Source organism: Paenibacillus sp. (assembly GCF_031177825.1).
Classification (GTDB): domain Bacteria; phylum Bacillota; class Bacilli; order Paenibacillales; family YIM-B00363; genus Paenibacillus_AE.
Genome location: NZ_JAPSKE010000002.1, coordinates 172,256 through 229,357, shown reverse-complemented (window position 1 = coordinate 229,357; position 57,102 = coordinate 172,256). Strand labels below are relative to the sequence as shown.

Below are 57,102 nucleotides of genomic sequence, written 5' to 3'. Positions count from 1 at the left end.
CGCGCCCCGCGCTTTACGACGCCGTCTACGAGGCGGTGCTCGCGAACCGGGCGAACGACGCGCCCGAAGAGACGGTTTCGATCGCGGGCAAGTGCTGCGAGAGCGGGGATATGCTCATCTGGGATCTCGAGCTGCCGAAGGTGAACGCCGGCGATACGCTCGCGGTGTTCTGCACGGGCGCGTACAATTATTCGATGGCGAGCAACTACAACCGGCTTCGCCGCCCGGCGGTCGCGTTCGTGAAGGACGGCGTCGCGGAGCTCGTCGTGCGTCGAGAGACGTACGAAGACTTGGTGGCGAACGACGTCGTGCCCGAGCGGCTGCGCAAGCTTCCGGCCGTGAACGGGCGGTAAGCGGCGCTTCCGGAAAAGCGGGGATTTGTCCCGAGCTCTCTGTTCGGGTACAATACTGTAGAAACCGAACCGAAGCAGGAGAGTGGGATAATGATGACGAAGCAAGCGTTGATCAAGATGGCCGACGGCCATGAAGTGAAAATCGAGTTGTTCGATAAGGACGCGCCGAACACGGTCGCGAATTTCGAGAAGCTGGCGAACGAAGGGTTCTACGACGGATTGTCGTTCCATCGCGTCATTCCGGGCTTCGTCGCGCAAGGCGGCTGCCCGAAGGGCAACGGCACCGGCGGTCCGGGCTACACGATCAATTGCGAAATCAACCCGAACAAGCACGAGCGCGGCGCGTTGTCGATGGCGCATGCCGGTCCGAATACGGGCGGCAGCCAATTTTTCATCGTGTACAAGCCTCAGCCGCACCTCGACGGCGTTCATACGGTGTTCGGCAAGGTCGTCGAAGGCATGGAGCATGTCGATACGTTCCGCGGGCAGGACAAGATGGAATCGATCCGCGTGACGGAAGCGTAAATTATTGACCGAAATCGGCTCTTCGCATGCGAAGAGCCGATTTTTTCGTTTCCGTCAATAGCGGGTTTCCTTGCAAAATGAGATATTAGGTGATATTATCACGACAAACATATATCCTTCGGGGCCGGGTGAAATTCCCGACCGGCGGTGATGCGCGTGAACTCGCGCTCAGTCCGTGACCCGACGCGACGGAAGGCGGCGACGCCAAAGCCGACGCGGCGGTGGACTCGGTGAAACTCCGAGACCGACAGTGACAGTCTGGATGGGAGAAGGAGACGCAAGATTTTTTTACGGAGATCTCATGTGCAATTTTTCACATGGACCGACCGTTCCTTTGCGTTGACCAAAACCGGACGCCCCCGATGTGAGGGGCGTCTTTTTTTCGTCGCCCCCTATAGGATGGGAGTGGATGCGTACATGGAAGACGAAGATTATATGCGATTGGCGTTGACGCTCGGCAAGGCCGCGCTCGGGCAAACCGGGACGAACCCTTCCGTGGGCTGCGTCGTCGCGAAGCGCGGTCGGATCGTCGGCATGGGGGCGCACCTGAAGCAAGGCGAGGCGCATGCCGAGGTGCATGCCCTCCATATGGCCGGCGCGGAGGCGGCCGGCAGCACGGTATACGTGACGCTGGAGCCTTGCAGCCACCACGGCCGGACGCCGCCCTGCGCCGACCGGCTCGTGCGGGAAGGCGTGAAGCGCGTCGTCGTGGCGGTGCAGGACCCGAACCCGCAGGTGGCGGGTCGCGGCATCGCTCGGCTTCGGGAGCACGGGATCGAGGTTACGGTCGGCGTGCTGGGCGCGGAAGCCGCGTCGCTGCACGAGGCGTTCTTCTACGGGATCCGCCGCGGCCGGCCGTTCGTCGCCGCGAAGACGGCGATGACGCTGGACGGGCGCATCGCCGCGAAGACGGGCGACAGCAAGTGGATTACGAACGCCTCGTCGCGCGCGTTCGTACATGAGCTTCGCCACCGGTATCCGGCGATTCTGGTCGGCGTCGGCACGGTGCTGGCCGACGACCCGTCGCTGACGGCGCGCGGCGACGCGGCGCCGAAGCGGGATCCGGTGCGCGTGATCGTCGATTCGCGCCTGCGCACGCCGCTCCATGCGGCGGCGCTGTCGCCCCGGGCCGACGGCGAGCCGCCCGCGATCGTGCTGACGACGTCCGCCGCGGACGCCGCCGCGAGAAGCGCGCTCGAAGCGCGCGGCGCCGTCGTCGTCGACTGCGGGCCGGGCCCGCGCGTCGACCTCGAGCTGGCCTTACGCGAGTTGTACCGGCTCGGCATCGGCGCCGTGCTCGTCGAGGGCGGCGGCGCCGTGACCGGCGCGCTGCTCGCCGGCGGGCTCGTCGACAAGACGTACGCTTTCGTCGCGCCGAAGATCGTCGGCGCCGGAGGGCCGTCCGGCTTCGAGTTCCCGAGCGTCGACCGGATGGCGGATGCGATCCGGCTCGACCGTCTCGAGGTGCGGACGTTCGACGGCGACGTCCTGTTCGAAGGCTATCCCGTCTATTCGAAGGAAACGAGGTGACCGCTGCCACATGTTTACCGGACTTATTGAAGAGGTTGGAACGTTGCAACATATAAGCAGACAAGGCGAAGCGCTCGTGCTGACGATTCGGGCGAACAAAGTGCTCGAGGGCGTCCGCATCGGCGACAGCATATCGGTGAACGGCGTATGCCTCACGGCGATCCGTTACGACGCGTCGACCGTCGCCATGGACGTCATGCCGGAGACGTTCCGCAAGACGACGCTCAGCCGGCTCGTTCCCGGCGATCGCGTCAATTTGGAGCGGGCGATGCTCGCCACGGCCCGCTTCGACGGCCATATCGTCCAAGGCCACGTCGACGGGACGGGAGTGATCCGGGAGCGGGGTTCGGTCGACAACGCGGTATATTTCACGATCGAGCCCCATGATCCTTCTTTGTTCCGTTACATCATCGCCAAGGGCTCCATCGCGATCGACGGCATATCGCTCACGGTCGTGGACAGCGCCGAGCGGACGTTCCGCGTATCGATCATCCCGCACACGCTGGCGGAGACGGTGCTGCAGCATAAGGCGCCGGGAGACGACGTCAATCTCGAGACGGACATCGTCGGCAAGTACGTCGAGCATCTGCTCTCGTGGACGGGCGGGAACGGCGCGCCGGGACGCGGCGCCGCAAGGCGCGGCGGCGGATTGTCGGAGTCCTTTTTCAAAGAACACGGCTATATGTAAAGAGATAAGGAAACGGAGGAGAAACCGATGGAGAAAGCGAATGTCAAGTTCGATTGCATCGAAGACGCGATCTACGATCTGATCTTGGGGAAAGCGATCATCGTCGTCGACGACGAGAACCGCGAAAACGAAGGAGATTTCATCGCGCTGGCCGACATGGCGACCCCCGAAGTCATTAACTTCATGATCAAGGAAGGACGCGGCCTCGTCTGCGTGCCGATCACGGAAGAGCGGGCGGCCGAGCTGGAGCTGCCGCAGATGGTGCAGCGCAATACCGATTATCACGGCACCGCGTTCACCGTGTCCGTCGACCATGTGTCGACGACGACGGGCATCTCCGCGGCGGAGCGGGCGATGACGGTGAAGGCGTTGATCGACCCGCGGACGAAGGCGGGCGACTTCCGCAGGCCGGGCCACATGTTCCCGCTCGTCGCGAAGAAGGGCGGCGTGCTGCGCCGCGCGGGGCATACGGAGGCGGCGGTCGACCTCGCCCGGATGTGCGGCAGGGTTCCGGCCGCGGTCATCTGCGAAATCATTAAGGAAGACGGCGAGATGGCGCGGGTGCCGGATCTTCGCGTCATCGCGGATCAGTTCGGCTTGAAACTGATTACGATCAAAGATTTGATTCAATACCGCAACGAGAAGGAGAAGCTCGTCCGCCGCGAAGTGGAAGTCAACATGCCGACCGACTTCGGCACGTTCCGGGCGGTGGCGTACACAAACGAGATCGACGGCAAGGAGCACGTCGCGTTCGTGAAGGGCAAGATCGATTCGGAGCGTCCGGTACTGGTTCGGGTGCACTCCGAATGCTTGACCGGCGACGTGTTCCACTCCCATCGCTGCGATTGCGGACCGCAGCTGGCCGCGGCGCTTCAGGCGATCGACGCGAACGGCTCGGGCGTATTGCTCTATATGCGCCAAGAAGGACGCGGCATCGGTCTGATAAATAAATTAAAAGCCTACGAGCTGCAAGAGCAGGGATTCGACACCGTCGACGCGAATATTAAATTGGGGTTCGCGCCCGATCTGCGCGATTACGGCATCGGGGCGCAAATCTTGAAGGACTTGGGGGTACGAACGATTCGCCTCCTGACGAACAACCCGCGGAAGATCGCCGGGCTGGAAGGCTACGGCTTGTCCATCGCGGAGCGGGTGCCGCTCCAGATGAAGGAGAACAAAGATAACAGCCGGTACTTGCATACGAAGCAAGAGAAGCTGGGACATATGCTGCAATTCGAAGAGCAAGGCGAACCGGAACCGACCGGCAACTGATCAGCAACCGACTACAACCGACTAACAATTGATCAATAACCGACCAACAACCGACCAACAACCGACCAACAACCGACCAACAACAAGGAGGATTTTCCCCATGGTACATTTATACGAAGGTAACTTAATTTCGCAAGGCAAGACGTACGGCATCGTCGTCGGCCGATTTAACGAATTCATCTCCTCGAAGCTGCTCGGCGGCGCGCTCGACGCGCTGAAGCGCCACGGCGCCGCCGACGACGAAGTGAGCGTCGCGTGGGTGCCCGGCGCGTTCGAAATTCCGCTCATCGCCCAGAAGATGGCCGAGAGCGGCCGCTTCGACGCGGTCATTACGCTCGGAGCGGTCATCCGCGGCTCCACGCCGCACTTCGATTACGTGTGCAGCGAAGTGTCTAAGGGCGTGGCGGCCATATCGCTCAAGACCGGCGTTCCGACGATCTTCGGCGTACTGACGACCGATTCGATCGAACAAGCGGTGGAGCGGGCCGGCACGAAGGCGGGCAACAAGGGCTGGGAAGCCGCTGCGACCGCGATCGAGATGGTCAATCTCGTCTCTCAGTTTCAGAAGTAAATTCTAGAACGAATCTCGCCGGATACGCGGGACGGACGGATCTATAAACTTAATGCAAACGGAATGAAGCCGGAATGAGCGTAACCTACAAGCTGTCCTCTTTCGAAGGGCCGTTGGATTTGCTGCTTCACTTGATCGACAAGGCGGAAGTGGACATCACGAATATTCCGATCAGCGAAATCACGGACCAATACATGGAATACGTCTCGCTGATGGAGGAGCTGGAGCTCGAGGTCGCCAGCGAATTTCTCGTTATGGCCGCGACGCTCTTGTCGATCAAAAGCAAGATGCTGCTCCCGAAGCCGCCTCCGATCGAGCTGGACTACGAATACGAGGAAGAGCCTGAGGATTCGCTCGAGGAACTCGTCCAGAAACTGATCGAATATCGGAAGTACAAGTCGATTGCGGAGCATCTTCGAGACAAGGAGCTGGAGCAGAGCCTCGTCTATTCGAGGGAACCGGTCGACTTGTCCCCGTATGCGGTCGAGGAGAAGAGAAACCCGGTCGAAGGACTCGAGACGTTCGACCTGCTGCTTGCGTTTCAGAAGGCGCTGCGACGCGCCGCGAACCGGAATTCGGTGGCGAAGATTCGCCGCGACGAAGTGTCCGTCAAGGATCGGATGCGCGACGTGCTTCGACTGGTGCGGCAGCAGGGCGGGCGCGTCTTGTTTTCCCGTCTGTTCGACGAGACGACGACGCGAGACGAGCTGGTGGTGTCGTTCCTGGCGCTGCTCGAGCTGATGAAGATGAAGAAAATTTCTTGTTTCCAGCACGGCCGGTTCGACGATATCGTCATCCAGGCGAAGGAAGGAGCGGAGCTCGATGACGAAGAAGAAGAACTGGAACGAGTGGAAGTCGATCATTGAAGGCCTCTTGTTCGCGGCCGGCGACGAAGGTCTCGACGTTCGAGAAATCGCTGACGTGCTCGAGCTCGACTGGCGCGTCGCCGAAGAGCTGATCGACGATATGAAGGATACGTACGTGAAGGAGAAGCGCGGCTTCCGAATCGCGAAGGTGGCGGGGTCGTATCAACTGACGACGAACCCCGAGCATGCGCCGTACTTCGCGAAGTTGGCGCAGGCGCCGACGCGAGGCTCCTTGTCGCAAGCGGCGCTCGAGACGTTGGCGATCGTCGCCTACCGGCAGCCGATCACGCGCGTGGAGATCGACGAAATTAGAGGCGTGAAGTCGGACCGGGCTTTGCATACGCTCGTCGCTAAGGAGCTTATTCACGAAGCGGGACGCGCGGATGCGATCGGACGGCCGATTTTGTACGAGACGACGAAGCAGTTCCTCCACTATTTCGGCTTGTCCGCGCTAAGGGACTTGCCCGATGCCGAAAAGATGGTCGGCGAGATCGATCTCGAAGCGGAAACCCGCATGTTGTTCGAGAAGTTGGAGGAGAAAGAAAAGCAGATTACGATCGACGATTTGCCGGAATCATCCAATCCCGAGAACGACGCATGAAAATACGGCCTCCGACCCGATACTAAGATGCACTGTATTGGGAACGGAGGTTTTTTTATGTGGTGGTGGATCGTATCCGCGGCGGCGCTCGCCGTCCTGTTCGTCGTCGTGCTGCTCTCTAGCGTGCGCGTGCGTTTGAAATATTACCGCGAAGGCGAAAACGACGAGATCGACGCATCGCTCTCCGCGTTGTTCGGGCTCGTCCGGCTGCGGTATAAAGTTCCGACCGTGGAGCTGAAGCCGTGGCTGCGGGGCATTCGACTGAAGGTGGCGCCTGAAGAGACGAGCGGGGTGCTGCCGGAGTTCGACTTCGCGCGGGAGGAAATCCGTCGCTTCGTCGAACGCGTGCGCAAGCTGATCGTGCATATGAAAAACTATAAGCGATTTTTCGCGGACACCCTGAAGCATGTTCATGTCGTCGAGCTGCGCTGGGATACTCGCTTCGGATTGCCCGACGCGGCGGAAACCGGCATGACCGGCGGAGCCGTCTGGGGTTTGAAGAGCGCCGTGCTCGGGATCGCTTCCCGTTGGATGACGTTCGAGCGGATTCCGTCCGTCACCGTGACGCCGGTGTTCAATCGACCGACGTTCCGAACCGAGATCATGATCCGGACGCAGATGAAGGTGTTTCGAATCATCGCCATCGGCGCGATGCTAGTATATCGCGTCTTGAAGCGGCGCGGCGGGTGGATCGTCTGGCTGCGCGTCCTGCTCGGCCGCTCGCCGAAGGAGTCGGCTGCGTAAAAGCATCGCATATTTTTGTCGAGGGACGGGGAAATTAGCGTAAGCATGAGGTCCATTCAGGGTTCATGAGAACAGAAACAGCATCCAAGGAGGACAACGACCCATGAGCGAACATCCGATTCAAGGTCTAATGCGTACGGCCATGGAAAACCTCAAGCAAATGGTCGACGTAAATACGATCGTAGGCGATCCGGTGACGACGCCGGACGGTACCTTGATCCTGCCGATCAGCAAGGTAGGCTTCGGCTTCGCGGCCGGCGGCAGCGAGTTTACGGTGGATAGCGAAGAAGAGCATCACGACGTCGAGCGGCAGGTTACGCCGTTCGAATCGAAATCGACGGCGGCGGTCGGGTTTCCGTTCGGCGGCGGCAGCGGCGGCGGCGTTTCGATTACGCCGATCGCGTTCCTCGTCGTCGGCACGCACGGCGTCAAGGTCGTGCCGCTCGACAATTCGACCCGCATGATGGAGCGGATTTTCGACTCCGCGCCGCAGCTGTTCGATAAAATCACGAGCATGTTCGGCGGAGACAAAACGACGAACGTGTCGCTCACGGAATTCAACGACGTAACGGTCGCGAAACCGATGGAGCCGATTCCGAACAGCACGATTTCGTAATTTCGGGTTCAGGCGTCGCAAAGAAAGCGGCTGGCCGAGGGGAATACAACCTCGCCGGCCGCTTTCTTTGCGTTTGAAGAAAGAAAGGAAGAAACTGAAACTATTGGCATGTCCCGCAAGGCGGGTTCCCCAAACGGCAGAGGTCCTTTATACTGTAAAGTAATAAATTATAGGACAAGCAAGCGGAGGGATTCATTTATGTTCATGCGCAAGACTATCGGGAAAGCGCTGGTCGTCGGCGTCGTCGCGGCGCTGACGGCGTCGGGGTTCGGACCGGACCGTCCCGCGGAAGCGGCGGCATTCAAAGATACGGAGGGACATTGGGCGGAGGAGACGATTCAATGGGGAGCCGAGACGGGGATCGCGAACGGATTCCCGGACGGGACGTTCCTCCCGAACGGCGCCGTCACGGAAGCCCAATTCACGGCGATGCTGTTCCGGGCGTTCCCGGAATCCGCTCCGGCGGAGAAGAAGCCTTATTGGTATACGGCGTATTACGATGTAGCGGAATCGTGGCTATGGCCGGTCGACGAAGCGAACGCCGCCGTGCCGCTCCGCAGAGGGCAGGTCGCGCAAATCGTCGCCGCCGCGTTCGGAACGCAGCTGAGCGTCGAGGATGCGGTCGACTTCCTGTTGGATCGCGGATTGGCATCGGGACGACTGGCGGAGAACGGCCGAATCGACTTCGGCGAGACGGCGACGCTGACGCGAGCGGAAGCGGTGCAATTCGTTCGGAACGCGACGTCCTCGGGGCTTCCGATCGGCAAGGCCGACAAGGCGCCGTCTTCTGCCGCGAAGACGAGCGATGCGCCCGTCAGCGTGAGCGGTATCGCCGTCGGAGATTCCGTCGAAACGCTGCTTGCGGCATTCGGCGAACCCGCGCGGAAGGAAGCCAGCGAGTACGGGTTTACCTGGTATGTCTACAACGGCGATTATAAACGGTTTTCGATGTTCGGCGTGAAGGACGGCAGCGTGAAGGCGCTCTATGCGAACGGCGCGAATATGAGCCTGAAATCGTCGCTCGGCGACCCGCTCTCCTTTCTATTGAAAGGCAATACGAGATTTCTGATCGACTCGGACGGCGAATACGACGTATTCGACGCCGGAACCGCTTATGTGACAGTCTTCTACGACGTACACGAGAACCGAGCGGTGAGCGCCGTGCAAGCGATCGAGAAGAAGACGGAGCAAGCGCTCGTCGGCTTCTACGGCAAGCCGTCCGAGGCGCTGGCCGGAAGCTTCGAGCGGCTGTCGCTGGAGCTCGCGAACAGCGCCCGGGCGAAGCGCGGACTGCCCGCGCTCGAGTGGGACGACGGCGCGGCGAATGTCGCCGAAGGACACAGCGAGGATATGGCGGCGAACGACTTCTTCGACCATACGAACCTGAAGGGGGAAGGGCTGGGTGAGCGGTTGACGAACGGCGGCGTCCCGTTCCGCTCCGCCGGGGAAAACATCGCCTATGGCCAGACGAACGCGATCTTCGCCCATGAAGGATGGATGAACTCGGAAGGCCATAGGAAAAACTTGCTCGGCGCCTTCGAACGGCTCGGCGTCGGCGTACGATTTTCCGAAGACGACGCACCATACTACACGCAAAACTTCTTGACGAAGTAACGAAACGACGGGTTTCCCGCGGACGGCGTACGGCCGGACGAAGGCGGGGGCCCGTTTTTTGTTGTTCGAATATCCGAGATGGAAAAGCATATACATGTACTACGTGTCGTACGGACAAACATATCCGCTTTTTCTCGGGAGGTCACGATGAAACCTGCATTCCGCTTTCGCGCCGTTCTCGCTGCCATCGTAACCGCGGCCGCCTTGCTCGCTTCCGCGGGACAACCGCAGATCGCCAAGGCGGAACCGCCGCCGATCTCGTCTCATGCGGTCGCCTCGTCGGTCATCGACGTCGCGTCCGGCCGCATCGTCTTTCAAGAGCGCGGGGACGAACAGCTTCGCATCGCCTCGCTGACGAAGGTCATGACCGCGATCGTCGCCATCGAGCACGGGACATTGACCGACACGGTGAAGGTCGGTCCCGCGGCCTACGGGAAAGAAGGCTCTTCGATCTATCTTCATCTCGGCGAGGAGATGACGCTTCACAACATGCTGTACGGGCTCATGCTTCGTTCGGGCAACGACGCGGCCACGGCGATCGCCGAGCACGTCGGCGGTTCGGTCGAGGGCTTCGTCTATTTGATGAACGAGAAGGCCCGGTCGCTCGGGATGAAACATTCGAGCTTCAAAAATCCGCACGGCTTGGACGACGAGGGACATTATTCGTCGGCGAACGACATGGCGGTGCTAACCGCGTACGCGCTGAAGAACAAGACGTTCCAGGAAATCGTCAAGACGAAGGTGAAGTCGGCTCCGAATCCGAACGAGGATTGGGATTACCGCTGGATCAACAAAAACAAGATGCTGAACATGTACGAAGGCGCGGACGGCGTGAAAACGGGGTATACGACGCTCGCGCGCCGGACGCTGATTTCGTCCGCTACGCGGGGCGGCCAGCAATTCGCGGTTGTGACGCTGAACGACGGCGACGACTGGAACGACCATAAGCGGCTGCTGGACTACGCCTTCAAGCACTATCCGTCGACGTCGATCGTGAAGAGCGGCGAACGGGTGCAGAGCCCGAATCTCGTCGTCGCCCGGTCGTTCGATTACCCGCTCGCCGAAGGGGAGATCGGGGAGCTTCGGAAGAAGATCGTCTTGGAGGACCAGACGACGACCGATTATAGGCTCGGAATGCGCGGCAAGCTGGAATTGTATTTGAAGGGCGAACGCATCGCTTCGCTTCCGTTGTTCGAAGACGGCAGCTCTCGTTATAAAGCGCAGGAGCAGGCAACGTTTCAGTTTGCGAAATTCGAGCAGGAGCAGCGACACGCGAACTTCGCCGACATCTTCCGGACGTTGCTGAGAGCGGTGTTCACGGGCGAAACGAAGGAAGGTTGACGCGAATGGTCAATTGGATTTGGTTGTTCTTCATCGTCGCCGGCTTCGTCGTCGCGGCGATCAACGGCCGCATCGACGCCGTCACCGAGGCGGCGTTCGAAGGAGCCAAGACGGGCGTGACGGTGTGCTTCGGACTCATTAGCGTGCTGGTGTTTTGGCTCGGTCTGATGCGTATCGCCGAAGACGCGGGGCTGCTGAAGAAGATGTCGAAGCTGCTCAGCCCGTTCGTGCGATTTCTGTTCCCGAGCGTCCCGCGCGACCATCCGGCGTTAGGGTACATCTTGTCTAACATGAGCGCGAACATTCTCGGCCTCGGCAACGCGGCGACGCCCGCCGGCATCAAGGCGATGCAAGAACTCCAGAAGCTCAATCCCGACAAGCAGTCGGCCAGCGCGGCCATGAGCACGCTGCTCGCGATCAACACGGCTAGCATCACGCTGATCCCGACGACGATGATCGCGATCAAGATGAATTTCGGCTCGAAGACGCCGACCGACATCGTCGGGCCGACGCTCGCGGCGACGGCGATCGCGCTCGTCGCCGCGATCTTGCTCGACAAGTGGTATCAGCGCCGTACGCCGCCGCCGCCCTCCCAGCCGCCTTCCGCCGATACTTAAGTAGAAAGGGGATCGATTCCGAATGTCATCCGTCCTTACCGCCGTGTCCGCCTGGGCGATCCCCGTCATGGTCGTGCTCATTCCGCTCTACGCCGCCTACCGCAAGGTGCCCGTGTACGAATCGTTCACGGAGGGTGCCAAGGAAGGCTTCGACACTGCGATCCGCATCATTCCGCATCTCGTCGGCATGATGGCGGCGATCTCGATCTTCCGCGCCTCCGGCGCGATGGACATGCTGGTCGGCGCCGTCGCGCCGTTGTTCGCGAGGCTCGGCGTGCCCGCGGACGTGTTGCCGCTCGCGCTGCTCCGGCCCATTACCGGCGCCGGCTCGCTCGCGTATACGACCGACCTGATGAAGACGTTCGGGCCGGATTCCTTCGTGTCGCAAATCGCGGCTACCGTTCAAGGCAGCACTGACACGACGCTATACGTTTTGACCGTCTACTTCGGCGCCGTCGGGATCCGCAAGGCGGGGTACGCCCTTAAGGTCGGCCTCGTGTCGGACCTGATCGGCTTCTTCGCGGCGGTCGCCGTCTGCTACCTCGTCTTCGCGTAAGCGTTCGAACCCCCGAGCTCTCCCCCGCATACCTTGTAACCATCGATCCCGGAAGGAGTGACCGACGGATGAGGGTTACAGGCTTCGTCATTCATCAATCCCGCTGTACGTCGATTAACGGCAAGGGGTTCGATTTCTTCGTCGCGCGGTCGGGCATCGTCATTCCCGGCGCCGAGACGACCGAACCCGGCCGCGTCCATATTTGCCTGGAAGGCGACTTCGCGACGAACGACGGCTCGCTCGATCCCGAAACGGAGGAGCAGCTATTCGTCGCCGCCCGGCTGATCGCCCGGCTCTCCGAAGCGTTCGGCGTGCCCCCGGACGCCATCTCTCCGCACCGGGACGGATGCCCCGGCGCCCGGTTCCCGTGGCGGAAACTTGTGCTTTCCATATCGGATGGGTATCATTAGCTTTGAGGTGAAACCCATCAATGGAACGATTGCAGAAAGTGTTGGCCGCCGCGGGAATCGCTTCGCGCCGCAAGTGCGAAGAGATTATCACGCAGGGCCGGGTGACCGTGAACGGCAAGCCCGTGACGGAGCTCGGCGCGAAGGTCGATCCGACCAGCGACGAAATCGTCGTGGACGGCAAGAAAATCGCATCGCAGCAAAAAATATATTTGGCTTTCCATAAGCCGAAGGGCGTGATTTCCAGCGCCAAAGACCCGGAGGGGCGCCAGACGGTGATGGATTACATGCACGGCATTAAGGAACGGGTATACCCGGTCGGCCGTCTGGATTACGAGACCGAGGGCCTGATTTTGCTGACGAACGACGGCGAGTTCGCCAATCTGCTCATGCACCCGAAGTTTCACGTGCCCAAGACGTATATGGTGCACACGAAAGGGGTGCCGCACGGCGCTCTGTTGGACAAGCTTCGAACCGGCATCGAGCTCGATGACGGCATGACCGCGCCGGCGGAGGTCGAATACGCGGACGCCGACCCGGACGGCAAGGAGGCGATCGTGCAGATCACGATCACGGAAGGCCGGAACCGGCAGGTGCGGCGCATGTTCGAAGCGATTCGCACGCCCGTCGTACGATTGAAGCGGATTCGGTTCGGTTCCGTCTTTCTCGGCGGGTTGCAACGAGGGAAGTACAGACACTTGACGAAGGCAGAGCTCGCCGAGCTCCGAGAGCTCGCGGAACAGCAGTCGACACATAAAGTTCAAAAAGGGGACTGAACGAGGTCCCCTTCCTTTCGTTATAATGGAGTGTAGGGTGAATAGCCATGGGAAAACATAGAAGATGGATCCAAATTTCTATCTTCGCTTTCGTGCTGCTTATCGTCGGCTATACGGTCGCGGGCAGCTTGTTCAAAAGCGAAGAGCGGCCTCCCGAGGCCGGCGATCCGGTCGCGCCGTTCGAATTGGAAGCGCTCGGCGGAGGGTTGGTCGGCACCGAGACGTACGAAGGACGGCCGATGGTCGTGAATTTCTGGGGGACGTTCTGTCCGCCTTGCGTCGAAGAGACGCCGGCGCTGCAGCGGATGTACGAAAAGTACGAGGATCAAGGCGTCGTCATTCTCGGCGTCAATCTCGGCGAGAAGCCCGCCGTGCGCATCGAGCAGTTCGTCGATCGGTTCGGCGTCACCTATCCGGTGCTCCTCGATCCCGATCTGGACGTGCGCGACCGCTACGGCGTCCGATCGTATCCGACGACGTTCTTCGTCGATGCGTCGGGCGTCGTTCGCGAGGTGAAGGTAGGCGGCATGACCGAAGGCTACATCGAGGCCGGTATACAACGGCTGCTACAACAATGATGCGGGGCGCCGACCGGGCGCTCCGCAAGCGGGGGTGACGCGCGTGAACGAGACGCCGAAGCCGTTCGACATGCGCTACGACGGCGCGCCCAGACGTTCGCAGAAAGCCGACAAGGACTGGCTCGACCATGTGTGGAGCTTCTTCTCGTCGGTGAGGGTCGGGATGTGGCTGATCGTATTGACGCTGCTCGGCGCGGCGATCGGATCCGTCTACCCGCAAGAGGAGGCGTTCTTAACGCCGCCGGGGGTAGATTATTATACGGAACGATACGGATGGACCGGCAAGTGGTATTACCTGCTTGGACTGAGCCACACCTATACGTCTTGGTGGTTCCAAGTCATCGTCATTATGCTCGGCGCGTCGATCGTCATCGCATCGCTCGATCGCGCGATTCCGCTGTATAAGGCGTTAAAGAAACAAAAGCCCGACCGCACGGTGGATTTCCTACGGCGTCAACAGGTGTCTTACGAGACGGATCTAGCGTTCCCGACGGCCGCCGACGCGCAGTCGGCCGAAGCGTCGCGCCTCGCGGACGAAGCGGAGAAGGCGCTGAAGAAGCTGCGCTTTCGGACGAGCCGGGTCGGCAACGCGGTGCTCGGCGAGAAGTACCGGTGGTCCCGCTGGGGGCCTTACGTCAATCACCTCGGTTTAATTATCTTCCTTCTCATCGTGCTCGTCCGCACCTTGCCCGGATTTACGCTCGAGGAATACGTCGACGTGCTCGAGGGCGACACCGTGCGAATCGCGGGGACGAATTTTTACGTGAAGAACGAACGGTTTACGGTGGAGTTTTATGAAAACGAGGAGCTTCGCGGGCAATTCCAAGAGGAAGAGCGCGTCGTTCCGAAGCTGTTCAAGACCGAAGCGGTGCTCTACGAATGCACGGACCGATGCGGCACGTCCGATCCGGTACTGGTAGAAGCGACGCGGGGCGACATCCTCGTCAATCATCCGCTCGAATATCGCGGCTTGTCGATCTATCAGTTCGGCTACGAAGCCACGCCGCAAATTCGGAGCGTCGCCGTCTCCCTGATCGACAAGAAGACCGGCGAAGCGTTCGGCACGTTCACGCTGAAGACGGTAAATCCCGATCTCGCGTACGAAGCTGGGCCGTACAAGCTCCGCCTTCACAATTATTATCCCGAATTTTCGCTCGACGCGAACGGCGAACCGACGACGGTGTCGGCGGAGACGCCGAACGCGCCGGCCTACATCTTTATGATTACCGGTCCGGGGTTGCCGGAAGCGGGGGCCTCGTATTTGTATTTCCCGAGGGAGATCGACAAGGAGCGCTTCCGGCAGGACGATATCAACGCCGCGGTCGGCACGGGCGAACGGTTCGACATTCGGGCCGGCGGGATGGAAGACGTCGAAATATCGACGTATACGAGCACGTTGACGGCGCGCAAAGACTTGACGGTGCCGTACTTGCTGCTAGGCGGCGCGATCTGCATGCTTGGGCTTGTCATGGGATTTTATTGGCAGCATCGCCGCATCTGGGTGCGGATCGACGGAAATCGACTCACGCTCGGCGCGCACACGAACAAAAATTGGCACGGCATGAAACAGGAGACGGCGAAGCTGTTGGCGGCGCTCGGTCTCGACGCTTCGGCCGCGCTTTCCGGTAAATCGAAAGCGGGGGACCCTTCTTGAGTTTGTACGATATCAGCAATACGGCGTTAGTGATCGCCTTGTTTACGTATATCGCCTCGTTCGTCATGTTCACCGTCAGCATCACGGGGCGCAGCTTCGGAGGCGCGGAGACCGGGGCGACCCGGTCCGCCGCCAGAGGGCGCCGCGCGTTCGCGGTAGCCATGGTCGGACTCGGCTTGCACTTGATCTTTTTCATATTGCGATGGATCGCCAACCGGCATATTCCGGTCAGCAATTTATTCGAATTCATGACGTTCCTCGCGATGATGATCGTCGTCGCGTTCGCGATCATCTACCGCATCTACCGCAGGCCTTTGCTCGGCGCGTTCGCGACGCCCGTGGCTTTTATCATTCTCGCGTACGCAATGGTGTTCCCTTGGGAAGCGCAGCCGCTTATTCCGTCGTTGAACAGCTATTGGCTGTACATTCACGTGACGACGGCCGCGGCGGGCGAAGCGTTCTTCGCGGTCGCGTTCGCCGGCGGACTCATGTACTTGCTTCGCGTCGTCGATTACGACGCGAAGGGGCGGCGGGCGACGCTCCAGAAGGCCGGCATCGAATTCACGCTGTTCTCGGTGCTGATCGTCGTCGGCTTCATCCTGGCCGCCTTCGCGTTCCGCGGCATCGGCTACGAAGCTTCTTTCGTCGGCCAGCAGACGGTCGAGGGTCAGACGTCCGAGGTGACGGTGGAGTATACGATGCCGCCGATCTATGCGCCTCACGGCTACGAATTGGTCGCCATGGATTCGTTCCTCGGCTCCGAGCAGCCGCTCATGACCGCTCCCGAATGGATGAAGGGCGTGAACGCGGGGCGCAAGCTGAACACCGCGGTTTGGTCCGTCCTGTTCGGCATCGCGTTATACGCCGTTCTCCGACTCGCGTTCCGGAAGCCGCTCGGCCGCGTCATTCATCCGAAGCTGGCGGAGATCGATCCGGACGATCTCGACGAAATTACGTATCGAGCCGTCGCGATCGGCTTCCCGATCTTCACGCTCGGAGCGCTCATCTTCGCGATGATCTGGGCGCATATCGCTTGGAACCGGTTCTGGGGTTGGGATCCGAAAGAAGTATGGGCCCTTGTCACTTGGCTGTTCTACAGCGTATACCTGCATCTGCGGCTCGGACGCGGCTGGCAGGGGAACCGGTCGGCTTGGCTCGCCGTCATCGGATTTATCGTTGTGATGTTTACGTTGATCGGCGTCAACCTGATTATCGCCGGTCTGCATTCCTACGCCGGCGTGTAAGGCGCGTCGACCACATTTTCCCTCTAAGGGGTAAGGAGTTGTGGCTCCATGAGCGATAGACAACATACGATTCTCGTCGTGGACGACGAAGAGCGCATCCGCAGACTGCTGCGGATGTATCTCGAGAAAGAACATTTCCTCATCGAAGAAGCGGAGGACGGCGAGACGGCGCTGCACATGGCGCTCGAGAAGGAATACGACTTAATTCTGCTGGACGTTATGCTGCCGGGCATCGACGGCGTCGAGGTATGTTCCCGGCTGCGCGTACAGAAAGCGACGCCGGTCATCATGCTGACCGCGAAGGGCGAAGAGGCGAACCGGGTGCAAGGGTTCGAGGTCGGCGTCGACGATTACGTCGTGAAGCCGTTCAGCCCTCGCGAGGTCATCTTCCGGGTGAAGGCGATCTTGCGCCGGTCGTCGACGACGGCGTTCCTGACGAAGGAAGCGCCGTCCAGCAGCACGATCGTGTTCCCGCATGTCATGATCGAACACGACGCGCATCGCGTCACCGCGGACGGGCAAGAAGTGAGCTTGACGCCGAAGGAATACGAGCTGCTGCATTATTTGGCGGTGTCGCCGGATAAGGTGTTTTCCCGGGAGCAGCTGTTGAAGGACGTCTGGAATTACGAGTTCTTCGGCGATCTTCGCACGGTGGATACGCATGTGAAGCGGCTGCGAGAGAAGCTGAACAAAGTGTCGCCGGACGCCGCCGCGATGATTACGACCGTCTGGGGCGTCGGTTATAAGCTCGAGGTGCCTCGGTAAGATGAAACAGCTTTGGCGGAATATCGTCATTAAGTTGTGGGGCACCATCATCCTGCTCGTCGCGTTCGTGTTATCCCTGCTCGGCGTCTTCCTGCTGCCATATATCGATATGGAGTTTACGTCTAACTCTTATGAGATCAAGCGGCTGTTCGTCATCATCTGTATCATCGGGTTTTCGCTGACGACGTTCTTCGCGTTCTTCCTCTCCTCGAAAATTACGCAGCCGTTGCTGCAGTTAAAGCGCGCCGCGGACATGATTACGATGGGGCATTACGATACGAAGGTCGGAATTCGTTCGAGCGACGAAATCGGACAGCTGGCCGTGGCGTTCAATCATATGGGCGAGAAGCTGGAAGGCACGATCCGGGACCTGAATTACGAAAAGGAGCACCTCGCCAGCATTCTCGGCTCCATGACGGACGCCGTCGTGACGTTCGACGCGAGCGGCAAAATCATCTCCTCGAACCCGCACGGCGAGACGTTCCTCGCGCTATGGAGGGACCTGATGGAGAACGCCGCGGAGGGGGGGGCGGCGTTCCCGCCCGGAAACGGCGGGCGGAAGCGAATCCCGCAGCCGCTCGAGGAAGTGTTCGAGGCGGTCGTCGCCGAGGAGAAGGAAGTGACGACGAAGCTGCATGTCGGGGGCGGCGTCTGGTCCGTCGTCATGGCGCCCCTATATACGTCAGGGACGCTGCGGGGCGCCGTCGCCGTGCTGCGGAACGTGACGGAGGAGGTGCGGCTCGAGAAGCTGCGCAAAGATTTCGTCGCGAACGTATCCCATGAGTTGCGGACGCCGCTGTCGATGCTGCAAGGGTACAGCGAAGCGCTGCTCGACGACATCGTCTCGACGCCGGAGGAACGCCGGGAGCTGGCCCAGGTCATCCATGACGAGTCGCTCCGCATGGGCCGTCTCGTGCAGGACTTGCTCGACCTGGCGCGGCTGGAGACGGGCGTGCTCGAGCTGCACGGCGTCGAGACCGATCTGGCGCCGCTGCTGCAGCGGGTGCACCGCAAGTTCGCGGCGCTCGCCAGGGATCGGGGCATCGCGGTAGAGCTCGAGACCCCCGGCGGCGAAGGGGCGCTCGTGCTGGCGCGAGCCGACGAGGATCGGCTCGAGCAGGTGTTCACGAATTTGCTCGACAACGCGATTCGACATACGCCCGAAGGAAAGCGCATCTTCCTCCGCGCGTCGCGGATCGAAGCCGACAACGGACCTTCGCTGCGAATCGAGGTGGAGGACCAAGGCGACGGCATTCCGGCGGAAGACTTGCCCTACATCTTCGAGCGGTTTTATAAAGCCGACAAGTCGCGCAAGCGGACGTCCGGCACGGGCTTAGGACTTGCGATCGTCAAAAACTTGGTCGACGCCCACGAAGGCGCGATTCACGCCCGAAGCCGAATCGGACACGGAACGACATTCACCGTCACGCTTCCCGTCGCGCCGAAATCGGTTGCTGTTGAAAAAAGAAGATAATTCTTGTTGTTCGTGGAACACTTGTCGAAGGTAAAGGGCTGTCCCAAAAGTCTTATTGGACTAGGGGCGGCTCTTTCTTATAACATACACATAATAAGCATCCTCGATTTCCGGGGATGCTTATTTTCCACATGAACGAATCCTAATTTTCTAATGGTGGTGAAGCGGGATGTTAAACATTCTCGTCGTCGATGACGACAGTTTCGAACGCGAAGGCGTCAAATTTCTCATTGCGAAATACGATCTGCCGCTCGAAGCGGGGGAAGCGGACAGCGGGGAGAAGGCGATCGCGAGAATCGAGGAAGGCGGAGTGGATATTCTGCTCACGGATATCCGCATGCACGGCATGGACGGCCTGGAGCTGGCTCAACGCGCGAAAGCGTACGATCCATCGATGAAGGTCATTATGATGAGCGCTTACGGAGAGTTCGAATACGCGCAGCGGGCTATCGACCTGAGAGCGATTCGGTACATCCTGAAGCCTGTCGAGGTGAACGAGTTTTTAAAGGTGATGTCGCAGGTCATCCAGTTGTGCGAGGAAGAACGGCAAGCGAAAGATCAGTACAAGAAGCTCGAGGAGGCGTATTGGAGGGGCGTCCATTTCGAAAAGCAAACGATCGTCGCCCGGATGCTGCACGGCGAAAGCCCGGATGCGGCCGGGACGCCGTACCTGCCGGCGATAACGCACTACGGCGGGCGCAGCGTGCGGCTCGTCTTGCTGGATACGGGCAGCCGCTTCTTCGATCTGTTCGACCGTAAAGTGGAGGAGGAGCTGTCGGAGTTGGCGCCGGGAACCTTCGAGCTCGTGCACCTGCATCCCCTGCAAAGCTTACTGTTGATGAATGCCTCCGTCGGGGAGGAGGAGACGTTAGCCTTCGGCGAAAGGCTCGTTCGGTGGTTCAAGGAAGTGTACGATCGGGAGATGACGATCGTCGTCGGCGGAGAGGTAAGCGACGGATCGCAGTTCCCGCATGCCTTCTTCGAGTTGGAGGCGGTGTTGGAGCGGAAGTTTTTTTTCCGGGAAGGTACGGTCCTCCTCGCCCGGCCGCCGCGGCGGGAAAACGAGGAGAGACGCGTTTCGGCCGAAGAGGCGTTGTCCGGCATCGCGCTGCAGCTTCAGAAGAAGCAATACGAGGTTGCGAAGGTGCAGTTCGAGCAGGTGATGGATCTTCTTCAGGCGGGAGGAACCTACTCCGTCGTTTACGTAAAGCACCTATGCATGGAGATCGCGAAGGCCATGTACGGCGCGGCGATCAAGAAGGAGATTTATAGTTTCGAAAAGAGTCTGGAGGCCATCTACAGAGCGGAGACCTTGGAAGCGCTGAAACAATATATGCTTTCCTTGTTCGACCAAGGCGGAGAGCTTCGGGAGCAGTCGGCGGATTCGAAGCGTAAGGCGATCGAGGACGTCATCGATATCATCGCGAACGAATACGGATCCGATTTGTCGTTAGAGCTCCTGGCCGAGAGAGTGTACCTAAGCCCAAGCTACTTGAGTTATCTGTTCAAAAAACAAACGGGCATCAGCATCAACAAATATATTACGATGTTCCGCATGGAGCGGGCGCGTCAGCTATTGACGACGACGAATCAGAAGATCGTTTCCATCGGTCAATCCGTCGGTTACCCGAACTTCCCGTATTTCAGCTCGCTATTCAAGACGCATTATGGGGTATCCCCCTCGCAGTACCGGGAGGAGATGGGCAGATGAAGCGTTCGATCGATCTCCTATTCAACCGGCTGCGGTTGAACCAGAAGCTGTTCCTGTCCTATCTGACCGTAATTATCGTACCGATCTTCGTGCTGGGCATGTACGCCTACGGGCAATCGAGGGAGCTGTTGGATTACCAAGCGGAACAAAGCGTGGAACGCGATGCGACGACGCTGGCGCAGAGCATCGGGGGTTCGATCGAGCAGTATAACCGGGCCCTTCAATCGATCGTATACAATCGAACCTTCCAACGGATCGTCGCGAACGATTACCTCGACTTGGTGAACTTGTCGCGGGATTTGAACGAATACCTGGCGCCGTACTTTACCATGATGAGGACGGTCGACTCGAATATCCGGGATATCAAGTTTTACACGCAGAGCGACGTTCCGGAATATGGAGAAGCCGTCGTGTCCGCCGAGCGGGCGAAGGGCGAGCCGTGGTACGAAGAGGCGATCGCGGGGGAAGGGGAGCATTGGGTTTTCGATGGGGAGGAATTGCTGTTCGTCCGCACCTTTCCCCGCTTCTTCTCCGACCCTTACATCAACGCGGCGGTAATCCGGATTCATCATCGCGGTCTGTTCTTCGGCGTTACCGACTTAATGGACGGTTACGGCGTGGCGATCACGGACGATTCGAACAAGCTGCTGTATGCGAATCGGAACGACTTGCGGGAAATCGCGACCGAAGTAACGAAGCGGGTCAATCCGACGGACAGTACCGTGACGGTAGAAGATATCAAGTATTTCGTCGTTAAGAAGACGATTTCAGAAACCGGCTGGACGCTGCATTGCTTCGTGCCGGCGGAGCGCGTAACGCCGAATGCCGGCTCGATCCTGAATGCGACATTGATCGTTATCGCGTCTTGCATCATCTTCCTGCTGTTCATCATTTCCGTCTTTTCCCGTACGATGATTCGCCGTATCCACCAACTGAACAGCTTTATGAAGCGAGTGGAAAACGGGGACCTGCAGCTTCGCGTACAGAGCGCGTCCAAAGACGAAATCGGAGAGCTGATTAACCGATTCGACAACATGGTGTTTCGGTTAAACGAGTTGATTCGAGAGTCTTACGCCAGCAAGATCATTCAACAAGAAGCGGAGCTGAAGGCGCTCCAGTCCCAAATAAAACCGCATTTCCTGTATAATACGTTGTCTTTCATCAATTGGGAGGCCGTGAAAAGCGGGCAGACGCTAATTAGTCACGTCGTGACAGCCATGTCGAAGTTTTATCGGACAACCTTGAATAAAGGCGATCATCTCATTCCCGCGAAGGACGAACTTGAAACGGTAAAGTCGTATCTGGAAATTCTGTTGATCATGAACGACGACGGCTTCGATGTGGACTACGAGATCGATGAAAGCGTGTACTCCGGCACGATGCTGAATATGACGCTCCAGCCGATCGTCGAGAACGCCGTCATGCACGGGATCCAGAAGAAGGAAGGCGGAAGAGGGAAGCTGCGCGTGGCGGCGGCGACGGTCGGACCGGCCATCGAGTTCATCGTCGAAGACAACGGTCCCGGAATGGACGAAGAAACGGTCGAGAGTCTACTCTCGGAACAATCGGTCGGATACGGGTTGAAGAATGTGAACAAGCGGCTGAAGTTGTATTTCGGGACGAAGTACGCGTTGCGAATCGAAAGCGAGCCGGGGAGAGGAACGAGAATGAGGATCGCCGTACCTGCCAACGGCCGTCCCGATAAGTAAGCGGGGCAAACTACGTAAGAAATCGAATCATTTCGAAAATGTTTGATAATTTCATTACCCTCGGAGCTTGGTATAGTTAATTCAAGAAATGAAAGCGAATACATGGATAGGGGGCGGGAGTCATGAACCGAGCGGCCGCGCCGGTCCGTTCGAGCGGACGCCTTCGATTCGGGGCGGATCGGTGGAGGCGTTGGAAAAAGTATCGCGTTTTGTTGCTCATGCTCGTGCCGGGGATGATGTACTACGGTGTTTTTCACTATCTCCCAATGTACGGGGTCGTACTGGCGTTCAAGGATTTCAAAATTACGCAAGGTATTTTGAACAGTCCATGGATCGGGTTCCATTGGTTTGAAAAGGTGTTCTCGGATCCGTATTTTTACACGGTCCTTAAGAACACGCTCGTTATTAGTTTCTACAAGCTCGTTTTCGGTTTCCCGGTACCGATTTTATTCGCGCTCTTGCTAAGCGAGGTATCGAGCGCGAAATTCAAGAAGGCGGTTCAGACCGTGTCGTACCTCCCGCATTTCATTTCGTGGGTCATTATGGCGGGAATCTTCTTCACGATCTTCTCGATGGACGGCCCGATCAATGCAATGTTGCAATGGTTCGGCGCGGACCCGATGCTGTTCCTCGCGGACGATCGATATTTCCGTTCGATCTTGGTGGTCACGAGCATCTTCCAAGGTTTCGGGTGGGGGTCCATCATTTACTTCGCGGCGATCTCGAACATCGACCCTCAGCTGTACGAAGCCGCCGTCATCGACGGAGCCGGACGATTCAAGCGTATGTTCTTCATCTCCATCCCGATGCTCGCGCCCGTCATCGCGATCATGTTGATTCTTTCGATGTCCGGAATATTGGACGCCGGCTTCGACCAAATTTTCAACATGTATAACCCTAGGGTGATGAACGTGTCGGACATCATCGATACGTATGTGTATCGAAGGGGCCTCGTCGAGATGGATTATAGCTACGCTACCGCCGTCGGTTTGTTTAAATCGGCTGTCGCGCTGTTGTTAATCCTCGTCGTCAATCGCATCGTGAAGGTCATCGGCGGGAAGGATCACGCCTTGTGGTAGGCCCGGATCGCAACGCAGGGAATCACAGCATGAGGAGAGATGGTCATGATCAACATCAAGAAGTCGCCGGGGGATAAGGCGATCGACGCCGTTCTGTATTTCGTACTCGCGATCGTGGCGCTTACGACTCTCTATCCGTTCTGGACGCAGGTCGTCATCTCGCTGGACGGCGCGGGGGTGAACAGCTCGGCTTACGAATCGGGATTCATCTTATTTCCCGCCGAACTGACTTTCGAAAGCTATAGACTCGCGCTGCGCTTCGATGCGCTGTGGTCGGGATACGCGAATACGCTTCTTCGCACCGGCATCGGCGTCGTCTTATCGCTTGTATTCACCGCGCTGACCGCGTACCCGCTCGCGAAGGCGGATTTGCCGTTCAACCGCGGCTTCACGGCGGTCATTCTGTTCACGATGCTCTTCAGCGGCGGTACGATTCCGAGTTACTTGTTGATTCGAGAACTAGGCTTGTTCAATTCGGTGTGGGCCCTCGTCCTGCCGGGCATGATCAGCGCCTTTAACGTGTTGATTATGCGCAATTTCTTCCGCGCGCTGCCGGAGGAACTGGAGGAATCCGCCCGGGTGGACGGGGCGGGGTATGCTCGAATTTTTACGCGAATCGCCTTGCCGTTATCGAAGCCGGTGCTCGCGACGATAGCGTTGTGGGTCGGCGTCGGCCATTGGAACGCATGGTTCGACAGCATGATCTATATTACGGATCCGAACAAGCAAGTGCTTCAAGTCGTGTTGCGTAAAATTATTATTCAGAACAATATGACCGACATCAATTCCGTGATCCAAAACTTGGGGACGAAGACGGTGTTTTCGGGACGCCAACTGCAAGCGACCGTCATCATGTTTTCGATCATACCGATGCTTCTCGTTTACCCGTTCATTCAGAAGTATTTCGTGAAGGGCGTTATGATCGGCGCTATTAAGGGGTAACCCCCTTTTAATAGAAAAAAAGACTTGAGAGGAATGAGAGGGTTGAAAAAGAAAAGGATGCTTTGGCGGACGGCGATAAGTTCTCTTGCATTGATCGTCTTATTAGCCGCTTGCAGCTCTGGCGGAGGGAACGGCTCGAACGAGCCGGAAGGAACGGAGACGACCGACCAAGGCGTCGATCCGTCTGCGAAGCAAGAAGCCGCAAAATCGGCGGAAAAGCCCGTGCTGAAATTTTGGAATTTAGACGGATTGACGAACACGGATTCGTACGGGGTTCGGGCGATCGAAGAGAAGTTCGGCATCGAAACGGAGTTCGTCGCCGCCGCCAGGGATACGTTCACGGAGACGCTCAATCTTCAGATCGCTTCCGGCGAAATTCCGGATTGGTGGAAGGAGCCGTCCTTCCCGGATTACGACAAGTTTTTACAGCAGGGCGTAGCGGCGGAAATTCCGCAGGAGCTCATCGAACAACATATGCCGAAGTACGTGGAATGGCTGAAGCGGTTCCTCGGCGACGATCCTTATCAGTACGTAAGAAGAGACGGCAAAATTTACGCACTCCCCGTACTATGGGACATCGGCATCGACGGTCTGCAGCTTGGCTTCCGCGGCGACTGGCTGAAGAATGTAGGCATCGAGAAGGCGCCGGAAACGTTGGAAGAGATGGAAGCGGCGCTTACCGCTTTCCGGAACGACGATCCGGACGGGAACGGGCAGAAGGATACGTACGGCATGACAGGCTCCGCAAGTAATATCGAATCGTTGTTCAGCTCCGTGTTCGGCGCATTCGACGCTTATCCGAACATCTTCCGGGAGAAGGACGGCAAGATTGTCCGCGGGGAGATCGAACCCGGCGCGAAACAAGCGCTCGAAGTATTGAAGCGTTGGCATGATCTTGAATTGATCGACCCCGAATTCGTCGTCAACAAGGGAAATAACGTAGAAGATAAGGTGCTGACGGCGAAAGCGGGAGCGGTCGAATATTACTGGTGGTCGTTCCTGCCCGGCAGCGCGTTCCTTGGCGGCGAGCAATGGTACGATAAATTGAAAGCGGCGAATCCCGAGTTCGCTTGGGAAACTGTCGGCGGCGTCAAAGGACCGGAAGGGGCGTATGGTATCTCGCAATACCACCCGAGCTTCGCCTCCGGCGTCATGTTCGGCAAGCAGCTGGAGCAAGACCAAGAGAAGCTTGTCAAGTATTTACAAGTTTTCGAGGCGTCCCAATTCGACCCGGAAATTTACGAAAAGCTGAACTTCGGCGAGAAGGATAAAATGTGGAAGTTGAACGAGAAGGGCATCGTTGAGTTCATCGCTCCTTACGACGACGAGCAAGTGCGCAAACGCGAAGGAATCGGCGGATACTCGATGGCGGGCTCCTTCAACGATTACGACTTCCAAACCTCCTATACGTCGGACACCGACTTGCGCGAATTGGCGAAGGAGACGCGGGCGAAAGGCACGAGGGTGATCGATATTTTGGCGCCGTATAACAAACCCGTCTACAACGAGTACCAAGATAAATTGGAGCAGTTTACACTGCAAACCTTTATCGACTTCATCACGGGGCGCAAGTCGCTCGACGACTTCGACCGATTCGTCGACGAATGGAAGAAGATGGGCGGAGACCTTGTTATGGAAGAGGCGCAGCGTATTTACGAAGAAAGCCGCGAATAGACAGAAACTAACTTTTGGGAGCTAAATAAACATGCATCGACTGCGTACGGAGCACTTCGAAGTGGAGTTCGACCGCATCGGTAACCTTATCGGCCTCCGTTGCTCGAAGACGGGCCGGGAATTCGCATCCGGCCGTCTGAAGTCGCCCATCGTCCGCGTTCGGACGAACGGCGCGACGGAAGCGCCGTCCGGCTTCCGCCGGACAGGCGCCGGCATGATCGCGCTCGAATTCAAGGAGAGCGGCCTACAGATTGAGGTGAGCGTGGAAGAGCATCCCCTCTACCTCACGTTCGAGGTCAAGCGCATTACCGGGCCCGCGCCCTCCGTTTTGCTATGGGGACCTTATGCGACGACGCTCTCGGCCTCCATCGGCGAATCCGTGGGCATCGTCCATGACGGCGAATACGCGATCGGCATCCAGACGTTAAACGAGAAGACGATCGGCGGTCATCCGGTCGACGTCCCAGCGGGACCGGTCGCGGCGTATGCCGACGCGAAGATGGATTACTCCGTTAGCGCGGCTTGGCCGACGGCGGAAGGCGGCAGCCTGCTTCAGGCCTACGTTCGGAACCGAACCCGCGCCGAGCGGCGCGCGGTGTGGGGGCAGTCCGATATTTTCGTTGCACCGCTATCCGGGTTCGACGCCGAGCTCGAAGGCTCCCGGATCGCGTTGTTCGGTTGTCCGGTCGACCGCGTGCTCGATACGCTCGAGACGATCGAGCTGGGAGAGGGGTTGCCGCATCCCACGATCGATGGGGCGTGGGCGAAGACGTCGCCGGCGGCGAATCAGTCATACCTCATTTCGGATTTCTCGGAATCGACGATCGGCGAAGCGGTCGGTTATGCGAAGCAAGCCGGGCTGCGCTATGTGTACCATCCCGAACCGTTCAACAATTGGGGCCACTTCGAGCTGAACCCTTCGTCGTTCCCGAACGGGGATCAAGGCATGAGGTCATGCGTGGAGCTGGCGGAGCGGGAAGGCGTCTATCTCGGCGTCCATACGTTGACGAATTTCACCTCGTTGAACGATCCGTTCGTCACTCCGGTTCCCGACCCTCGGTTGCAACGGGCGGGTTCGGCTCGCCTAACGGCGCCGGTCGGCGCGGAAGACGCCGAGATCACGGTGGATGATCCGGTTCCGTTCCGATTGAGCTTGTATCGGCGTACGGTCGTCGTCGGCGGGGAGTTGATCGAATACGAAGCGGTATCCGATTCTCCTCCTTGGACGCTGCTCGGGTGTAAGCGGGGGGCGAACGGCACGACGGCCGCCGCTCACGCCGCCGGCATGGACGTAGGCCGACTGTGGGACCATCCGTACGACGTTTTCTTCCCGGACCTCGCCCTTCAGGACGAGTATGGCGACCGCTTGGCGGAGCTCTTCCGAAATACAGGCTTGCGCCAAATTTCCTTCGACGGCCTTGAGGGGGTATATGCGACCGGGCACGAGGATTACGCGGCCAGCCGGTTCGTAAAGCGATGCTTCGACGGATGGGACCGCGAAGTCATCAACGACGCCAGCATCGTGGTGCCGAATTTCTTGTGGCATGTGCATACGCGCTTTAACTGGGGAGAGCCGTGGGGGGCGGCAACCCGGGAAGGGCAGCTCCAGTGGCGTCTGCATAACCAGCGTTATTTTGCGCGCAACTTCATCCCTCGGATGCTGGGTTGGTTCCTCGTCCGATCCGCCTCGAATGCATTCGAGGCGACGACGATGGACGAGATCGAATGGGTGTTGTCCAAGGCGGCCGGCTTCGACGCGGGCTTCGCGTTGGTCGCAGACTTGGCGGTGCTGCGCCGCAACGGCAACGTCGAAGCGCTGCTCTCCGCGGTTCGCGAATGGGAGCGCGCCAGGCGCATGAAGGCGTTCACGACGGAGCAGCAAGCGCGCATGCAGGATCCTAAGAGCGACTGGCATCTCGAGCCGATCGATCCGAATCGATGGAGCTTGTATGAGGTCGACGTCGCCGGCGGGTTCGTCTGCAGCCCGGAAGAGCTGCAGCCGGGGCAGCCCGGGGGAGCCGATTGGGCGTTCTACAACCGGTTCGGCGCGCAGGCGCTGCGCTTCTCGCTGAAGGTTTCGTCCGCTTCCGGCGCCGCGGACGCCTGCATTCGCCGCCCCTCGTTCCAGTTGCACGGCCAGTATCTCGCCTTCGAAACGGAGATCGCCGTCGGCGAGTACCTCGTCTGCGACGGCGACGGAATCGGCAAAGTATACGATCGCAACTGGAACCTGCTGCGATCCGTCGCGGCCGCAACGGAGCCGCCGACATGGAGGAGCGGCGGACAGACGATCTCGTTCAGCTGCAGATTTTCTGGGGAGCCGAAGCCTACCGTCGAGGTAACGTTTTTCACCCGAGGCGAGCCTGACATCGTGCGCGCGGCGGAGTGATCGGAAGTCGTACGCAGCAATAATGGGGTAAACAAAGACAACGGCCGGGATACCTCTCCCGGCCGTTGTCTTTGTTATTACGCGAAACCGTTATACGCGGCAGCGTCTTTATAGCGTAATTTCGATCGCGTCCGTCAAGTCCGGCAGCTTCTTCAGCTCGTCGATGACGGCCTTCGGCGCCGGCTTGTCGATCGTGAGCACCATGATCGCGGAGCCGCCGACGACCTTCCGGCCGACCTGCATCGTCGCGATATTGACGTCGTTGACCCCGAGCAGCGTGCCGACGCGGCCGATGATGCCGGGCTTGTCCGTGTGCGAGATGAGCAGCAGATGTCCTTCCGGCGGAATGTCGACCGGGTACGGATCGATCTGCACGATTCTTGCGCCGTAGCCGTTGAGCAGCGTGCCCGCGGCGGAATGCTTCCCTTCGCGGGTGCGAATCGTTACGGTGATCAAGTTCGTGAAGCCTTTGGCCGCCGTCGACTTCTGCGTGATCACTTCGACGCCGCGCGTCTTCGCGAGGTGGAAGGAGCTGACGATGTTGACCTGCTCCTTGTCGAGGTGATGCGATAGAATGCCGGTCAGGATGTAGCGCGTCAGCGGCATTGTGTCGACGTCCGACAAATCGCCGGAGTAGCTGACCTGCACTTCGTTGATCGCGCCCTCCGCGAGCTGCGCCAGGAACGAGCCGAGCTTCGTGCCGAGCTCGAAGTACGGCTCGAGCTTCGCCCGCACGGCTGGCGGGATCGGCGGCATGTTGACCGCGTTCTGGAACGCTTCGCCGCGCAAAATATGAAGCACCTGTTCGGAGACGTCGATCGCGACGTTCTCTTGCGCTTCGATCGTAGAAGCGCCGAGGTGCGGCGTTACGATAATCTTCGGATGCGTCAGGAACGGATGATCCGGCTTCGGCGGCTCCTCCTCGAAGACGTCGAACGCGGCGCCGGCGACGATGCCTTCGTCGATCGCTTCCTTCAGCGCCATCTCGTCGATGATGCCGCCGCGCGCGCAGTTAATGATGCGCATGCCGCGCTTCATCCGATCGAATTGCGGCTTCGCGATCATGTGATGCGTCTCGTTCGTGAGCGGCGTATGCACCGTCATGAAGTCGGCTTCCCGAATGATGTCTTCTACAGAGCCGAGTCGCACGCCCATCTTCTCGGCGCGGTCTTCGGACAAGAACGGGTCGTAGCCGATGACTTCCATCCCGAACGCCTTCGCGCGCTTCGCCACTTCGGAGCCGATGCGGCCCATGCCGAGGACGCCGAGCACTTTGTTCCGCAGCTCTACGCCGAGGAACGACTTGCGATCCCACACGCCTTCGACCGTCTTGCGGTACGCTTGCGGGATGTGGCGGGCGAGCGCCATCATCATGGCGAAGGTGTGCTCGCACGTCGTGATCGTGTTGCCGTCCGGCGCGTTAATGACGATGACGCCCCGCTTGGTGGCAGCGTCCAGATCGATGTTATCGACGCCGACGCCGGCGCGGCCGACGACCTTCAGGCGCGTGCCCGCGGCGAGAATGCGCTCGGTGACGCGCGTCTGGCTTCGCACGAGCAGCGCGTCGTATTCGCCGATAATGGCGACGAGTTCGTCCTCCGACAGGCCGGTCTTTTTCTCTACGGCAATGTCGGCTGCGTCCGTCAGCTGCTGCAGACCCAAATCGCTGATCGGATCCGAAACTAAAACTTTAAGCATGGTCCCTTCTTCTCCTCCCGAATATGGAAAAATGGAAAACAAAAAACTCCCGACCCTCATACGGATGCCGTATGAAGGGACGAGAGAATCGTTTCGTGGTACCACCCTACTTCGCCGCCTGTTCGCACCTGCGGCCTCGGTCGGTCTTAAATAAGACCCGGAAAGGTAACGGCTTCCGATTCGCCGGCTGCGTCTACTGATCCGCATCGAAGGGACGTTCAAGCAGCAACTCCAGAGCGCTGAAGACAAATCGCGTTCGCCGATTTCCACCGACCATCGGCTCTCTGAGGAACGCGCGCGATGTCTCTTCTCCATCATCGTCTTTTATTCGTCTGTTAACACTTGCAAAATAATGTAACATGACGTGGTAGTCGTGTCAATATGAAAAGCGCGACGAGGATAAGGTATAATAATCTGAATGCAATCATGCGAAGCATGTCTAAGGAGGAAGACCCATGTCGAACTACGAACATATCTCGCCGGGCGAATTTCTTCGTTTGTACGAACGCGGCGAATTGAAAAACGGCCTCGTCATCGATGTACGAGAGCCGTTCGAATGGGATTATTATCATCTGGACGAGACGATCTTGATGCCGTTGCAGACGATTCCCGCTTCGCTCGGAAGATTGCCGTCGGATCGAAGGATTTACGTCGTCTGCGCCCACGGCGTGCGCAGCGAATACGCGTGCCGCTATCTCGCGGAGCAAGGGTACGAGGACGTCGTCAACGTCATCGGCGGCATGGCCGCGCTGGCGGCCGCCCGCGGCTTCGCATACGATTAATAGAAGAACGGAAGCTGCGGCAGCGTCTCGCCTTCGTAATGCTTCTCCTTCGACCGGAAGAAGTCGTTGCTTCGCACGGCGCCGGTCGAAAGGAGCATCTCGACGGTGGAGCGCAGATTCCCGAGCTGCAATTGGCCGATTCGGCCTTCCGCGTCGAGATCGTCGATTCGGGCGGCGACGTCTTGCGGGTAAAACGGCGTGAACGCGCCGGCGGCGGACAGCGCGCGGGCGAGGAACAAGTTCTTGCCGTTCAGAGGCAGCTTGCGCCATTCCTCGAACGTCAGGTTGTCCTTCGCGACCGCGTCGGCGCCGACCAGACCCGGGTCGTTCGCCTCGTTCCACTTCCAAATCGATTCGTAATATTGCGCTTGAGCGGTTAACGCGAAGCCGGCCGCTTCGGCGACGTACGGATCCTGCCGCATCGTCTCCGCGAGCGCCGCGCCGTCCGGTCCGTCCTGCAGACGATCGGTCGCTTCCGCGAATAAGGTAAGACTCTTCAGATAATTCGCTTGCGACTCGCGAAGCAGCGGGGACACCTCGGGGATCGTCGTGGGCTTGATTTCGCCGGCGATTTCCCGCGCGAGCCGACCGAGCTCCTTCAGCAGCGCGTCGGCGTCCGTGGAGCCGCCGCCGGCTTCGATCGTCTCCGAATGACGGAACCACGTGTCTTGAAACTCTCGAAACGGAAGCAGCACGGTGTGGTAAAATGAAACGAGCTGTTGTTGGTGATACGATACGTTGTCCTGATTTTTCTCGTCGGTCAATTCCGCGATCATCGCTTGGTATTTCGCGTCGGTTTGCTCCTTGCCGGTCTGTAGGCCGAAGAAGAAAGCGCCGACGCCGACGACCAGCGCGAAGATGAATCCGAGCGCCATCAAGATGTCGAACTTTGTCAATTTTTTATCCATGAGAACCCCTCTGCCTTCCGTGGCGATTACTGTATCAGTATAGGGGATAAGCGGCTAAAAGGGAATTGTTGACTATGAAAAAATACGATTTTAAAAAATGGAAGCAAGTCAAATTTCAGAAAGTCGACATGTCGAACCTTGACGATCGAACGCTGCTTCTGAACGTCTATTTGACGCAAGCGCTGACCTTGCTTTTGGGGGTCGTGCTGCTCTGGATTCAGGGACGAACCGTTTGGGGCGTTTTGGCTTTGCCGTCCGGCTGGACGCCTTGGCTGTGGGGCGCGGGCTTGGCCGTCGTCGTGCTCGTCGCCGACGGCGTCTTGTCCCGATTCGTGCCGGAGGACGTGACGGACGACGGCGGGATCAACGACATGCTGTTCCGAACGCGCCCGGTGTGGCACATTATTCTCTTGTCGTTCCTCGTGTCGGTGTGCGAAGAGGTGCTGTTCCGAGGGGCCGTTCAACATTGGATGGGGCCTTATTGGACGAGCATTCTGTTCGCCGTCGTCCACGTTCGATATTTGAAGCATTGGCTGATGACGGGCATCGTCTTCTCCATCTCTTACGGCCTCGGCTACGTCGCCGTCCGGACGGGTACGTTATGGACGCCGATCGCCGCGCATTTTATCATTGATCTCGTGATGGGACTCATTATTCGGTATCGGAGGGCGGAATGACGTGACGAACTACGTGTCGGACGCGGAACAGGACGAAAAAAAAACGGACGGACCGCTTCCGCCGAGAAGCAAGCTCCATCCGTCCAATAAATTGAAGATGACTCGATTGTTTTACCATTTTCTAGTGATATGCTTTTTGTTGTTGACGGCCGGCCTCGTCGTCTGGGGCATTCAATTCTTGGAATAGTCCGGATCGATCCGCTCCGGATCCAAGAATCCGTATTCGCGCTCTTCCAGCTCGGTCAGCAGCTCGTCGAGCGCTTCGTCCGTCCAAGCGAGCTCGTGCATCAGAATGTTGCTGCCCGGATGGAGCTGCTCCAGCACGCTGTCGATAACCTTGCGCGGTTCGTCGTACCCCTTCTCCCAGTCGCGGGATCCGTTCGACCAAGTCATGTATAACATCCCCGCATCTTTCGCCTTCTTCTTCACCGCGTCGCCGCCGGAGCCGAACGGCGGCCGGAAGAACGTCGGCGCCTGGCCGACGATGTCCCGCACGAGCGCTTGAACGTCGTCGATCTGCTTCTCCATGCTTTCCTGCGGCTCCTTTTTCAAGTCGATATGATCCCAACTGTGGTTGCCGATCGTCTGGCCGCGCTCATGGATCAGCTTCACGAGCTCGGGCTTCTTCTCGGCGCGATACCCGTTCAGGAAGAAAATCGCCTTCGCTCGGTGTCGCTCCAGCGTATCGAGCATCGACGTCAACGTCTCTTCGTCCTTCGGACCGTCGTCGAACGTCAACAGAACGACCTTCTTCGGATCGGATTCGTCTTTCGGACGAAGGATGTAGCTTCCGTCCATATAATAATCTTTCTCGACGGTCGGCGTCTCGGCCTCGGGCTCCGGTTCGGGCTTCGGCTGCGCTTCCGGTTCCGATTGCGGCGGCTGCGCCGTCTCCGTCTCTTCCGTCTCGGCGTCGCCCTCGGAAGGGACGACGGAGTCCGGGGCCGCCGACTCGGCCGGCGGAGGGGAGGCGTCCGTGCCTTCGCCGGCGCTTCCGCAGCCCGCCAGGGCGGCGACGAGCAGCAGCCCCGCCGCGATCCATCCGATGTTTCTCATGCGTAGCATCACACTCCTGCAGTCTGTTCATCCCGCGTTTCGCACATTGTAGCATGCCCGACGTCGATGCGGTATCCGCCGGTTTCCCTTATTTTCATCAGCATGAATCGGAGCGGCTCGAGACAAAATAGGGCTGTAGTTATTTTTGAAATGGAGGGATTTCCGTTGAGAATGAGCGGGATCGTGGTCGGCGGATTGCTTGGGGCGGCCGCCGCAATGTATTTCAGCCGCAACAACCGGACGTTCAGTTTCTCGGGCATCAGCTCTGCCACGCAGGCGTTGGACAGCATGGTCGAGAAGGCGCGCAGCAAGATGATGTCGCCCGACAAGCGGTCGTATTACGGCGACAACGCGAGCGGCGCGAACGCGACCTCGACAGGCGCGATGACGTCCGACATGAGCGGTATGACCGGTATGACGGGCATGGGTTCGACGAACGCTTCTACGTCTTCCCAGCCGACCGGACTCGACCGCGTCGAGTCGATCGTCAAGCAAGACCCGGCGCTGAAAAGCCAAGTGAACGACATCTTGAGCGAAAGCCGGGACGCATCGACGATTCGTTAAGGGAAGCGGCCCGAAAGCCGCCGGAGCGCAGAAGCTCCGGCGGTTCTTTTGCGTTGGGGAAAAAGGGGGCGTTTACATAGTGCAATCGAGGGAATTTAATGATAACATGGAAGTACGGCGAGACAAGCGAAGCGAAGACGCTTCACTTTTTCGTTCACCATTCCGAGGTTTGAACATACCTTGGAGTAACCGGATTTTTTTCGAATAAAGGAGGATCCTGCGATGAAAATCGAGAGGCTAAGCCATGATAAGATTCGGATTTTCCTTACATTCGACGATTTGACGGAGCGGGGCATCCAGAAATACGACATGTGGCGCGAAATCCCGAAGGTTCACGAGTTGTTCAACGAGTTGATGGACCAAGCCTATTCGGAGCTCGGCTTCGAGACGAACGGCCCGCTCGCCGTCGAAGTGTTCGCGATGCCGGCGCAAGGCATGGTCGTCATCGTCACGAAAGGCAAACAATCGGAGAAACGCGGTTCGTATCCCGACGAAGACGATGAAGACATGTTCGAGATGGAAGTGACGCTCGAGGAGAGCGACCTGATCTCTTACACCTTCAACGATTTCGAGCACGTCATCTCTGCGGCGAAACGAATCGGACCTCAATATACGGATGCAGGCGCGCTATACGCCTACCAGAACAAGTGGGTGCTCCAGCTGGAGTACGAAGCGGAGGACGATCGCCGGTTCGACAACCTGATCTCGGTCTTGTCGGAGTACGGCGAGGCGAACTCCTACACGGACGCCGTACTTATGGAATACGGCAAGGTCGTCATCGCGGAGGGCGCCATCGGAGTCGTCCGCGCCCAGTTTGCATAGGTCGTAAGGAATCGGCGAAGAAAGCATCTTTTGTCAGCCCCCGAGCGGGGCGGAAAGATGCTTTTTGTCCGTACCGGAATGAACCGACTTCCGCCAACGAACAATAGCACTTAGAACGTTCGAGATTACGGCATGCGAGGTGGAGAACGTGACCGCAACGGATAACGGCAACGTCCTGACGTCGACGCAGACGATCATCGGGCAAGCGTTGAAGCGGCTGGGCTACACGGAAGAAATGTACGAGCTCCTGAAGGAGCCGATGCGGGTGCTGACGGTCCGCATTCCGGTGCGGATGGACGACGGCGTGGTCAAGGTGTTCACCGGGTATCGGGCTCAGCATAACGACGCCGTCGGCCCGACGAAGGGCGGCGTTCGGTTTCACCCCGACGTCACGGAGGACGAGGTGAAGGCGCTGTCGATTTGGATGAGTCTCAAGTGCGGCATCGTCGATCTTCCGTACGGAGGCGGCAAAGGCGGGGTCGTGTGCGATCCGAGACAGATGTCCTTCCGAGAGCTGGAACGGCTGAGCCGCGGGTACGTCCGCGCCGTCTCGCAAATCGTAGGCCCGACGAAGGACATTCCGGCGCCCGACGTCATGACGAACTCGCAAATCATGGCTTGGATGTTCGACGAATACAGCCGCATCCGCGAATTCGACGCCCCCGGCTTCATTACGGGCAAGCCGATCGTGCTCGGCGGCTCCCACGGCCGGGAAACCGCGACGGCCAAGGGCGTCACGATCATGATCCGCGAGGCGCTGAAGAAGCGCGGCATCGACGTCCGGGACGCGAGAGTCATCGTGCAAGGGTTCGGCAACGCGGGAAGCTACTTGTCGAAATTCATGCACGAGGCCGGCGCGAAGGTCGTCGGCATCTCGGACGTATACGGCGCGCTCTACGACCCTGAAGGGCTCGATATCGAATATTTGCTCGACAAGCGCGACTCGTTCGGCACGGTGACGAAGCTGTTCGAGAAGACGGCGATCACGAACGAACAACTGCTCGTGCAGGACTGCGACATTCTCGTGCCGGCCGCGATCGAAAATCAGATCACGGCCCGCAACGCGCACGAAATCAAAGCATCGATCATCGTCGAAGCGGCGAACGGGCCGACGACGCTCGAGGCGACGAAGATCGTCTCCGACCGAGGCATCCTGCTCGTGCCGGACGTGCTGGCCAGCGCGGGGGGCGTCATCGTTTCGTACTTCGAATGGGTACAGAACAATCAAGGCTATTACTGGACCGAGGAAGAAGTACACGAGAAGCTCGAAGCGATGATGGTCAAGGGCTTCGACAACGTGTATCAAACCCATGCCACGCGGGGCGTCGACATGCGGCTTGCCGCATACATGGTCGGCGTTCGCAAGATGGCGGAGGCCGCGCGGTACAGAGGCTGGGTGTAACGAGGGGCGGCACGCGCGCCCTATTCTAAAACGGAAAGGGGGGCGACGCATGGCTTTGTTCTCGATCGCGGCGGCCGCCGCCGCTCCCGGGATCGCGCTGCTGTCCTATATTTACCTGAAGGACCGATACGAGGCGGAACCGATCGCGATGGTCGCGAGGCTGTTTCTGTTCGGCATGATGTCTGTGTTTCCGGTCATGGTGCTGCAGCGAGGCTTCGAGCTGTGGCTCGGGAAGGACGATCCGTTCGTGTTCTCGTTCGTGACGACGGCCGGCCTCGAAGAAGCGGCGAAGTGGCTCATCGTCGCGATCGCCGTGTTCCGCCACGCCGAATTCGACGAGCCGTACGACGGCATCGTCTACGCGACCGCCGCGTCGCTCGGTTTCGCCACGATGGAAAATATGCTGTACGCGTTTTTCGAACCGTTTTCCATATCCACCTTGCTCGTCCGCGCTTTGCTCCCCGTGTCCGGTCACGCGCTGTTCGGCGTCGTCATGGGCTATTACTTCGGACAGGCGAAATTCGCGAAGGAGGAGCGCGGCAAGTTTTTCGCCTTCGCGTTCATGTTCCCGGTATTCTATCACGGCATGTTCGACTTCCTGCTGACGACGGCGAAGTCGAGCTGGATGTGGCTCATGGTGCCGTTCATGGCGTATCTTTGGGCAAGAGGGCTTTGGAAAATGAAGCGCGCGAACCATCACTCGCCGCTTCGCATGATTCGTCGCGAGGAAGAGTTTAAAATGTGACGCGTCCGTCCAAACTGGGTGAAGCATCCAATGGTAAAGGACGGGAACACGATGAATTCTCGCGTGAAAGTATCGATTCGCTGCAACCGGTGCGGCGAACGCTTCGTCTTGCGCGGCAAGAAGGAGAAGGGCCGCATCGAGACGGGGTTCAAGCGCTGTCTGTGCGATAACGATCACGATTTTCTAATCGATGAAGAAAGTGTATAACGTCGACGCCTTCAACGAAAGCTAACGATAAGTTTTCGTTGAAGGGGGACGTCTAGAGTGTACCAACGTTTAAGCGCCGTCCTGTTCCCGATCGTCACGATTCTCCTCGTGGGAGCCGGGCTGTGGGGGTATCAGGAGCACCAAGAGAAAAACCAAATCCTGGTCAAGGCGGAAAACCAATATCAACGCGCTTTCCATGACTTGTCTTATCATATGGACCAGCTGCACGAGGAGCTCGGCAACACGCTGGCCGTGAGCAGCGCGTCGAACTTCCACCGCAAAGGTCTTATCAACATGTGGCGTCTGACGAGTCAGGCGCAATCGGAAGTGAATCAGCTTCCGCTCACGCTGATGCCGTTCCACGAGACGGAAGAGCTGCTGGCGAACATCTCCAAGTTCTCCTACAAGACGGCGATGCGCGATTTGCAGAAACAGCCGCTGACGCCGGCCGAGATGAAGATCCTTACAACGTTGTACGAGCAGTCGAAGGAGATCAAGACCGATCTTCGGAAGGTGCAGGAATCGGTCATCAACAATCGCCTTCAGTGGATGGACGTCGAGGTGCTGCTCGCTTCCGGCGAAGAAAATTACGACAACGACATCATCGACGGCTTTAAGCTGATGAACAAGCGGGTCACCGAGAACGGCGACATCGACTGGGGTCCGACGATGACGGCGATGAATCGGCGCATGTCGATGCAGGGCGTGGAAGGCGCGCCGATTACGGCGGAGGACGCCGAGCGCAAAGCTGCGGATTTCCTCGGATTGAAGGATACGTCGGGCATGAAGACGGTCGAAAACGGCGCCGATACCGAGTTTACGACGTATACGGTTTCGGTGCCGGCGAAGGATCAGTCGACGCGCCAGTTGGAATTCACCAAAGCGGGCGGGAAGCTCGTGTACTTCTTGACGGAACGCGCGGTCGAGAACAAGATCGTGGATATCCGCGGGGCGGTGGAAGCCGGCACGGACTTCCTGCAGGAGCACGGGTATGAAGGCATGCGAGCGGTCAGCTACGACGAATACAATAACGTTGCGAGCGTCATGTTCGCCCGCGTCGTCAACGGCGTAACGATCTACCCGGAGAAGGTGACGGTGAAGGTGGCGCTCGACGACGCGGAAGTGACGGGCCTCTCCGCCGGCGAGCTGCTGTTCCATCCTTCGACCGAGAAGATCGACGAGCCGGCGATGACCGAAGCCGAAGCGAGGAAGCTGCTGAATCCGAACTTCAAGTTGAGGGACGCGTCGCTCGCCGTGATCCGGAACGACTTGGACGAGGAAGTGCTGTGTTACGAGTTCTTAGGGAGCATTAACGGCGGCGATTACCGGATTTACTTCAACGCCGACAACGGCTTCGAAGAAAAAATCGAGCGGATCCGCGATTCCGACGCCGAGGCGTCCGGGACGTAACGGAACCGATCGGACGAGCGAGCGCAAGGCGGGAACTCCGTCTTGCGCTTTTGTCATTCCTTTTCTCCCTCGCGGTTGGTATAATACCAGTATTAGGTCATGGGACGAACGAACCAGGTCATCCGCAAGGTTCGGTTCCGCAGGGGAGGGCCCGAGCGAGTGAAAATCAATCAAACGTTATTTCTTCAAGTGGCGTCGCTCGACGAAGAGGAGAGCAAGCGACAATATAAAACGCGCATCGCCGACGTCAGCGAGGAGAACATCGCCGTCGAGCTGCCGATCGACGAGAAGACGGGACGGTTCAAACGGCTCGACGCGGGCGATCAAATATCCGCCCATTTCGTCACGGGCGACGGCGTGAAAAACTTCTTCGAAACCGAGGTCGTCGGCCATCAGACGGACGTCGTCCGACTCGTGATTTTGCGGCGGCCGGACCCCGAGACGATCACCCGCGTACAGCGGCGCACGTTCCTTCGCGTCCCGGCCACGCTCGAGATCGCCTGCCGACTCGGCGATCACCTCCAATTTCTCGCGGTGACGGAAGACGTCAGCGGGGGAGGCATCTCGATCGTCTGCGACGGGCACATCCCGATCAAAGCGAACGATTCGCTGCATTGCTGGCTGCTCATCCACTTCCGCAACGGTTCCATCGAGCATGTGCCGTTCAAATCCGAAGTCATTCGCATCAAGCCGCTCGAGACGGGCAAGCAGCTTGCGATGATGCGCTTTCTCGACATCGCGGGCGTCGAACAGCAGAAGATCATCCGATATTGTTTCGAACGACAGTTCGAAATGCGAAAGTAGCGCCGAGTCCACCATGCATAATTTTCCTATTGCGTAGCAACCTATCGGGAGCGAGACCCGATAGGTTTTTTTATGAAGGAGGAGCGCGATTGGCGGCGAACGAACGGCGCGAAGAAAGCGCGGAAGCGTATATCGAGCGGTTTCTGCGGCTGTCCGATAAGGTGGAGAAGCGGCTCTTGCGAGGGATCGTCCTTTTATTTTTCATCCTGGTGCTATTGCAAGCATTGCTGACGATCGACGCCGTACGGGAGCGAATCGTAGAGGTGGACAGACTGGAAGGGCGTTCCTACGGTTTTGCACCATCCCCCGAACGTGTGCTATACTAAACGAGCGCGAAAGCAGGCCATGCCTGCTTTTCTCTGCGAGACGGCGACGTCTGCAGCGGTCCACTCGCTTTAGATGAAAGGAAGTTCTCGGATTTGAATTGGCCTCCTACTGCTAAGATTAATGTCGCGATCGACGGACCGGCCGGTGCGGGGAAGAGCACGGTGGCGCGGAAGGTCGCCGAAACATTGGGATACATATATGTCGATACGGGCGCGATGTACCGGACGGTGACGTTGAAGGCGCTTCGCGAAGGCGCGGATTTGGACGACGCGAAGGCGCTTGCGGGGCTGGCGGAGCGGACCGACATCCGGCTCGTCCCCGAGCCGGGCGGGCAGAAGGTGATCATGGACGGCGAAGACGTCACGGAGCCGATCCGGACGCAGGAAGTGACCTCGTTCGTATCGAAGGTGGCGGCCGTCCCGACGATTCGCAACGTGTTGGTACGATTGCAGCGAGACATCGCCGATCGGCGCGGCGTCGTCATGGACGGCAGAGATATCGGCACGAACGTGCTTCCCGACGCGGAAGTGAAGGTGTTCATGACGGCCAGCGTCCGCATCCGCGCCGAGCGCCGTTGGCTGGAGCTGAAGGAGAAGGACCCGGAAGTTACGGTCGAGGGCTTGATGGAAGCGATCGCCGCCCGCGACAAGAGCGACTCCGAACGGGCGACCTCGCCGCTGAAGCAAGCGGACGACGCGGTGCTGCTCGACACGTCGCACCTGACCGCGGACGAAGCGGCGGAACGCATCGTCCGCTTATGCCGCCGGGCGTTGGAGGTGTAACGATGGTATACGTCGTCGCTAGAGCGATCGTCAGGAGATTGCTCTCGATCATCTTCCTTGTGAAGTCGGTCGGGGCGGACCGGGAACCGGCTTCCGGCCCCGTCGTCGTATGCGGCAATCATCGCAGCTTTCTAGACCCGCCGATTATCGCATGTTATTTGCGAAGGCAGGTCACGTTTCTGGCGAAGGCGGAACTGTTCCGCATTCCGGTGCTGTCCTGGTTCATTCGGTCCTGCGGCGCTTTCCCCGTTCAACGGGGCGGCATGAGCATGGAAACGATGAAAACCGCGATCAAGGTACTCAAGGAAGGCAGCATGCTCGTCGTCTTCCCGGAGGGCACGAGACAGAAGACGGAGAAGCTCGGCGAAGGCAAGAAGGGGGCGGCCAGCATGGCGCTCCGCAGCAAAGCGAACATCCTGCCGGTCGCGATCATCGGATCGTATAAGCCGTTCCGGCGGTTGAAGGTCGTCTACGGGGAACCGTTCGACGCCGCCGAAGCCGTCGCGCATCTGCCTCCGGCGGAGCAGACGGACGCGCTCACCGCCCGAATTATGAGCGCCATCCAGGACTTGCTGGATCGACATCGTTGATTACAAGTTTCCGAATACCGAAGACGTACATTGATTTCTAACGTATGGAAATGGTATTTTGGAATTATACTACATTCATCACAAATGGGTTTTTGGAAATCTGAGGAGGGTATCGTTATGACGGAAGAGACGAAGGTACAAGCAAACGAGCAAGCGGCGGCGGAATCCGCGGACACGGTGGACATGAACGAGGTGTCGACGGTTAAGAAGGGCGACATCGTCACAGGCACCGTCGTGAAGGTGGAGGACAATCAGGTGTACGTGGACATCGGTTACAAATACGATGGCGTCATCACCGCCCGCGAGCTGTCTTCCGTCCCTCTTGACAATATATCGGACGTCGTTCAATTGGGACAGGAAGTTACTTGCAAGGTCGTCGGCATCAACGACGCGAAAGAAACGCTAACGCTTTCGAAGAAGCAAGTCGAAGGCGAGAAGGCTTGGGACAAAATGCAGGAGTACCTCGACAACAACGAGACGATCGAAGCGAAAGTCGTCGACGTCGTGAAGGGCGGACTCGTCGTGGACGTGGGCGTTCGCGGCTTCATTCCGGCTTCGATGGTCGAGCGTCACTTCGTCGAAGACTTCAGCGACTACAAGGGGCGCACCTTGAAGCTGAAGGTCAAAGAAATCGACCGTCCGAACAATAAGCTCATTCTCTCCCAGAAGGACGTTCTGGAAGAGCAATACCAAGCGCAAAAGCAACAGGTCATGGAGCGTCTGAGCGTAGGCGACGTCATCGAAGGCACGGTTCAGCGCCTGACGCAATTCGGCGCGTTCGTAGACGTCGGCGGCGTGGACGGCCTCGTTCACATCTCCGAGCTTTCCTATCAGCACGTCGAGAAGCCTTCCGACGTCGTGAAGGAAGGCGACAAGGTGAAGGTGAAAATCCTGAAGCTCGATCCGGCCAACGAGCGCATCTCCCTCAGCGTGAAGGCGGCACAGCCGGGTCCGTGGGAGCAAGCGGGCGGCCAATTCCAGATCGGCGACATCATTCAAGGCACGGTTCGACGTCTTGTCGACTTCGGCGCGTTCGTCGAAGTGGCGCCTGGCGTCGAGGGCTTGGTTCACGTTTCCCAGATCGCTCATCGCCGCATCGGCACGCCGCATGAAGTCCTGAAGGAAGGACAGCAAGTGAACGTGAAGGTGCTCGACATCAACGTAGCGGAGAAGCGCATCTCCCTCAGCATCAAGGAGACGGAAGAAGCGCCGGAGCAGCCGCAACGCCAAGATCGTCCGGCCCGCGCGCCGCGACAGCCGCAAGTCGACATTCCGGACGCGCAATCGCTTAACCTGACGCTCGGCGAGCGCTTCGGCGACAAGCTCAGCAAGTTCAAGTAATCGACGAGCGACGGGGAGTCGAAACGAATGACGCGAATGTCGCGCAAGATGGATCATGTTCGCCATGCGCTCGCTTCCGGCCAGAGCGGCCGGAACGGCCTGTCGGACGTGAGATTCGTGCATAACCCGCTCCCCGACACGTCCGTGTCCCATATCTCGCTTACGACCCGAATCGGCGAACTCACTATGAGCTCGCCGATTCTTATTAATGCGATGACGGGCGGGGCGACGGAGACGGAAGAAATCAATTACGGCCTCGGGGAAGCGGCGAGGCTTACGGGCGTCGCGATGGCGGTCGGCTCGCAGATGGCCGCTTTGCGCGATCCGGAGCTCGAAGCGAGTTATGCGGCCGCGCGACGAGCCAATCCCGAAGGGCTGCTGTTCGCGAACTTGGGCAGCGAGGCGACTCCGGAGCAAGCGAAGCGCGCCGTCGAGATGATCCGGGCGGATGCGCTCCAAATTCATCTGAACGTCGTGCAGGAGCTGGTCATGCCCGAGGGCGATCGCTCCTTCGAAGGGGCGCTGCGCCGCATCGAGCGAATCGTGCGGAGCGCGGACGTCCCGGTCATCGCGAAGGAGGTCGGCTTCGGCATGACCATGGACGCGGCTTCCCGCTTGCTGTCGGTCGGCGTCGCGGCCGTCGACTGCGGCGGAACCGGCGGAACGAACTTCGCTCGAATCGAGAACGCTCGCCGGGAACGGCCGCTTCCGTGGTTCGACGACTGGGGCAACACGACCGCGGAATCGCTGCTCGAAGCGAAGGAAGCGGCGCCGGCCGGCCGATTGATCGGCTCCGGAGGCATCCGCACGGGCTTGGAAGCGGCGAAATCGATCGCGCTCGGCGCGGATGCCGTCGGACTGGCCGGCGCGCTGCTGCGCAAGCTTCGCGAGGAGGGGGTCGAAGCGGTCGCCGCCTCGATCCGCGAGCTGGAGGAGGAGCTGCGGCTCGTCATGACCGCCGTCGGCGCTCGAACGATTCCCGAGCTCCAATCCGCGCCGGTCGTGATCGTCGGCGAGACGGCCGATTGGTGCGCCGCGCGGGGCATCGACATCCGGAAGTACGCAAGGCGCGCCGCGCGGCCGGAGCGGGAGGCCGACTCGGAGTAAAACGAGGCGCTTGGAGCGATAATAGGGGAAAGAACCGATTCGCGGAGGTACGAGCATGAATCCGGGCTTTCTCTCTTATATTTTGCTCACCTTGTCCCTGATCTTGATTTGCTTCGGCTGGAGATCGCATGCGATCGGCGGGGCGTCGGCGCGGGCGGCGTCGCTGTTTTGCCTCGGCTGGATCGCGGCCGCCGCCGTCGACTGGAAGGCGGGAGCATGGGCGGGGACTGCGGCGTACGCGCCGCTGCTCGCGCTCGCGGCGCTCGGGCTCGTCTCGCCGTTTTCGAGGAAGGACGCCGCGGCTGCGCTGTCGTTCGGGTGTTTGCTCGGCGCGATCTTTTCGCTCGTGCAGCTCGTCGAACGAGTCGACCCGCTGGCGATCGTCCTGCATCCGACCGTCGACCCCGTCGCGTTGATCGCCCTCCTGGTCGTCTGCTATACGAGGCGCGCCGCGGCGCAGCTCGCGATGCTGTCGATCGCGCTCGTCGTGAACGACGCTTATATGGCGCTGCTGTACGCAAGATGGCAGCCGCCCTTCTTCGGGGGCCGCGAATTTCAAGACGCGTGGTGGGTGGCCGCGGCATCGGCGCGCGTGCTTTCGGTCGCGTCCGCGGCCGTCGTCGACCGGGCGAAGCGGGAAGGCGGAAGGATCTGGGCATGGCTTCGGGTGCGAAGGTAAGACGCCGTTTTCGCATTCGGGGCTTCTTTTTGTTATGATGAGGTCAGTTCAAACGAAGTCGTATACATAATAGGAGAGTGAATGTATGGCCAGACCGATCGTGGCCATCGTCGGCCGGCCGAACGTCGGCAAGTCGACGATCTTCAACCGAATTATCGGGGAACGATTGGCAATCGTGGAAGACCGTCCGGGCGTGACGCGCGACCGGATTTACGGAACCGCCGAATGGAACGGCAAGCCGTTCAGCATTATCGACACGGGCGGCATCGAAATTTTCGGCGAAGACGAGCTGCTGAAGCAAGTGCGGATGCAGGCGGAGTTGGCCGTCGAGGAAGCGGACGTCATTCTGTTCATCGCCGACGCGAAGGCGGGCCTGACCCCGGCGGACGAGACGATCGCGCAGCTGCTGTTCCGCTCGAACAAGCCGATCGTGCTCGGCGTCAACAAGATGGACAATCCTGCGAGCACCGACGAGATCTACGAGTTCTATTCGCTCGGGTTGGGAGATCCCGTAGGGTTATCCGGCACGCACGGCATCGGCGTCGGGGACTTGCTCGACGAGATCGTGAAGCGTCTTCCGGAGAAGCCGGAAGAGCTGTACGGGGACGAAGTGATCAAGATCGCGTTGATCGGCCGTCCGAACGTCGGCAAGTCGTCGCTCGTGAACGCGCTGCTGGGGGAAGAGCGCGTCATCGTCAGCGACATCGCCGGTACGACTCGCGACGCCATCGATACGCCGTTCGAGAAGGACGGACAGCAATATGTCCTTATCGACACCGCCGGCATACGCAAGCGCGGGAAGGTGTACGAGGCGACCGAGAAGTTCAGCGTCATGCGATCGATGCAGGCGATCGAGCGCGCGGACGTCGCGCTGATCGTCATCAACGGCGAGGAAGGCATCATCGAGCAGGATAAGCACATCGCGGGGTATGCGCACGAGGCGGGCCGAGCGGCCGTATTCGTCGTGAACAAGTGGGACGCGGTGGAGAAAGACGACAAGACGATGCAGCGCTTCACGGAATCGATCCGGGATCACTTCCTCTTCATGTCGTACGCGCCGATCGTCTACGTTTCGGCGACGACGAAGCAGCGTCTGCACAAGCTGCTGCCCGTCGTGCAGCACGTCGCGGAGCAGCATTCGATGCGCGTGCCGACGAACGTGCTGAACGATATCGTGGCGGACGCCGTCGCGGTCAATCCGCCGCCGACCGACAAGGGCCGTCGTCTGCGCATTAATTACGTCACGCAAGTCGCGGTGAAGCCGCCGACGTTCATCTTGTTCGTGAACGAACCGGAGTTGATGCATTTCTCGTACGAGCGCTATTTGGAAAATCGGATCCGCACGGCGTTCCCGTTCGAGGGCACGCCGGTACGTATCGCGACCAAACGGAAAAACGACGGGGAGTAACGAAGGAACCGCTTTTAGCGTACCTACCGAGCGTACGCGATGCGGTTCCGACGAAACGGATGTAAGACCAGGAGTAAGGGGAGAAGGACAACGTGAATTACGTTCTCGCGGTCGTCATCGGCTATTTGATCGGTTCGATCAGCTTTAGCTTCTTATGGGGAAAAATGTTTCAAGGCATCGACATTCGCAAGCACGGCAGCGGCAACGCCGGCGCGACGAATACGCTGCGCGTGATGGGCGTCGGTCCGGCGCTCACCGTGCTGGCGCTCGACATCGCGAAGGGCGTGCTCGCGGTATGGGTCGGCTGGTGGCTCGAACCCGGTTCGTTGCTGCTGCCGATTCTCGCCGGCTTCGCGGTCATCATCGGCCACAATTGGCCCGTTTTCTTCGCGTTCCGCGGCGGCAAGGGCATCGCCACGATGATCGGCGTCGTGGCGACGCTGTGCTTCGTGCCCGGCCTCGTCGCGGGCCTTGTCGGCATCGCTTCCATCGTCGTCACGCGATTCGTCTCGCTCGGCTCGCTGCTGTTCGCGGCGCTGCTGCCGGTGTCGCTCTGGGCGTTCGGCCGAGAGCCGGAATTGATCGTATTCAGTCTGGCGCTCGCCGCCCTGGCGTTCTATCGACATCGGAGCAACATCGTGAAGCTGGCGCAAGGGAAGGAAAACAAACTTTCGTTCCGCCGCTCGAACCGATAAGGGGAGGGGAACCACGCGAATGAAGAAAGCGACCGTATTCGTGGCGGGCAGTTGGGGAACGGCGCTCGCCGCGGTATTGGCCGACAACGGCCTCGAGGTGCTGCTCTGGACGCGCGGCGAAGCGCAGGCGAAGGAAATCAACGAGCGCCGCACGAACGAAAAGTACGTACCCGGGACGAAGCTCGCGCCGAGCGTCCGCGCGACGACGAGCATCGAGGAAGCGACGCGGCACGGGGACATCCTCCTCTTCGTCGCGCCGTCGTCCGCGATGCGCGACGTCGCGCGTCGGGCGAAGCCGTACGTGCGCGGCGATCAATTGATCGTGCACGCGACCAAAGGATTCGAAGCGGACACGCTGCTCCGCATGTCGCACGTGCTGGAGGAGGAGTTCGCGGACGTCCTCGAGCCGGGCAGCGTCGTCGTCTTGTCGGGGCCGAGCCACGCGGAAGAGGTCATCCAACGCTCGCCGACGACCGTCGTCGTCGCCTGTTCGCGTCCCGAGCTCGCGGAGGCGGCGCAGGACGCCTTCATCACCCCGGCGTTCCGGGTGTACACGAACCCGGACGTCGCCGGGGTGGAGATCGCGGGCGCGCTTAAGAACATTATCGCGCTCGGCGCGGGCATGTCGGACGGCCTCGGCTTCGGCGATAACGCGAAGGCGGCGCTCCTGACGCGGGGGCTCGCGGAGATCGGGCGCTTAGGCGTCGCGATGGGAGCGAATCCGCTGACGTTCGCGGGACTCGCGGGCGTCGGCGACCTCGTCGTGACGTGCACGAGCCGGCACAGCCGCAATTGGCGCGCCGGCTATAAGCTCGCCGAAGGGGCGCCGCTCGAAGAGGTGCTCGCATCGCTCGGCATGGTCGTCGAAGGCGTCCGCACGACGAAGGCGGCGATCGCCCTCGCAGCCAAATACGGCGTCGAGCTGCCGATCGCCGAGCAGCTGCACGCCGTATTGTTCCGCGGCAAACATCCGCGCTCGGCCGTCGAGGCGTTAATGGGCCGCGGCCGTACCCACGAGATCGAGGACATCGTCCGCGAAGCCGCGGCGGCGTTCCGCGATGCGCCCGCCGACTAACGTCTTCGCGTTCGCGACGCGCCCGCCTACACCTTCCGCTAGTCCCCATCATACGATGGAGAAAACGGCGGAGGGAGGAACGCGAATGGCGAAGCCAATCGGCAAAGACGTGCTCGGCGTGGTCAAGAAGAAGACCGGAAAGACGATCACGGAGAAGGACATCAACAAACTCGCTAGCGGCGTGAAGCCGTCGACGATGCAGAGCGAAGCCGAGCTCAAGCAGCTCATCAAGAGAGTCGGCGCAATGGCCGGCGTACCGGTATCGGATTCCCTGATGAAGGAAATCGTGACGGCGGTCAAGAAGAGCGGCATGAACCCGAACAGCATGGAGCAGCTTATGAAGATGATGATGAAATAATCCCGCGCGTTTCGGGCGGGGTACCAAAGCGGGCGTCCGTGCAAGTCATACGGGCGCCCGCTTGCGTGTCGGGGAAATCGCTGTGTATACTGTTATGAAAATGAATCTCGTTTCGGAGCCCGAAGCCCGGTCTCCGGAGCGTACCGGGAGAAGAGAATATGTCGCCGCTCGACAAAATGTGGGCGTCCTTCGTGGCGCTGGGATTCATGGCTGTCGCTTCGCTGCTCATCACATACGCGCGCGCAAAGACGAAGGGGGCGGTACGCGTCGTCCTGTCGATCGTCGCGTTCGCGCTGCTCGTGCTGATGGTGCCGTTCGCGCTGCTATCCATGTTTTAGTAGAAAAGAGGACAAGCTATGCTGACGTTGAAGGGACGAACCGTCGTCAAGACGGTGCCCGTCGAAATCGGAAAGTCGCTGCTCGACCATGCGCTCGCGAACGGGATCGATCTCGGGTTTTCCTGTACGCGGGGGACGTGCGCGCGGTGCCGGGTGTACGTAGAAGAAGGCCGCGAGCTGCTCGGCGAGCCGAACGACGCGGAATACGATCGCATGGACGAAGAGGAGATCGAACAAGGGTATCGTCTCGGCTGCCAAGCGACGGTAAAGCGCGAAGGCGAAATACGCGCCGTCAACCGCACTTATTTTTAGAATCGAGGGGTAGAACCATGACTTCGGCTCAATTGCCGTCCGCGCTGGCGGAGGCGCTCCGCACGGCGGCCGATCGCTGGTCGGCCGTGCCGTCGCCGTGGCTCGTCGGCGGCAGCTGCGGCCTGACGTACCACGAAGTGCCGATCGCGGCCGCGCCTCGGGATTTGGACATCTACGTCGACGCCGATGGCGCCGTCGCGTTCCATCGCGCGCTCGCCGACTTCGCGGTAGACGAACAACAATACAACGAAACCGAACGGTACCGCTCGGTACTGTCTCACTATGCGATCGGAGGCGTGACGCTGGAGCTCGTCGCCGGCTTCGAGGTACGCGAGCCCGGCGCCTTGTACCGCGTCGATATCGCGGGCGCGATGCGAACGCACGCGCTGCGGGCGGAAGCGAAGGGCGCTTCGATCGGCGTCATGCCGCTCGCTCACGAGCTGGCGTTCAATCTGCTGCGCCACCGCCAAGACCGGTACGAAAGCATCGCCGCCGCGATGCGGAGCGACTTGACTTCGCATCTGCCGGCGCTGATTCGGATTCTTGAGGACAACCGGTTCGACGAGAACTGGCGCGCACGCCTTCTTGGGCTGCTGGACGTACCCGGCGATCTCCTCGGAGCGGCCGGGGAGGCGACCGCATGCCGCGAGTGACGTTCCAACCCGAAGGGAAGACGATCGACGTTCGGCCGGGCACGACGCTGCTGGCCGCGGCGCGTCAGGCCGGCGTCGCGGTGCGTACGCGCTGCGGCGGCGTCGCGGGGTGTCTAATGTGCAAGGTAAGGGTGGTCGATCCGTCGACCGTTACCCCGCGGACCGACGCCGAACGGCGCAAGCTGGGGGACGGCGCGGACGAACGGTTGTCCTGCCAGACGAAGGCGACGAAAGACGCGACGGTCCTCGTGCCCGAAGACCCGTTGAAGGCGGCCGTGCGCCGCCAGCTCGAACGGCAGAAGGAAGAGGAGGAGGGGGGCTTATGGTGATTCGGCGTTGGTCTCGAGTCCTGTTCGTTCTGCTTGCGGCGGCGATGCTGACCGGATGTATGTATCGCGGCGAAATCGAGCGCCGGCAAGCGAATCCGGCGTTCGTCCGCGAAGAGATCGACCGCGTCGCTGCGGCGGTAGAACGTTATTACAAGGCGAGAGGCGTCTATCCGATCAAGAACGCCGACGAATCGACGTCGGCGTTCGAGAAATACGTCATCGACCTGAACCGGCTCGTGCGAACGGACATGTTAAGCTCCATCCCGGCGAACGCGTTCGAGGCCGGAGGACATTATTATTATTTGCTCGTTCATCCGGAGACCGAGCCGGTCGTCATGCTGATGGACCTGTCCGCGGTGCAGCAGGTCGCCGATTTGCAAAAGGACGTCGATCGTTATCGCGACGCGAACGGCAAGCTGCCGGCCGGCGCCGAAACCGCGCCGGGCTTCTTCGCCATCGATTACGCCGCGCTGAAGCGGGAGGCGCCGGACATCCGGAGCCCGTTCACGAATCAAATTTTGTCGGTGCTGCTTCATGCGTCGGGGGAGACGTTGATCGACTACGGCCTCGATATTATGGAGGCGTCCCGCCAGGCGGGCGACGCGCCCGTCGCCGAAGGCGAAGACGCGCGGGAATGGCTCGCGAAGGCGTCTCCGCTCGCGCCGGCGCTGTCGTATCCGTACGTCTGGAAGAACGGCGAACCGGTGCTGACGGCGCCGGAAGGGAAGTAATTGAATCAGGTGATTCGCAAGGCGCGCGCGCTTCCGGAAGGACGGAAGGCGTGCGTTTTTTTATAGAAACCGACTATAGACAGTAAACCGAACATTGTTCACGCGGATAATACACCTTTTCGAATCGAGTAGAGTAAACAAGGCCGGCGATCCGTGCGATGCTAGGAACGGAGAGGGGGGAGGTCGAAGCAGCGTCCCGCTGGCAGACTGTACATCCATAGGGACCAATGTAGCGAAAGGGCTAACGAACGAGTGATGAAAAGGAGGAAGGTAACGAATGATGAGGACACGAAAAAGGATCGGCCGGTTTTTGACGAACGCGGGCATCGCGTTCACGTTGTTGCTTCCGGTCGTTCCGGTCCAGTCGGCGCTTGCGGCGACGATTAATGTAACCACTTACGGCGCTAACGGAGGCGATGGAGCGGACGACAGAGCCGCGCTTCAGAATGCGATCAACGCCGCAAGTTCGGGAGATACGGTCTATTTACCGGCGGGTACATATTACCTGGCATCCGGTGGATTGGTCGGCAAGTCGGGCATAAAGATCCAAGGGGAACATCGGGATACGACAATTGTGCGGTACACCGCGACGACCGATGGATTGATGTTGAACCTCAACAATACGAGCGGCACGGAGGTATCCCGGCTTACGTTCTGGGGGAACAATCATACGCTGGCAGGAATCAATGTCGATAACTCGGGCGCAAATCAAGGCAATCACAAATTTCATCACAACTTGTTCAAGGAGTTCACCAAGTCGGACGGGTTCGCGCCGTTCGGCATTATGACCGCCAATTCGGACAATAACGAAATCACCGACAACGAGTTCATCAACATGGGCGTCAATTCCACCTGGGGCGCCGGGATCCGCGCCGGTTGGAATTCCAACGGGACGAAGATTCTCCGCAATATCGTAGACGGCTCCGGCCGCGGAGCGATCTTCGCCAACGACGGCTGTCAGAACGTCGTCGTCTCGAACAATACCGCTACCCGTTCCGGCTTGAAGGAGCACGGGTTGTCGATCGAGTTGCATACCAACTGCAACCACTCGGTCGTTGAAGACAACCATGTCGACCACTGGCTGAGCGTCGTCCGCTCCCAGTATACAGCGACGCGCCGCAACTTCGTCGGCACGAACGACGGAACGGTGCAGGGAATGGGTCTGGAAATCATGGCCCCTCATTCGATCGCGACCGACAACATCGTCGATAACGGCCAGCAGGTCGGCATCCAGCAATCGTCCGGCTCCGGGTATCAATATTGGGGCTACAACACCGTCAAGAACATGGTCATGTGGGGCATGCAGCTCCAAGGCGAAGGTGCCGAAGCGCCGCAGCAATATCAGTATTTCTATAAGAATACCTTCGAGAATACACAGCGGGGCAATCCGGCGGCGGCATATCCCGGATACGACGGCAACGCGGTCCGGATTCACGGCAACTCGCTCAATATGACGTTCGACAGTAACACGATCAAGAACAACGGCCGGAAAGCGATCGAAATTACGACGTCTCCGGGCACGGATCGCTTGAGCTTCATTAACAACGTCATTACCGGAAACCAAGACGCTTCCATCGACCAATACCCGTCCAGCGCGGCGCATCTGGAGTGGAGCAACAACACGGTCAGCGGCAACGGCACGAACACGCAGCTGACGAGTCGCGGTTTCACGAATCCGAAGCCGACGGCGAACTTTACGGCGCCAACCTCGGTGCAGTTGGGACAATCGGTGACGTTCACGAATACGTCCTCCGACAATGGAAGCATCGTGGAAAACCTGTGGGATTTCGGCGAAGGCGTTCCGTCTACGGTCGTAAGCCCGACCTACACATACCAAAAAGCGGGCACGTACCGAGTCACGCTCGTCGTGTGGGACAACGAGGGTCGCGCGAGCCTCAAAGAACATACGATCAACGTTTACGCGGGTCCGCCGGATACGCAGGCGCCCTCCGCTCCGACGAATTTGTCCGCCCCTTCGAAGTCCAACGTGACGGTCGACCTTGCTTGGTCGGCGTCCACGGATAATGTCGGCGTATACGGCTACGAAGTTTACAAGAACGGAACGCTCGCGGGCGCGACGACAGGCGCCAACGCAACGACCTTTACGGTAACCGGCCTCACGCCGAGCACGACGTACGGCTTTACGGTCAAGGCGAAGGACGCGGCAGGCAACGTCTCGGCGGCGAGCAATACGCTGAGCGTGACGACCGACGCCGGCGACACGCAGCCGCCGACGGCGCCTGCGAATCTGACCTCCACGGGGAAAACAGATACGTCTGTAAGTTTGTCCTGGTCGGCGTCAACCGACAACATGGGCGTAACCGGCTATGACATTTACGCTGGTTCCACGTTGGTCTCCTCGACGACCGGGGCGAGCGGCACGAATCATACCGTTACCGGCTTGGCCCCGAGCACGACGTACAGCTTTACGGTGAAGGCGAAGGACGCGTCGAATAACGTATCGGCCGCCAGCAACGCGGTTTCGGTGACGACCGATCCGCTCGCGAATTGGGTCAACTGCGCTGGCGAAAACCAAACGTGCAGCTTCGCAGGAACGAAAGAAGTGCGCTACGGCGCGAACGGCAGCTATGTCAAAGGCACGTTCACGAACTCTGTCGTTTGCTCCAACAACGCGTTCGGTACAGACCCGGCTCCGGGTTATTACAAAACCTGCGACGTGAACCTCGCCGGCACCGGCGGCGGCGGCGGCGACACGCAAGCACCGACGGCTCCGTCGAACTTGACGTCGCCTTCGAAGACGAGCAACAGCGTGAGCCTGTCTTGGTCGGCGTCGTCCGACAATGCGGGCGTCACGGGCTACGACGTCTATAACGGTTCTTCGCTCGCGGGAACGACGACGAACACGACGTTTACGGTCTCCGGCTTGTCGGCCAGCACGACGTACACGTTTACGGTGAAAGCGAAGGACGCGGCGGGCAACGTCTCCGCGGCGAGCAACGCCGTAACCGTGACGACGAATGCATCGTCCTCGGCTAACTGGGTGCCTTGCGCGGGCGAAAATCAAACGTGCAGCTTCAGCGGCACGAAGGAAGTACGTTACGGAGCCAATGGAAGCTATGCATACGGGACGTTCACGAACTCCGTCGTGTGCGGTAACAACGTGTTCGGCGATCCGGCTCCGGGTCAATACAAAACTTGCGACGTGAACGAAGGCGGAAGCGGCGGCGGAAGCGATACGCAAGCGCCTGCGGCCCCGTCGAACCTGACGTCGCCTTCGAAGACGAGCACGAGCGTCAGCTTGTCTTGGTCGGCCTCGACCGACAACGTCGGCGTCACAGGCTATGACGTCTATAACGGTTCCTCGCTGGCGGGTTCGACCTCCGGCACGGGCTTCACGGTCAGCGGACTGACGGCCAATACGGCGTACACGTTCACGGTGAAGGCGAAAGACGCGGCGAATAACGTCTCCGCGGCCAGCAACGCGGTTACGGTGACGACCGACGCGTCGAGCGGCGGCGGCGGGAGCGTCGTGCGCGAATACTGGACGGGGATCGGCGGAAGCGGCGTCTCCAGCATCCCGCTCGGCAGCGCGCCGACCGGAACGGATACGTTGACCAGCCTGCAAGGTCCGACGAACTGGAACGACAATTACGGCACGAGAATTCGCGGCTACATTACGCCCGCCACGAGCGGATCGTATACATTCTACATCTCGGGCGACGACGAGAGCCAATTCTGGCTCAGCGCGAACGATAATCCGGCGAATAAGACGATGATCGCGAACGTACACGAGTATACGGACCCGCTGCAGTGGAATAAGTTTCCCAATCAGCAGTCCGGCGCGATCTCGTTGACCGGAGGGCAGGCGTATTACTTCGAAATTTTGCATAAGGAAGGCGGCGGCGGAGACAACTTGGCGGTCGGCTGGACGGGACCGGGCATCTCCTCGATCGCCGTCATCTCCGGCAGCTATCTGTCGGCCTATTAATATAGTTCCTTATCGCGCTCCGAAGCCGGCGTCGGAAAACACCGCTGCGTGTTGCCTTCCGACGTCCGCGCCCGGGGCGCTTTTCATTTTTTAAACATAATCGTTCGTTCGAAACATACAACTAAAAAAGGCTGAATTGTTTTGCGTCGTCTATGGGCAAGGGGGCGAAAAAAAGCAGAAGGAAAAAGTCATAACGGCCGTCATGGCACATATATTGATACTAGTCCATTTGCATGTACGAGTTCCGGCGTCTCACGGGCTTGCCTAGAGCGGCGTACGGCGACATCCTCATGACGAAACCAATACTAACTGGGAGGAGATCTCATTGGAAAAAGTCGATATTTTCAAGGACATCGCGGAGCGTACGGGAGGCGACATTTACCTAGGAGTCGTGGGAGCGGTCCGTACGGGTAAATCCACATTCATCAAGCGCTTTATGGAGGCCGTCGTGCTTCCGAACATCCCGAACGAAGCGGAGAGGGCGCGCGCGATCGACGAGCTGCCGCAGAGCGCGGCGGGCAAGACGATCATGACGACCGAACCGAAGTTCGTGCCGAACCACGCGGTTCGCATTCGCGTCGCGGAAGGTCTCGACGTGAACGTCCGCATGGTCGACTGCGTCGGCTACGCGGTGGAAGGGGCCAAAGGGTACGAGGACGAGAACGGGCCGCGGATGATTTCCACGCCGTGGTTCGAGGATCCGATTCCGTTCCAGGAAGCGGCCGAAATCGGCACCCGCAAAGTTATTCAGGAGCACTCTACGCTGGGCGTCGTCATCACGACGGACGGCACGATCTCCGACATTCCGCGCGTCTCTTACGAGGTCGCGGAGCAGCGCGTCGTCGACGAGCTGAAGGAAGTCGGCAAGCCGTTCATTATGATCGTGAACTCGACGAAGCCGCGCGCTCCCGAGACGCTCGAATTGCGATCCGCCTTAGCGGAGAAATACGATATTCCGGTCATCTCCGCCAGCGTGGCCACGATGACCGAAGACGAAATCTACGGCGCGCTTCGCGAGGTGCTATACGAGTTCCCGGTGCACGAAGTGAACGTCAATCTGCCGAGCTGGGTCATGGTGCTCGACGAGCGCCACTGGCTGCGGGCGAGCTTCGAAAACTCCGTCCGCGAGACGGTCAAGGACATCCGCCGCCTTCGCGACGTCGATCGCGTCGTCGGGCAGTTCGGCGAATACGAGTTCATCGAACGTGCCGGTCTGTCCGGCATGAACATGGGGCAAGGCGTCGCCGAAATCGACCTGTACGCGCCGGATGAGCTGTACGATCGGATTCTGATGGAGATCGTCGGCACCGAAATCCGCGGCAAGGATCATCTGCTGCAGATGATGGTCGAGTTCACGCACGCGAAGAGGGAGTACGACCGATTCTCCGAGGCGCTCGAGATGGTCAAGACGACCGGCTACGGCATCGCCGCGCCGTCTCTCGAAGAGATGGCGCTCGACGAGCCGGAGCTGATCCGCCAAGGCTCTCGCTTCGGCGTGCGCCTGAAGGCGACGGCGCCGTCGATCCATATGATCCGCGTCGACGTCGAGAGCGAGTTCGCGCCGATCATCGGCACCGAGAAGCAATCCGAAGAGTTGGTCCGATACCTGATGCAAGACTTCGAGGAAAATCCGGTCAAGATTTGGGAGTCCGATATTTTCGGCCGCTCCTTGCACTCCATCGTCCGCGAGGGCATTCAGGGCAAGCTCGCGATGATGCCGGACAACGCGCGTTATAAGCTTCAGGAGACGCTCGCCCGCATCATCAACGAAGGCTCCGGCGGACTGATCGCCATCATCTTGTAAGCGTCTCGCGAACCGAAGACTCCCGATTCGAAGCCTTTCGAATCGGGAGTCTTTTACTTTACGTCGTAAATTAGATGCTTGCAAAGGATCATAGGTTTGATTTATGATATTCATTGTCCCGGTTTCCATGGGAAATCCTTGGAAAAGTTCAGCGTTTTCTTACCCTCGGATGTATAATCTTGATAGAAAACGTGAAGACAAAGAGTAAGACTCTTAAGCGTATTGGGAGGTGACATGGAATGAATAAGACGGATCTGATCGCCAAGGTCGCGGAAGCGACGGAATTGTCCAAGAAGGACGTAACGAACGTGGTGGAAGCCGTGTTCGACTCGATCGCCGACGCGCTGCAGAACGGCGATAAGGTGCAATTGGTCGGCTTCGGCAACTTCGAAGTTCGCGAGCGTACGGCGCGCAAGGGCCGCAACCCGCAAACGGGCGAAGAAATCGATATCCCAGCGAGCAAAGTTCCCGCTTTCAAGCCGGGTAAGGCACTGAAGGACGGAATTAAATAAGCGATACATAGGGATTGAGGAGAGGCCGTGGACGATTTCAGTTCGCGGCCCTTTACTGTTATTTGGGAACTTGCTATAATAGCTTTTGTGTTCCGGTTTCGGGGTATGGCGCAGCCCGGTAGCGCGCACCCTTGGGGTGGGTGAGGTCGCAGGTTCGAATCCTGTTACTCCGACCATGATAGAGACATCGTCGAAGCCGGTGTCTCTTTCTTTTTCCCCGGATTCTACAAGTCGTCCATAGGAGGAGTCGCCAATGGAAAGCGGCCAGAACGATTACTTCGTCGTGAAGGCGAAGGAGAACGGGGTCCATGTCATCGGTTTGACCAGAGGAGCGGACACCCGGTTCCATCACACGGAGAAGCTGGATAAAGGCGAAGTGATGATCGCGCAGTTCACGGATCACACGTCCGCTGTGAAAATTCGAGGGAAAGCCGTCGTCATGACGAAATACGGCACGATCGAGACGGACGCCTGATTTCCTCAGGCAATTCGGACGCTTTCGACTTTTGAAAATGTTGGACAACCGGCAGGCATAGCCTGCCTTTTTCATTTGTACAATGTTTTAAAAGGATCGGAAGGGGTAAGCCTTTATGAAAGCGTTCATTCGGATCGGTACGGCGGCGGCGCTGGCCGTCGCCATCTCGTTGTTGATATCTTGGGTCGGCGAGCTCGACGGCAGCGTGCTGTCGCCGAGCGGCGAACCGATGACCGTCTTCAGCGATCATACGACCGGCGCGCTGA

Annotated in this window: 60 protein-coding genes, 1 tRNA gene and 1 riboswitch (2 of these 62 only partly in view); of the genes, 58 read left to right on the top strand and 3 right to left on the bottom strand. The window is 59.4% G+C overall.

The window, feature by feature from the left end; translation table 11 throughout:
- From lysA to RIN49_RS03035, 27 genes are all read left to right on the top strand, one after another.
- A protein-coding gene (lysA, locus tag RIN49_RS03165) for a diaminopimelate decarboxylase (protein WP_309118714.1) crosses the window boundary here: on the top strand, positions 1-353 show its 3' end. 985 nt of this gene lie to the left of the window's left edge; only the last 353 of its 1,338 coding nucleotides appear in the window; its start codon lies off the left edge, out of view; it ends in the stop codon at positions 351-353.
- Positions 354-446: 93 nt separating this feature from the next.
- Positions 447-878 carry a peptidylprolyl isomerase gene (locus tag RIN49_RS03160; RefSeq protein ID WP_309118908.1) on the top strand — a complete coding sequence of 144 codons (432 nt, stop codon included), beginning with the start codon at positions 447-449 and terminating at the stop codon, positions 876-878.
- A 110-nt stretch (positions 879-988) separates the two neighbouring features.
- Positions 989-1,156: riboswitch (FMN riboswitch) on the top strand.
- Positions 1,157-1,295: 139 nt separating this feature from the next.
- A complete protein-coding gene (gene ribD / locus RIN49_RS03155) occupies positions 1,296-2,408 on the top strand; it encodes a bifunctional diaminohydroxyphosphoribosylaminopyrimidine deaminase/5-amino-6-(5-phosphoribosylamino)uracil reductase RibD (protein WP_309118713.1) in 1,113 nt (370 codons plus the stop codon).
- Between the two features lie 10 nt (positions 2,409-2,418).
- Complete coding sequence (locus RIN49_RS03150; protein ID WP_309118712.1) at positions 2,419-3,096, top strand: riboflavin synthase; 678 nt, start codon at positions 2,419-2,421, stop codon at positions 3,094-3,096.
- Between the two features lie 27 nt (positions 3,097-3,123).
- Entirely contained in the window at positions 3,124-4,368 is a 1,245-nt protein-coding gene (locus RIN49_RS03145) for a bifunctional 3,4-dihydroxy-2-butanone-4-phosphate synthase/GTP cyclohydrolase II (RefSeq protein WP_309118711.1), read from the top strand.
- 100 nt (positions 4,369-4,468) lie between these two features.
- The gene (ribH, locus tag RIN49_RS03140; protein WP_309118710.1) at positions 4,469-4,939 is read left to right on the top strand and encodes a 6,7-dimethyl-8-ribityllumazine synthase; all 471 of its coding nucleotides are present in this window, start codon (positions 4,469-4,471) and stop codon (positions 4,937-4,939) included.
- Between the two features lie 74 nt (positions 4,940-5,013).
- Positions 5,014-5,805 (top strand): segregation and condensation protein A, encoded by a 792-nt coding sequence (locus RIN49_RS03135; RefSeq protein WP_309118709.1) that lies wholly within the window; start codon positions 5,014-5,016, stop codon positions 5,803-5,805.
- Positions 5,762-6,406, top strand: coding sequence for an SMC-Scp complex subunit ScpB (gene scpB / locus RIN49_RS03130; RefSeq protein WP_309118708.1), 645 nt, complete (start codon positions 5,762-5,764; stop codon positions 6,404-6,406). The genes RIN49_RS03135 and scpB overlap by 44 nt, the downstream gene beginning before the upstream one ends.
- A gap of 57 nt (positions 6,407-6,463) precedes the next feature.
- A complete protein-coding gene (locus RIN49_RS03125; RefSeq protein ID WP_309118707.1) occupies positions 6,464-7,150 on the top strand; it encodes a DUF2953 domain-containing protein in 687 nt (228 codons plus the stop codon).
- Between the two features lie 103 nt (positions 7,151-7,253).
- A complete protein-coding gene (gene ytfJ / locus RIN49_RS03120; protein ID WP_309118706.1) occupies positions 7,254-7,766 on the top strand; it encodes a GerW family sporulation protein in 513 nt (170 codons plus the stop codon).
- A gap of 198 nt (positions 7,767-7,964) precedes the next feature.
- Positions 7,965-9,380 carry a CAP-associated domain-containing protein gene (locus RIN49_RS03115; RefSeq protein WP_309118705.1) on the top strand — a complete coding sequence of 472 codons (1,416 nt, stop codon included), beginning with the start codon at positions 7,965-7,967 and terminating at the stop codon, positions 9,378-9,380.
- Between the two features lie 147 nt (positions 9,381-9,527).
- On the top strand, positions 9,528-10,721 hold the full coding sequence (locus RIN49_RS03110) for a D-alanyl-D-alanine carboxypeptidase family protein (protein ID WP_309118704.1): 1,194 nt from the start codon (positions 9,528-9,530) through the stop codon (positions 10,719-10,721).
- A gap of 5 nt (positions 10,722-10,726) precedes the next feature.
- A complete protein-coding gene (locus tag RIN49_RS03105) occupies positions 10,727-11,338 on the top strand; it encodes a nucleoside recognition domain-containing protein (RefSeq protein ID WP_309118703.1) in 612 nt (203 codons plus the stop codon).
- Between the two features lie 22 nt (positions 11,339-11,360).
- Positions 11,361-11,894: a spore maturation protein gene (locus RIN49_RS03100; protein WP_309118702.1), complete on the top strand. Its 534-nt coding sequence runs from the start codon at positions 11,361-11,363 to the stop codon at positions 11,892-11,894.
- Between the two features lie 68 nt (positions 11,895-11,962).
- Entirely contained in the window at positions 11,963-12,304 is a 342-nt protein-coding gene (locus RIN49_RS03095; protein WP_309118701.1) for an N-acetylmuramoyl-L-alanine amidase, read from the top strand.
- Between the two features lie 20 nt (positions 12,305-12,324).
- Positions 12,325-13,077 carry a pseudouridine synthase gene (locus RIN49_RS03090; protein ID WP_309118700.1) on the top strand — a complete coding sequence of 251 codons (753 nt, stop codon included), beginning with the start codon at positions 12,325-12,327 and terminating at the stop codon, positions 13,075-13,077.
- 47 nt (positions 13,078-13,124) lie between these two features.
- Complete coding sequence (locus tag RIN49_RS03085; RefSeq protein ID WP_309118699.1) at positions 13,125-13,655, top strand: redoxin domain-containing protein; 531 nt, start codon at positions 13,125-13,127, stop codon at positions 13,653-13,655.
- Between the two features lie 43 nt (positions 13,656-13,698).
- Positions 13,699-15,309, top strand: a complete 1,611-nt coding sequence (gene resB, locus RIN49_RS03080; RefSeq protein ID WP_309118698.1) for a cytochrome c biogenesis protein ResB — start codon at positions 13,699-13,701, stop codon at positions 15,307-15,309.
- The gene (gene ccsA / locus RIN49_RS03075) at positions 15,306-16,553 is read left to right on the top strand and encodes a cytochrome c biogenesis protein CcsA (RefSeq protein ID WP_309118697.1); all 1,248 of its coding nucleotides are present in this window, start codon (positions 15,306-15,308) and stop codon (positions 16,551-16,553) included. Before resB ends, ccsA begins: the two co-directional genes overlap by 4 nt.
- 48 nt (positions 16,554-16,601) lie before the next feature.
- Positions 16,602-17,318, top strand: a complete 717-nt coding sequence (locus RIN49_RS03070; RefSeq protein ID WP_309118696.1) for a response regulator transcription factor — start codon at positions 16,602-16,604, stop codon at positions 17,316-17,318.
- A 1-nt stretch (position 17,319) separates the two neighbouring features.
- Positions 17,320-18,792 carry an ATP-binding protein gene (locus tag RIN49_RS03065; RefSeq protein ID WP_309118695.1) on the top strand — a complete coding sequence of 491 codons (1,473 nt, stop codon included), beginning with the start codon at positions 17,320-17,322 and terminating at the stop codon, positions 18,790-18,792.
- 169 nt (positions 18,793-18,961) lie between these two features.
- Positions 18,962-20,503, top strand: a complete 1,542-nt coding sequence (locus RIN49_RS03060) for a response regulator transcription factor (protein ID WP_309118694.1) — start codon at positions 18,962-18,964, stop codon at positions 20,501-20,503.
- On the top strand, positions 20,500-22,212 hold the full coding sequence (locus tag RIN49_RS03055) for a sensor histidine kinase (RefSeq protein ID WP_309118693.1): 1,713 nt from the start codon (positions 20,500-20,502) through the stop codon (positions 22,210-22,212). Before RIN49_RS03060 ends, RIN49_RS03055 begins: the two co-directional genes overlap by 4 nt.
- Before the next feature lie 122 nt (positions 22,213-22,334).
- Positions 22,335-23,291: an ABC transporter permease gene (locus RIN49_RS03050; RefSeq protein ID WP_309118692.1), complete on the top strand. Its 957-nt coding sequence runs from the start codon at positions 22,335-22,337 to the stop codon at positions 23,289-23,291.
- Positions 23,292-23,336: 45 nt separating this feature from the next.
- Positions 23,337-24,233 (top strand): carbohydrate ABC transporter permease, encoded by an 897-nt coding sequence (locus RIN49_RS03045; protein WP_309118691.1) that lies wholly within the window; start codon positions 23,337-23,339, stop codon positions 24,231-24,233.
- A 42-nt stretch (positions 24,234-24,275) separates the two neighbouring features.
- Positions 24,276-25,907, top strand: a complete 1,632-nt coding sequence (locus RIN49_RS03040; RefSeq protein ID WP_309118690.1) for an extracellular solute-binding protein — start codon at positions 24,276-24,278, stop codon at positions 25,905-25,907.
- Between the two features lie 31 nt (positions 25,908-25,938).
- Positions 25,939-28,296 carry a hypothetical protein gene (locus RIN49_RS03035; protein ID WP_309118689.1) on the top strand — a complete coding sequence of 786 codons (2,358 nt, stop codon included), beginning with the start codon at positions 25,939-25,941 and terminating at the stop codon, positions 28,294-28,296.
- A gap of 108 nt (positions 28,297-28,404) precedes the next feature.
- Here RIN49_RS03035 and serA read toward each other — a convergent pair whose 3' ends face one another.
- Positions 28,405-29,994: a phosphoglycerate dehydrogenase gene (gene serA / locus RIN49_RS03030; protein ID WP_309118688.1), complete on the bottom strand. Its 1,590-nt coding sequence runs from the start codon at positions 29,992-29,994 to the stop codon at positions 28,405-28,407.
- A 455-nt stretch (positions 29,995-30,449) separates the two neighbouring features.
- Between serA and RIN49_RS03025 the strand changes: the two genes are divergently transcribed.
- Positions 30,450-30,776: a rhodanese-like domain-containing protein gene (locus RIN49_RS03025; protein WP_309118687.1), complete on the top strand. Its 327-nt coding sequence runs from the start codon at positions 30,450-30,452 to the stop codon at positions 30,774-30,776.
- Here the strand turns inward: RIN49_RS03025 and RIN49_RS03020 are convergent.
- Entirely contained in the window at positions 30,773-31,684 is a 912-nt protein-coding gene (locus RIN49_RS03020) for a hypothetical protein (protein ID WP_309118686.1), read from the bottom strand. The genes RIN49_RS03025 and RIN49_RS03020 overlap by 4 nt on opposite strands.
- A 74-nt stretch (positions 31,685-31,758) precedes the next feature.
- On the opposite strand from RIN49_RS03020, the gene RIN49_RS03015 reads away from it, so the two are divergent.
- Positions 31,759-32,361: a CPBP family intramembrane glutamic endopeptidase gene (locus RIN49_RS03015; RefSeq protein ID WP_309118685.1), complete on the top strand. Its 603-nt coding sequence runs from the start codon at positions 31,759-31,761 to the stop codon at positions 32,359-32,361.
- Between the two features lies 1 nt (position 32,362).
- Positions 32,363-32,548: a hypothetical protein gene (locus RIN49_RS03010; protein WP_309118684.1), complete on the top strand. Its 186-nt coding sequence runs from the start codon at positions 32,363-32,365 to the stop codon at positions 32,546-32,548.
- Here the strand turns inward: RIN49_RS03010 and RIN49_RS03005 are convergent.
- Positions 32,533-33,417, bottom strand: coding sequence for a polysaccharide deacetylase family protein (locus RIN49_RS03005; protein WP_309118683.1), 885 nt, complete (start codon positions 33,415-33,417; stop codon positions 32,533-32,535). The genes RIN49_RS03010 and RIN49_RS03005 overlap by 16 nt on opposite strands.
- Positions 33,418-33,582: 165 nt before the next feature.
- On the opposite strand from RIN49_RS03005, the gene RIN49_RS03000 reads away from it, so the two are divergent.
- The 28 genes from RIN49_RS03000 to RIN49_RS02865 form a co-directional block, all read left to right on the top strand.
- Complete coding sequence (locus tag RIN49_RS03000; RefSeq protein WP_309118682.1) at positions 33,583-33,981, top strand: hypothetical protein; 399 nt, start codon at positions 33,583-33,585, stop codon at positions 33,979-33,981.
- A 222-nt stretch (positions 33,982-34,203) separates the two neighbouring features.
- On the top strand, positions 34,204-34,803 hold the full coding sequence (locus RIN49_RS02995) for a genetic competence negative regulator (protein ID WP_138193308.1): 600 nt from the start codon (positions 34,204-34,206) through the stop codon (positions 34,801-34,803).
- A gap of 148 nt (positions 34,804-34,951) precedes the next feature.
- A complete protein-coding gene (locus RIN49_RS02990; protein WP_309118681.1) occupies positions 34,952-36,205 on the top strand; it encodes a Glu/Leu/Phe/Val family dehydrogenase in 1,254 nt (417 codons plus the stop codon).
- Between the two features lie 49 nt (positions 36,206-36,254).
- Positions 36,255-36,950, top strand: a complete 696-nt coding sequence (gene prsW / locus RIN49_RS02985; protein WP_309118680.1) for a glutamic-type intramembrane protease PrsW — start codon at positions 36,255-36,257, stop codon at positions 36,948-36,950.
- A 51-nt stretch (positions 36,951-37,001) separates the two neighbouring features.
- Positions 37,002-37,157 (top strand): hypothetical protein, encoded by a 156-nt coding sequence (locus RIN49_RS02980; protein WP_309118679.1) that lies wholly within the window; start codon positions 37,002-37,004, stop codon positions 37,155-37,157.
- Between the two features lie 57 nt (positions 37,158-37,214).
- Entirely contained in the window at positions 37,215-38,567 is a 1,353-nt protein-coding gene (ypeB, locus tag RIN49_RS02975; protein ID WP_309118678.1) for a germination protein YpeB, read from the top strand.
- Positions 38,568-38,726: 159 nt separating this feature from the next.
- Positions 38,727-39,371: a flagellar brake protein gene (locus tag RIN49_RS02970; RefSeq protein WP_309118677.1), complete on the top strand. Its 645-nt coding sequence runs from the start codon at positions 38,727-38,729 to the stop codon at positions 39,369-39,371.
- A gap of 89 nt (positions 39,372-39,460) precedes the next feature.
- Positions 39,461-39,697 carry a hypothetical protein gene (locus tag RIN49_RS02965; protein WP_309118676.1) on the top strand — a complete coding sequence of 79 codons (237 nt, stop codon included), beginning with the start codon at positions 39,461-39,463 and terminating at the stop codon, positions 39,695-39,697.
- A gap of 93 nt (positions 39,698-39,790) precedes the next feature.
- Positions 39,791-40,480 (top strand): (d)CMP kinase, encoded by a 690-nt coding sequence (gene cmk, locus RIN49_RS02960; RefSeq protein WP_309118675.1) that lies wholly within the window; start codon positions 39,791-39,793, stop codon positions 40,478-40,480.
- A 2-nt stretch (positions 40,481-40,482) separates the two neighbouring features.
- Positions 40,483-41,070: a lysophospholipid acyltransferase family protein gene (locus tag RIN49_RS02955; RefSeq protein ID WP_309118674.1), complete on the top strand. Its 588-nt coding sequence runs from the start codon at positions 40,483-40,485 to the stop codon at positions 41,068-41,070.
- Positions 41,071-41,187: 117 nt separating this feature from the next.
- Positions 41,188-42,411, top strand: a complete 1,224-nt coding sequence (gene rpsA, locus RIN49_RS02950) for a 30S ribosomal protein S1 (protein WP_309118673.1) — start codon at positions 41,188-41,190, stop codon at positions 42,409-42,411.
- A gap of 27 nt (positions 42,412-42,438) precedes the next feature.
- On the top strand, positions 42,439-43,518 hold the full coding sequence (gene fni, locus RIN49_RS02945) for a type 2 isopentenyl-diphosphate Delta-isomerase (protein WP_309118672.1): 1,080 nt from the start codon (positions 42,439-42,441) through the stop codon (positions 43,516-43,518).
- Positions 43,519-43,573: 55 nt separating this feature from the next.
- Positions 43,574-44,197 carry a YphA family membrane protein gene (locus tag RIN49_RS02940; RefSeq protein ID WP_309118671.1) on the top strand — a complete coding sequence of 208 codons (624 nt, stop codon included), beginning with the start codon at positions 43,574-43,576 and terminating at the stop codon, positions 44,195-44,197.
- Positions 44,198-44,282: 85 nt separating this feature from the next.
- Entirely contained in the window at positions 44,283-45,605 is a 1,323-nt protein-coding gene (der, locus tag RIN49_RS02935; RefSeq protein WP_309118670.1) for a ribosome biogenesis GTPase Der, read from the top strand.
- Positions 45,606-45,697: 92 nt separating this feature from the next.
- Positions 45,698-46,300 (top strand): glycerol-3-phosphate 1-O-acyltransferase PlsY, encoded by a 603-nt coding sequence (plsY, locus tag RIN49_RS02930; protein ID WP_309118669.1) that lies wholly within the window; start codon positions 45,698-45,700, stop codon positions 46,298-46,300.
- 19 nt (positions 46,301-46,319) lie between these two features.
- Positions 46,320-47,375, top strand: a complete 1,056-nt coding sequence (locus tag RIN49_RS02925) for an NAD(P)H-dependent glycerol-3-phosphate dehydrogenase (RefSeq protein WP_309118668.1) — start codon at positions 46,320-46,322, stop codon at positions 47,373-47,375.
- Positions 47,376-47,460: 85 nt separating this feature from the next.
- The gene (locus RIN49_RS02920; RefSeq protein WP_309118667.1) at positions 47,461-47,733 is read left to right on the top strand and encodes a stage VI sporulation protein F; all 273 of its coding nucleotides are present in this window, start codon (positions 47,461-47,463) and stop codon (positions 47,731-47,733) included.
- Between the two features lie 158 nt (positions 47,734-47,891).
- Entirely contained in the window at positions 47,892-48,071 is a 180-nt protein-coding gene (locus tag RIN49_RS02915) for a DUF2768 family protein (RefSeq protein ID WP_309118666.1), read from the top strand.
- An 18-nt stretch (positions 48,072-48,089) separates the two neighbouring features.
- Positions 48,090-48,383, top strand: coding sequence for a 2Fe-2S iron-sulfur cluster-binding protein (locus RIN49_RS02910; protein ID WP_309118665.1), 294 nt, complete (start codon positions 48,090-48,092; stop codon positions 48,381-48,383).
- 17 nt (positions 48,384-48,400) lie between these two features.
- Positions 48,401-49,036: a nucleotidyltransferase family protein gene (locus RIN49_RS02905; protein ID WP_309118664.1), complete on the top strand. Its 636-nt coding sequence runs from the start codon at positions 48,401-48,403 to the stop codon at positions 49,034-49,036.
- Positions 49,024-49,365 (top strand): 2Fe-2S iron-sulfur cluster-binding protein, encoded by a 342-nt coding sequence (locus RIN49_RS02900; RefSeq protein ID WP_309118663.1) that lies wholly within the window; start codon positions 49,024-49,026, stop codon positions 49,363-49,365. The genes RIN49_RS02905 and RIN49_RS02900 overlap by 13 nt, the downstream gene beginning before the upstream one ends.
- Entirely contained in the window at positions 49,359-50,096 is a 738-nt protein-coding gene (locus RIN49_RS02895) for a hypothetical protein (RefSeq protein ID WP_309118662.1), read from the top strand. The genes RIN49_RS02900 and RIN49_RS02895 overlap by 7 nt, the downstream gene beginning before the upstream one ends.
- Positions 50,097-50,373: 277 nt before the next feature.
- Complete coding sequence (locus tag RIN49_RS02890) at positions 50,374-54,045, top strand: fibronectin type III domain-containing protein (RefSeq protein ID WP_309118661.1); 3,672 nt, start codon at positions 50,374-50,376, stop codon at positions 54,043-54,045.
- A gap of 325 nt (positions 54,046-54,370) precedes the next feature.
- Complete coding sequence (gene spoIVA, locus RIN49_RS02885; protein ID WP_309118660.1) at positions 54,371-55,849, top strand: stage IV sporulation protein A; 1,479 nt, start codon at positions 54,371-54,373, stop codon at positions 55,847-55,849.
- 239 nt (positions 55,850-56,088) lie between these two features.
- Complete coding sequence (locus tag RIN49_RS02880) at positions 56,089-56,361, top strand: HU family DNA-binding protein (RefSeq protein WP_309118659.1); 273 nt, start codon at positions 56,089-56,091, stop codon at positions 56,359-56,361.
- 99 nt (positions 56,362-56,460) lie between these two features.
- Positions 56,461-56,537: transfer RNA gene (locus RIN49_RS02875), tRNA-Pro, on the top strand.
- Between the two features lie 77 nt (positions 56,538-56,614).
- Complete coding sequence (gene mtrB / locus RIN49_RS02870) at positions 56,615-56,836, top strand: trp RNA-binding attenuation protein MtrB (RefSeq protein WP_138193330.1); 222 nt, start codon at positions 56,615-56,617, stop codon at positions 56,834-56,836.
- Between the two features lie 115 nt (positions 56,837-56,951).
- On the top strand, positions 56,952-57,102 hold the start of the coding sequence (locus RIN49_RS02865) for a hypothetical protein (RefSeq protein ID WP_309118658.1). Its footprint extends 386 nt past the window's final position; 151 of the gene's 537 nt are visible here — the first part of the coding sequence; its start codon is at positions 56,952-56,954; its stop codon lies off the right edge, out of view.

Excerpts from the sequence above, each read along its gene's own strand:
- RIN49_RS03160 (WP_309118908.1), top strand. The coding sequence starts at position 447 with ATGACGAAGCAAGCGTTGATCAAGATGGCCGACGGCCATGAAGTGAAA.
- ribD (WP_309118713.1), top strand. The coding sequence starts at position 1,296 with ATGGAAGACGAAGATTATATGCGATTGGCGTTGACGCTCGGCAAGGCC.
- RIN49_RS03150 (WP_309118712.1), top strand. The coding sequence starts at position 2,419 with ATGTTTACCGGACTTATTGAAGAGGTTGGAACGTTGCAACATATAAGC.
- RIN49_RS03145 (WP_309118711.1), top strand. The coding sequence starts at position 3,124 with ATGGAGAAAGCGAATGTCAAGTTCGATTGCATCGAAGACGCGATCTAC.
- ribH (WP_309118710.1), top strand. The coding sequence starts at position 4,469 with ATGGTACATTTATACGAAGGTAACTTAATTTCGCAAGGCAAGACGTAC.
- RIN49_RS03135 (WP_309118709.1), top strand. The coding sequence starts at position 5,014 with ATGAGCGTAACCTACAAGCTGTCCTCTTTCGAAGGGCCGTTGGATTTG.
- scpB (WP_309118708.1), top strand. The coding sequence starts at position 5,762 with ATGACGAAGAAGAAGAACTGGAACGAGTGGAAGTCGATCATTGAAGGC.
- RIN49_RS03125 (WP_309118707.1), top strand. The coding sequence starts at position 6,464 with ATGTGGTGGTGGATCGTATCCGCGGCGGCGCTCGCCGTCCTGTTCGTC.
- ytfJ (WP_309118706.1), top strand. The coding sequence starts at position 7,254 with ATGAGCGAACATCCGATTCAAGGTCTAATGCGTACGGCCATGGAAAAC.
- RIN49_RS03115 (WP_309118705.1), top strand. The coding sequence starts at position 7,965 with ATGTTCATGCGCAAGACTATCGGGAAAGCGCTGGTCGTCGGCGTCGTC.
- RIN49_RS03110 (WP_309118704.1), top strand. The coding sequence starts at position 9,528 with ATGAAACCTGCATTCCGCTTTCGCGCCGTTCTCGCTGCCATCGTAACC.
- RIN49_RS03105 (WP_309118703.1), top strand. The coding sequence starts at position 10,727 with ATGGTCAATTGGATTTGGTTGTTCTTCATCGTCGCCGGCTTCGTCGTC.
- RIN49_RS03100 (WP_309118702.1), top strand. The coding sequence starts at position 11,361 with ATGTCATCCGTCCTTACCGCCGTGTCCGCCTGGGCGATCCCCGTCATG.
- RIN49_RS03095 (WP_309118701.1), top strand. The coding sequence starts at position 11,963 with ATGAGGGTTACAGGCTTCGTCATTCATCAATCCCGCTGTACGTCGATT.
- RIN49_RS03090 (WP_309118700.1), top strand. The coding sequence starts at position 12,325 with ATGGAACGATTGCAGAAAGTGTTGGCCGCCGCGGGAATCGCTTCGCGC.
- RIN49_RS03085 (WP_309118699.1), top strand. The coding sequence starts at position 13,125 with ATGGGAAAACATAGAAGATGGATCCAAATTTCTATCTTCGCTTTCGTG.
- RIN49_RS03070 (WP_309118696.1), top strand. The coding sequence starts at position 16,602 with ATGAGCGATAGACAACATACGATTCTCGTCGTGGACGACGAAGAGCGC.
- RIN49_RS03065 (WP_309118695.1), top strand. The coding sequence starts at position 17,320 with ATGAAACAGCTTTGGCGGAATATCGTCATTAAGTTGTGGGGCACCATC.
- RIN49_RS03060 (WP_309118694.1), top strand. The coding sequence starts at position 18,962 with ATGTTAAACATTCTCGTCGTCGATGACGACAGTTTCGAACGCGAAGGC.
- RIN49_RS03055 (WP_309118693.1), top strand. The coding sequence starts at position 20,500 with ATGAAGCGTTCGATCGATCTCCTATTCAACCGGCTGCGGTTGAACCAG.
- RIN49_RS03050 (WP_309118692.1), top strand. The coding sequence starts at position 22,335 with ATGAACCGAGCGGCCGCGCCGGTCCGTTCGAGCGGACGCCTTCGATTC.
- RIN49_RS03045 (WP_309118691.1), top strand. The coding sequence starts at position 23,337 with ATGATCAACATCAAGAAGTCGCCGGGGGATAAGGCGATCGACGCCGTT.
- RIN49_RS03035 (WP_309118689.1), top strand. The coding sequence starts at position 25,939 with ATGCATCGACTGCGTACGGAGCACTTCGAAGTGGAGTTCGACCGCATC.
- serA (WP_309118688.1), bottom strand. The coding sequence starts at position 29,994 with ATGCTTAAAGTTTTAGTTTCGGATCCGATCAGCGATTTGGGTCTGCAG.
- RIN49_RS03025 (WP_309118687.1), top strand. The coding sequence starts at position 30,450 with ATGTCGAACTACGAACATATCTCGCCGGGCGAATTTCTTCGTTTGTAC.
- RIN49_RS03020 (WP_309118686.1), bottom strand. The coding sequence starts at position 31,684 with ATGGATAAAAAATTGACAAAGTTCGACATCTTGATGGCGCTCGGATTC.
- RIN49_RS03015 (WP_309118685.1), top strand. The coding sequence starts at position 31,759 with ATGAAAAAATACGATTTTAAAAAATGGAAGCAAGTCAAATTTCAGAAA.
- RIN49_RS03005 (WP_309118683.1), bottom strand. The coding sequence starts at position 33,417 with ATGAGAAACATCGGATGGATCGCGGCGGGGCTGCTGCTCGTCGCCGCC.
- RIN49_RS02995 (WP_138193308.1), top strand. The coding sequence starts at position 34,204 with ATGAAAATCGAGAGGCTAAGCCATGATAAGATTCGGATTTTCCTTACA.
- prsW (WP_309118680.1), top strand. The coding sequence starts at position 36,255 with ATGGCTTTGTTCTCGATCGCGGCGGCCGCCGCCGCTCCCGGGATCGCG.
- RIN49_RS02980 (WP_309118679.1), top strand. The coding sequence starts at position 37,002 with ATGAATTCTCGCGTGAAAGTATCGATTCGCTGCAACCGGTGCGGCGAA.
- RIN49_RS02955 (WP_309118674.1), top strand. The coding sequence starts at position 40,483 with ATGGTATACGTCGTCGCTAGAGCGATCGTCAGGAGATTGCTCTCGATC.
- rpsA (WP_309118673.1), top strand. The coding sequence starts at position 41,188 with ATGACGGAAGAGACGAAGGTACAAGCAAACGAGCAAGCGGCGGCGGAA.
- fni (WP_309118672.1), top strand. The coding sequence starts at position 42,439 with ATGACGCGAATGTCGCGCAAGATGGATCATGTTCGCCATGCGCTCGCT.
- RIN49_RS02940 (WP_309118671.1), top strand. The coding sequence starts at position 43,574 with ATGAATCCGGGCTTTCTCTCTTATATTTTGCTCACCTTGTCCCTGATC.
- der (WP_309118670.1), top strand. The coding sequence starts at position 44,283 with ATGGCCAGACCGATCGTGGCCATCGTCGGCCGGCCGAACGTCGGCAAG.
- RIN49_RS02925 (WP_309118668.1), top strand. The coding sequence starts at position 46,320 with ATGAAGAAAGCGACCGTATTCGTGGCGGGCAGTTGGGGAACGGCGCTC.
- RIN49_RS02920 (WP_309118667.1), top strand. The coding sequence starts at position 47,461 with ATGGCGAAGCCAATCGGCAAAGACGTGCTCGGCGTGGTCAAGAAGAAG.
- RIN49_RS02915 (WP_309118666.1), top strand. The coding sequence starts at position 47,892 with ATGTCGCCGCTCGACAAAATGTGGGCGTCCTTCGTGGCGCTGGGATTC.
- RIN49_RS02910 (WP_309118665.1), top strand. The coding sequence starts at position 48,090 with ATGCTGACGTTGAAGGGACGAACCGTCGTCAAGACGGTGCCCGTCGAA.
- RIN49_RS02905 (WP_309118664.1), top strand. The coding sequence starts at position 48,401 with ATGACTTCGGCTCAATTGCCGTCCGCGCTGGCGGAGGCGCTCCGCACG.
- RIN49_RS02900 (WP_309118663.1), top strand. The coding sequence starts at position 49,024 with ATGCCGCGAGTGACGTTCCAACCCGAAGGGAAGACGATCGACGTTCGG.
- RIN49_RS02895 (WP_309118662.1), top strand. The coding sequence starts at position 49,359 with ATGGTGATTCGGCGTTGGTCTCGAGTCCTGTTCGTTCTGCTTGCGGCG.
- RIN49_RS02890 (WP_309118661.1), top strand. The coding sequence starts at position 50,374 with ATGATGAGGACACGAAAAAGGATCGGCCGGTTTTTGACGAACGCGGGC.
- RIN49_RS02880 (WP_309118659.1), top strand. The coding sequence starts at position 56,089 with ATGAATAAGACGGATCTGATCGCCAAGGTCGCGGAAGCGACGGAATTG.
- mtrB (WP_138193330.1), top strand. The coding sequence starts at position 56,615 with ATGGAAAGCGGCCAGAACGATTACTTCGTCGTGAAGGCGAAGGAGAAC.